Here is a 57,671-nt window from a genome sequence, read left to right as displayed (position 1 = left end):
TGTCAGGGTTACCATAGCTGAAACTGTCAAAGATATCAGTGGTTAATACAAGTTCAGTAGGTATGCCAGTGGCATTTTTGAAATCCGTAAGCCTTTTTGCTTGGTTGTATAGCAAGTTGTTGGTTATAATAATCAACTCAGGCTCTCCTGAAAGGAGTTCTGAACGTGACTTTACTTTTTCCGGCTCCTCTATTTGTGGAGAGTTATTTAAGTCAAAAACAGCAATTTTCTTGGCTGTGCTGGCTTTTGGTTGGCTTATGTCTATTTCTTTAACCTCATAAAAGTTTCCAACATCCCATATTCCAGATAAGGCCGTTCCGATTTGATAGGGCGAACTGTCAAGGTTATAATAAACTCCGGCAGTTAACTGTGAGGAGGAAAACGGATATGCCAATAAGATGTTTTTAAGATAACCGGCTCCATTGATATCTGTTGAGGAATAGGTAAGCACTATTTCTTGAATGGTATTTCCTTCAGTTGCTGGAAAGCTTGCTTCAAAGCTTGTTTCCCTTCCTTTTATAGCATACCGGCTATTAGGAATGGAGGGGATATCTGCCGAACCAATCACCTGATTGTTGGTTGCAAAGGTGATGGTACTTTCGGTTAAGGATTGGGCCATAGTTTGCGCCCACATAAGTACATCCCCTTCTGATTTAGTGGGTGGGTGAGGTATTTCAATGATATGACTGCCACCATTGAAGGTGCGATAACCAAACCAATCTCTACCTGAACTGAGCAGATTGTCCTCCTCAGCTTTATGGCTTACCATTTGATAAAGCATCTTGGGAGTGCCACTACTTACATCGATCTCTTCTGTATCATCGATTGGTGAGATAATATTTGTGCCTGCACTACCTGTTTGAAGCAGGTAATAAAGCGTGTCAGTATAAGCGTGGCCTTTTAGTAGAGCTTTACCATTCTCAGTTAACACTTGGTCAGCACCCTCCAAAAAGAAATACAGTTTATTGTCAATAATTTTTTGAGGCACTTCTTTATAAGAAAAAATACTGCTGTCAATTTTCTGGTCGAGCATTCCGGGATGTCCTAAAATTCGGATTTCAGTTATGCTTCCCAACTCCCAATTCGTTGCTTGCTCTTGGCTCAAATGGTAAACCCCTTCTTCAAAAACAGGGAACTTATACATTTGTTGTGCTTGTAGAGGAGAATAGCCGGCAATTAATCCGGCCAAAAAAAGGAAAACATACCTAATTTTTTTTCTCATGACTGTCCACCAAATTATTGACCAAAGACAGACAAATATAAGAAAGAACCGCAATTGGAATTCCGGCCAGTCCAAATAGTACCAGGCTTATCCCTGAAATAACTAGTACAAGGTAGCGCCATTGGTTGTCTTTCCATTTAAAGTGTTTGAATTTAAGTGCCAGTAAAGGAAGCTCCGCGGTAAGTAAAAAGGAAAAAATAAGTGTCAAAGCCGTAAGAACCCATGGATTCTCCAACCCATTTTCTATCCAACCCACAGAAGTTCCCAGTAGGGGTAAGGTTGAGAAAAACAATGCATTGGCCGGGGTGGGAACCCCAATAAAGCTGTCAGACTGCCTGTCATCTAAATTAAATTTAGCCAACCTTAAAGCAGATTGTATACCAATCAGAAAAGCGACATATGGCAACCAATCATAAGGGCTTATTGGCTCTAAAAGCAAGAATAGAATAAAGGAAGGTAAAACTCCGAAGGTGACCAAATCAGCCAAGCTATCGAGTTCTTTACCTATAGGGCTTTGAACTTTCAGTAATCTAGCAGCGAAGCCATCGAAAAAATCAAAGATGGCTGCTGCTATGATAAAATAAAAACCGTAAAAAGGGCCATTGACCATCACATAATGAATACCTATCATTCCCGATAGTAAATTCAAACTGGTTATGGCGTTCGGTATGTGCTTTTTTATGGTCAATTTCTTGCGTTTTTTCCCACAAAGGGATTGTTTAACTTTTCAAAACCTATAGTAGTGGTAGGGCCATGTCCGGGATGAATGACCACCTCATCAGGCAAAGAGAAAAGTTTTTCTTTAATTGAATGAATTAAGGTTTCATGGTCTCCTCCGGGTAAATCTGTTCTGCCAATACTTCCTTGAAATAATGTATCACCTGCAATACAATTTTTGGATGCTTCATGGTACAAAACCAAGTGCCCAGGTGAATGACCGGGTACCCAAATTGGCTTCAATTCTGTTTTTCCAAATTTAACGATTTCACCCTCTTGAAGAAAATGATCTACCGTGCTTTCTTGGTATTGCGCAAAGCCATAATTGGGCGCATAAGTGCCAACAGCCAACAAGATAGGCTCCTCTTTTTCATGAAACCACAGGGGAATATTGTACGTTTTTTTAATAAAAGCATTGCCCAAAACATGATCAATATGGCAATGGGTGTTGATGATTTTTACCGGTTTTAACTGTTCTTCGGTAATAAAATCATATAATATTCCTTTTTCCTGTTTTTCATAGCAGCCAGGATCGATGATTAGTGCCTCTTTAGTTTCGTCATATAAGATGTAAGTATTTTCAGAGAAAGGGTTGAAGGTAAAGGATTTAATTTGCAGCATTTTAAAATGATTTGAATTCCTGCATCAAAATAACAAAGAATGATTTAATTTTAGGCATGGAAGTGGATTTTTTACTAATAGGTCAAGGATTGGCAGGTACAGTTTTGTCCTATAAACTTATTCAAAAAGGACTGAAAGTACATTTAATAGATGATGGAGATCCTAAAAGTAGTTCAAAAATAGCGGCTGGACTTTTCAATCCTGTAACCGGAAGAAATTTGGTTAAAACTTGGAAGGCAGATGCACTATTTAAGGAGATACAACCGTTTTACAGAGATATGGAGACCCTTCTTGGACAGGAATTTGTCCATCCGATAGGCATTTACCGTCCATTTATTTCATTTGAAGAGCAAAATGAATGGTTGGCTAAGAGTGCGGATCCACAATATGATGCTTTTATTGATAAAGTCTATTCAAAGTCTCGTAATCAAGGTGTTAATGATCCTTTCGGAGGGTTATTGCTAAAATCTACAGGGTATATCGATACTCGCAAATTAGTGAATAGTTATGGGACTTGGCTTAAAGACCGAGGGCTGATTACCAATATTTCTTTGGAGGAAAAAGATTTGATTTTCAACAGGGATGGAAGTTGGGAGTACAAAGGGATCAAGGCGAAGAAAATTATTTTTGCCAACGGAATCCAAGCAGGAAAAAACTCTTTTTTTAACTGGATACCATTTATACCTGTGAAAGGGGAAATCCTCACTGTTCAACAAGATTTTACATCTTCTGAAATCGTAAATAGGGGAGTGTTTAGAATTGACTTAGGTAAAGGTGTGGGCAAAGTTGGGTCTACCTATCATAATGCAGCGGTCGACCTAAGTCCAACTGAAAAGGGAAAAAAGAAATTCTTGATAAGTTACATCAGTTAATTGATAGAGAGGTGAATGAAATTCTTGACCATCAGGTGGGGGTTAGACCGGGAATAAGAGATAGAAAACCTGTCCTTGGAAAACATCCGAGCAAGGAAAGCGTTTATATATTCGGTGGATTTGGTGCTAAGGGGGTATCTTTAGTTCCATATTTAAGTAATCAGATGTGTAATCTCCTAATTTTTGGAGAGGAACCTGAGAAAGAAGTGAACATAAATAGATTTTTTAAGTATATTTAAAACATTGGCTAAAAATTCTAAGGCACCTAAATGAGACTTAAATATTTACTACTAATATGCATCCTTTTCTCCAGCCTCGGTAGTGGTGAACTATTGGCGCAGTTTAATAAGGAGAAGTTTGGAAAAAATAGAGTTCAACATAAAAACAAAGAATGGTATTTTTTCGCATCCAATAATTTTGAGGTGTATTATTATGACGGGGGGCAAAGAAATGCACGGATGGCCATTGATTTTTTAGAGAGTGAATTTGACGATTTAACCCAATCCATAGGCTATGTAGCCTACACGAAGCCAAAGATTTTTATTTACAATTCCAAACAGGAGTTGTTAGAAAGTAATTTGAACCTCAATACGAATAATTTCACTGTTGATGGACAGACCTTCTTTAGTAAGTTATTAACTGAAGCCGCATACGTAGGGTCGTGGGAAGAATTTAAGAAAGAATTGTTGTACAAAACCTCAAAAATAATTATTGAGGAAATGCTTTACGGATCAAGTATTTCAGATGCCTTTCAATCCAATTTAGTCAACAACTTTCCGGATTGGTTTATCGATGGAGCAGCGAAATATTTGGCTTATGGTTGGAGTAGGGAGATGGATGATTTTGTACGCCATTATTTAAGGGAAAATGATAACCCGAAACTTTTTAAACTTCAAAACGAAGAAGCCGGATTGGTGGGGCAATCCATTTGGAATTATGTGGTAGAAAAATATGGGAGAAGGTATATTTCAAGCATATTGAATCTAAGCAGGATCAATAGAAATGAGGCCACAAGCATAGCAAATACACTTGGAAGAAAATTTAAGGATTTTTCTACAGAGTGGGCCAAGTTTTACAGAGATATAAATTCTGGCGTTTTCGAAACTTTCAAGGATATCAATGAACAAAATGTAATTAACATAACTCCCAAAAATAGGTTTGGTGAAATCACCGGTATAAGTTTTAGTCCGGATGGCAAAAACTTGGCATATGTAGAGAATGTAGAAGGGAAATTTAAAGTTAAAATCAGAGAGGTTTCCACCGGTAGGGAAAGTGTGATTTATAAAGGGGGCTATTCCTCTTTTGAACAAGAAGCCGATTACAGCACCCCCACCATTGCTTGGAGAGACACCCTTAACCTGGTGATAGGAACGTTAAGAGAGGGGTGACCACTTTAAGAATGAGGGCAATAGATGGCAGTAGCCAAGATAAAATATTCTTAAGAAATATAACACAAATTTTAGATCTGGACTTTTCTCCGGATGGACGCACTATGGTGCTTTCTGCCATCAACAATGGAAATACTGATGTGTATACCCTGAATATGAAAGGGCAGGGTAGAAGAATTACAAATGATGTTTTTGATAATAGAACGCCTATTTATCTCAATGATTCAACTATAATCTATGCTTCAAATAAAGTAGACCTGGCGGATAGTCTGCTTACAGGAGTTATTGATGTACACAACTTTCCTGATTATTACAACCTTTTTCAACTTAGTTTAGGGGATTCTATTTCAGAAGCCAGATTGACAAATTTGAACCATGTTAATCTTTACCCTGAAAAGTTGAACAATGCAACCATTCTCTATCTAAGTGAGCAGAGTGGTATTACTAATTTGATGCGCTTGGGTTTAGGGAGCAAGGTTTCAAGTCAAGTTTCTGCTTTTAATAATAGTTTAGAATCTTTTGATTATGATGTAAAAAATAACAAATGGGCCTATTCCATTAAGGATGGTAGCCGTAGCAAACTTGTTTTAGAAACTTTCCCCAATATGGATCAGTTTACTCCAAGTACACCACGGGTTCAATTGGAACAGGCCAAGGAAGTTAACAAAAGAATTTCAGACCGAAGGATCCAGAGACAGGAGGAAGAAGATGCTGAAGAACCCATACCTGGCACTGAAGATAAGGATGTTATGTTGACTCCTGCTGATACCAGTGTTGCAGGTGTGGATCTTGAGGGATTGTTGTCGGGCGAAGATTCTCAAGTGCTGGAAGAAGCAATTCTCCCGGATAGTATTTCGACAGCAACAGACAGTGTCCCCAGTCAAGTCAATCCAAAGTCCACAGCAATAAATGTTGATCGATTAAGGTTTGAAACGGAAGGGGGCTGGATACAGACAATTATACTTTTGACACCATTCCTAGCCTTTATGGACAGCAATCGTCAAAACCTGTAGAGGACCCATCGGGATTAGCAGATCGTAGAAGCAATATTTTAGATGCCTTCAGACAGCAAAATATGGTGAAGAGGGTTCAAGGGCCAAGAGACTATGTGCCTCAATTCATTACAAGTAGCTTAAATACCTCTTTTGTAATTGATCCGCTGAGGGGCTTTGGATTAAAGTTAAGTGGGCAAATGACCGATTTATTGGACAACCATGCCATCAAAGGAGGCATACTAACCGCACTTGATTTCCGTTCGGGAAGTGACTTGTATTTTGAATATGAATACAGGAAATACAAACTTGACATCAGTGGTAGGTTTGATCGTAGATCTATCATGAGAAGTGAGGGAGACTTGACTTTTCAAAAGTATGTGCTAAGCAAAACAGAAGTAGGCGTTTCTTATCCTTTGTCCACCAGCGCCAGAGTAAGTTTATCGCCATTTATTGCCAAGACTCAATATTTTAATTTAAACCCTGACTCAATCATTAGGGGAGGTGATGGTCCGCAAAATCGATTGGACGTCAATTATGCAGGTGGTACTGCGGAAGTGGTGGTAGATAAAACCCGACAGTTAGGCTTGCATATGGAGCAAGGATTCAAGGGTAAAATCGGTATGTTACATTACCAAGGCTTAAATCATAGTGATAGATCTTTTAGCAATGTTTACCTTGATGTAAGGAACTACCAAAAAATTCATAAAAATATTACCTTGGCCACCAGAATATATGCAGGAAGCTATTTTGGCCGAAACCCTCAATCCTACCTGGTTGGAGGAATGCAAAATTGGCTGTTTAATAAGTTCTATCAGCCACCGACCAACAGACCGGAGGTTTCGCCCATAAGAAATGAGGATGGTGTTGAAAATTCCAACCTGCTTTTTACAGAATTTGTGGATTTGAGAGGCTTTGATTATGATGAAATTCGGGGGAATAATGTCATTACCTTCAGTTCGGAATTAAGAATTCCTTTATTCTCATACCTCTCAAGGGGGAACATTACTTCAAATTTTATCCGCAATTTCCAATTGGTAGGATTTTATGATGCAGGTTCTTCATGGTCAAATTCGGCTCCTTGGGAACGTGTCAATGACCAAAATACCGAGGTAATAAATACTGAGGGCTCCCCATTTGTGATTACCTTAAACAATTTCAATAACCCTTGGCTCCAAAGTTATGGCGCCGGCGTAAGAACAGTTCTATTAAATTATTATGTAAAATTTGATGCGGCTCGGCCAATACGAAATTATTCGGTTGAAAAAACGAGATTTTATGTAACTTTGGGTTATAATTTTTAGCTACAAAATCTTTTGAAATGATAAAATCCATGACAGGCTTTGGCCTGGCGGTTTATGAGGACGACAATTATACGGTTCAAGTAGAAGTTAAAACCCTTAATTCCAAGTTTTTAGACCTTAATTTCAGGGCTTCGAAGCAGTTTTCAGAAAAAGAAACGGAAGTCAAAAGTGCCGTTTCTGGAATTCTTGAAAGAGGCAAAGTCAACGTATCCATTGAATTCAACTCTAAAAAAGAAGACGATCTTCCAATAGTAATACAGGAAGAGCTTTTTCAAAAGTACTTTCAAAAATACTCTGAAATGGCTGCGATGGTAAATGGGACAACTGATGATGTATTTAAGCTTGCCCTTCAATCTCCCGGAGTCAGTACTGTCAATGTGGAAAAGACTGATTATAACGAGGGTTGGAAAGTGATTTTGCCTGTTCTTAATGAAGCCCTAAAAGATTGTGATCAATTTAGAATCAATGAAGGGGCCGTTCTGATGGAGAAATTTCAAGATAGTCTTAATATCATTACCGATAATTTACATAGTATTAAAGCCTTAGTGCCTGTTCGGAAAAATCGACTGATAGAAAAGATTAGAAATAATTTTTCGGAGTGGGTTAAAGATCAAGATTTTGATAAAAATAGATTTGAACAAGAACTCATTTATTATTTTGAGAAATTGGACATTACAGAGGAGATCGTAAGGTTAGAAGCACATTTAAATCTTTTTGCTGAAGTATTGAAATCTCAAAAGTCTGAGGGAAAAAAATGGGATTTGTTAGTCAAGAGATGGGAAGAGAAATCAATACCATAGGTTCTAAAGCAAATGATTCCTCCATTCAACATCATGTGATCAATATGAAAGACGAACTGGAAAAAATTAAAGAACAAGCCTTAAATATCATTTAACAAAGGGCTTATTCTATCATCCATTTTATGATTGCCTTTTTCCAATTTGAATAGGGAGGGTATTTAATGTTTGGTTCAAACCAAAAAGGTTTATCTAGGATGCTTTTATAATGGGTAAATGAGTCAAACCCGGCTTTCCCATGGTAGCTGCCTATTCCACTGTATCCAACACCTCCAAAGGGAGCTTGCTATTGGTAAGGTGCATTACACTGTCATTAACAGCACCACCTCCGAAGGATAGTGTTTTTAGCAAGTGTTGAATGGCTTTTTTGTTTTTGGAATAAACGTAGCAGGACAGAGGTTTTGGTCTTGCTTTTACTTCTTTTATGGTATTTTCCAAATTGTCAAATGAGATGACCGGTAAAATTGGACCAAAAATTTCATCTTTCATTACCTCATCAGCAAATGATACGTTGTGGAGGATAGTGGGACTAATAAACAGCTCTTCTTGATTGATATTACCTCCAAAATAGACCTGCCCACTTTCAATCAATTTGCTGAGTCGCTCATGGTTTTTGGTATTTATTATTTGCAAATAATTTTCTCCTATCGCTTGCTTGTTCTCAAACGATGCTTCAATTTCCATTTTTAATGCTTCTAAAAATGGTTGTTCTATATGCTTGTCTACCAATACATAGTCAGGACTGATGCAGGTTTGTCCTGCATTTATAAATTTGGACCAAACAATTCGTTTGGCAGTTATTTTTAAGTCGGCATCTGCCAGTACAAATGTTGGGCTTTTTCCACCAAGTTCTAAAGTGACCGGTGTGAGGTGCTTCGCTGCTGCCTTATAAATAATTTTCCCAACCGGGATGCTTCCTGTAAAAAATATTTTATCAAACCGATTTTCCAAAAGTAGATTAGTCTCTTCTACTCCTCCTTCAACAACATGAAAGTAATTTTCAGGAAAATTATCATTGATTAGTTTAGCCATCACCTTTGAGGTGTTGACAGGCAATTCGCTAGGCTTTAGAATTACAGTATTACCTGCGGCAATTGAAGTTATGGCCGGCAATAATGAAAGCTGGTACGGGTAATTCCAAGCCCCAATAACCAATGTTACTCCTAAAGGTTCGGGTATGATATAGCTTTTAGCAGGAAAATTAGCCATACCTGTAGCTACCTTTTTTCGCTTACTCCACTTCTTAATGTTTTTTATGAACTGATTGATTTCATGATAAAGAAGGGATAACTCAGTAGTGTAGGTTTCAAATTGTGATTTCTTGAAATCTTTATAAATAGCTTCATAAAGCAAATGCTCATTTTCTTTTAAGATGGTTTTAACCCTTTTTAACTGACGGAGTCTGAATTCTACATTTTTGGTTTGATCCGTGTTAAAAAACGCTCTTTGTTGAGTGAGTAGCTTTTTTATGTCCATCTTCATAGCAATTTTTTATTGAAACTCGAAACATGCAATAGTCAAGCCATTACCTACAATGACTCCAAAATCAGCTACTTCATTGCTTTTGCAAATTCACCCTAGCGATGCAATAAGGTTAACGAATTTTAATACATAATCCGGGTTATAATATAGGTTGATAATCACCAATGAATTGTATCAAGTTTTATTCCACTTATACAGGTGAAGGATCCTTGTTAGGTTTAAAAGATTATCTGGGCACTTACTTTTACAGCAAAGGGTTTGACAGAAGGATCATCAAGATAGGTCATCCTGTGAAAGAAGTCTACCCTGAAAAATTTAAATATGTTTTCAACGCCATAGCCCAGTTCAAGGAAAGGTGTGGCAGGGTCTAAACTTCCAAAAGTTTGTAAAGGAAAGCCATCAGGATCCATTACAGGTACACGAGATAGGTTTGCTTCACTTACCGATCCAAATAAAAGATTGGCATTTGCGACTGCCCGCCATTTTAATTTCCTGACCAATGGGATTTTATTCAATAAAAAACCTTCAAAAAAGTGTCTGTATCGAAAGCTGAAGTATTGATCAGATGTAAATTCATTAAAGTCCATGGTGTTGAATGCTGCAGAAGTATAGAAAAGGGTTTCATTGCCCAAGTGGTTTTCCAGTACAGGATAGGGTACATCTCCATAAACTTTTCCCGCTGATGCCTCATATCTTGAAATCCCCAACATACCCATGTTCAGTTTTTGAGAAATTGAAACTTTCAACCTAGAATAGTTATATTCCCCCCTAAGCCATTGAAAGCCTCTGCTGTAATTGATGGCGAAAATGGGCCATTTTGCGGGGCCTAGAGATATTCTGTCATTGTCATTAATAATAAAGGTTTCATCTCGTCCATAACGAAGGCCTATTTTACCTTCTGTGGTTTTGAATGTTGACTTTAGTTCTGAAGCTCCTTCATCTAAATAATAAAAATTAAACAAAGGATCAAAATGATTTGATTTGATACCCCCGGTAAGGGTGAATCCTTTGAACAATTCTCGCTTTATGTCCAGTTTGTAATTGGTGGAAATAAAAGGTTTCCTAAAGGTTCCAAAACGGCTGGCAGCCAAGAAAATACTGTTTCCTTCCAAGCTCTCCATTTCCAGACCCACCTGATCAATTTCCTTCTGAGTAGAGATTTTTACAGTTGTCCACCTTTCTCGATCCACAATCTTGGTAATTGCTCCTGAGTATTTTAGTCGTTCGTCCAAAAGGCCATAAGCAGCGTAGCCCTCAATTTTCCATTTATCGCTAAACTTTAAATTTGTTCGTAATCCTGCACCAATGCGTATCCCCTCAACATTGTTGTAATTGAAAAACCTGGCCAAGGTCCTAAATCTAATTTGCCTATAGGTAAATAACCACTTGCCAGAAATTTCAAGCTTTCTGAATAGAACCGAATGACGGGTATTTTTTTCAAAGTATCTACCATCTGTAATACAGCCAGTTCTTCTTCACTCAGTGGATCTCGACGATTTTTATTCCAAAAATCTTCTCCTTCTTGGTCAAAGTCAGGTTGAAGGACAACGGCCTGATTGAAAAAGGAGGTAGGTTTAGGATTGCCTGTTTCAATACTATCAACGGATGTGTAAAACTTGGCCAATAGACCGGCGGTTTTAGGAGTTATTTGCCCTATTTTTACTTGTACCCTGGTTTTGGAAGGGATTAGCGCCCCGGGGTCTGTAGGAGTTAGCTCTTGCTGAATTTTAATTCTTTCTATAAAATTCAAATTGGCCTCTTTAGGAATAGTTAGGTCCACTTGCTTTAAGGCATAGGTGTTTTTATTGATCCAAATGGTGCCTGTAAAAGCCAAATCTTGAGTTCTTAATGGATAGACTTGTAAAACATAAACGGAGTCATTTCCTATTTTAGTTGAATCTAGCAAATCATAATCATAGAATCCTCGCCAACCATCAGCAATAGGGGACACAAATTCTTTTTCTAAAATGCTTATCCAATTCCTGTAAAAATTATACTCCTGAAATGCAGCGCCGGTGATTTGAGAAACCGTGGCGCCATCTGTAATACCAACACCTGTAACCTTCGATTTTTCCACGACTTTTTTTTAGTTCTGGGTTATTCCTGAAATAAAAGGAAGAAAGGGTTTCAGAAAAAAGACCGGTAAGATCTTTTCTCCTTCATCATTGGTCAGTTGCTTGATAGAATCCAAAACTGCGGTGACTTTTTTGACTGCTTTTCTTTTGGTAAAAGCCTCAGAAACATGGTCAATATCAATTTCAATTTTAGTGTAGTTTTTGGTTTGGTAGGCATCAAGTTTTCTTTTGTCAAAACTCTTTCTTTTGTCCACAGCTTTTCTAATGATGTCAAAAGCAGGGTTTTCACCTGCCTCAAACACAAAGGCCTCCATTTCATAGTCTGAAGGGCGAAGTTGAAAATTGATCGTGTGCTCATTACCTGGACCAATGGCCTTTGTTATTGAATTATAGCCGATATAGGTAACTTCCAAGCTGTCGGCCCTATTGTTGCTTTCTAACAAATAATTTCCTTCAAAATCAGTGGAAATCCCAGTACTGGTACCTTGCAATAATACGGATGCAAAGGGTATAGGATCTCCTGTCTCAGCATCGGTAATTTTGCCTTTTACCACCAATTGTCCATATGAAGGAATGGTCGAAATTAGGGTAAGTAATAAAAATAAAAATCTTGTTTTCAAATTTCAGAAGTTAATTATTTCCTTTGGCGAAAAAGAATTTGCCATAGGTTGTTAATCGAAATTAATGGTTAAAAGTTCTAAAGAGGTTCATTTATTTTCCGAATAATTGCTTTTACAATCTTAAATATAGGAGAATGACTAACGCGAATTGAATGTTTATCTGTCTTTTTCAATACATTGTTTCTATTTAATGAGGGATGTATTTTTATTGAAATTCCCAAAGTATGTTATTTTTCCGGATTTCTATTTTTAGGAATAATTAGGTTGACTTTATGAAATGGTGGGCTTTAAAACAATTGACAACAATAGATAGGCAACAAGGTTTTTCATAATATCCAATTGTATTTCCCTGCTAGGGTAATTGATTTTATCGAAATGGGAGTAAAATGTGGTATTTAATAGATAATTGATGTTTATTGAGCGATAAAAAAATAATCCGTTTTATGAACAAATGGCCAAAATCAAAAGCATTACTTAATAAAAACGAGAAATGGATCCCTGGTGGTATCGTTTCTTTAAATCGTAAATCAAATCCAAATATTGCTTTTACCAAAGGCAAAGGAAGTAGAATTTGGGATATTGATGGGAATGAATACATCGATTATCAAGCAGGCTTCGCTTCGGCTTTTCTGGGCCACAATGATCCGGATATCAATAGAGCAGTAAATAAATCTATGGATAACCTTGAGGTGTTGATGGGGGCTGGGCCTACTACCCACGAAGGGGAGCTGGCGGCCTTGTTTTGCGCATGTGTGCCTACTGTTGAGAGCATTCAAGTGACCTGTACCGGTTCAGAAGCTACTTATCATGCCATTCGAATCTCAAGAGCGGTTACTGAAAAAGACCATGTTATAGTTATTCAAGGAGGTTACAATGGTTGGCACAACGATGTCTCGGCAAATGTAATGAGTAGTCTGGATGATGTAGGGCCAAGGATTTCACCGGGAGAGTATCCTTATGATTCTTTGTCAGCAGGGATTCCACAAGGCCATAAAGACCTAATTCACGTAGTCAATTTCAATGATCTGGAATCTATAGCTTATGTGGTTGGAAAATACCCGGTAGCCTGTATAATTCTCGAACCGATTTTACAAAACATTGGAATTGTAAAACCAAATGAGAATTACCTCAAGGGGCTTCGTGAAATGGCAGATGAGAAAGGTTTTCTTTTGATTTTTGATGAAGTGAAAACAGGTTTTCGCCATGCTTTAGGGGGTATCAAAGCATTTGTGGAATAACCCCAGATCTAAGTTCTTTTGGTAAGGCCGTGGCCAATGGTTACCCAATAGGTGTGATTGGAGGAAAGAAGAAGTTCATGGATTATTTTAACCACCCTGAGAAGGGGAAGAGAGTATTGATCGCGGGGACTTTTAATGCCCATCCATTTACAGATGCTGCTGCTATTGCTACTTTGAAAAAATTGTCTTCACCGGAATTTGCGGTTTATGACCATCTGGAAAACATGGGGGTTATTGGAAAAAGGCTTGATGGATATTTTTAATCGGTATGACAAGCCTTTTATTGTTTCACGCATAAAATCGGCTTATTGTGTTTACTTTATGGACCATGCTCCAGTAGATTTCCATGACATTTTGTTGAACCATGATTTTGAGTGGGATAAAGCTTATAGAAATGAACTCATTCATGAAGGTGTGTATAATTTCCCTTTGCCTATCAAACAAGGTAGCATTTCCTTTGCTCACACTGAAAAAGATATCAATGAAACCCTAGATAAAACTGAGAAAGTAGTAAAAAAACTTATGTCAAAATCTATGTAAGTAAAGTATTATCCCCTTCAGGTCTTCAATTGTATTTAATAGTCAAAGAGCGCCATTAAAATTCTTTTTTTCGATTACACAAAATGGGCATAAGGTGTCTGTATAGTAAAGAATTTTGTTTTGGAAGGTTTACAGCATGTTACTTATGGAGGGAATTGGATAGAAAGAAATTCCACTTATAAAAAATTAATTTGTATCTAGTATATTGTTTGATATATTTATTGAAATCACCTTTTTTTATTGGTAATTTTTCCGATTACTTCCTACTAATGTTGTTTAATTTCATTTGGTGCAAATAAATGAAGTGAATGATTTTGAGGTAGAGGTAACCTGAACAATAAAACATTGCCTGAAATTACAGGGTTGATCGGTTTGTTATAAAGGCTTATTTTGAATTTCACTATGCTAAACAAGAATTCCTGCTTCTCTCACACAATAGGTTTGTTTTATCAATCCTCTTCAATTTCTTTAATAATTGTGTTTTTGCAGGTTCTTTCCGCATGCCAGCCAAAAGCTGAATCCCAGGATAGATCTTTGGAAAATGCATTGGCTACTTTTGTCCTAGAGGACGACTTTCAGATCGAACTTATTGCAGGGGAGCCTCTAGTAGCTGACCCGGTGGACATGGTAATAGATGAGCAGGGTAGAATGTTCGTGGTTGAAATGCATGGTTATCCATTGGACCTCAGTGGGTCTGGGAAAGTGAAACGCTTGTCAGATACTGATGGTGACGGGGTAATGGATGAAAGTGTCATTTTTGCAGATAATCTGGTGGTGCCTACCGGGATCATGCGCTGGAAAAAGGTGTTATCGTAACAGATCCACCCAACGTTTATTATCTGGAAGACAGCAATGGAGATGGTAAAGCAGATATCAAGCAAACCCTTTTAACAGGGTTTGCGCTTTCTAATCCTCAGCACAATGTTAACAGTCCTAAATTGGCACTGGATAACTGGATCTATTTGGGGCATGAGCCTGCGGTTACTACTACCATTTATGAGGACCTACTTGGGGATAAAGGTACCGATGTGTATTATCCAGAAAAGCCAGAACTCAACAGATTGCCGCAAAATGCCGGAGGGAGAAGTATCCGATTCAAACCTGCTACCTATGACTTAGAGTTGCTAAGTAGTAGAACACAGTTTGGTCACACGGCCGATGCCTATGGTCACAGGTTTCTAGTGAACAATAGCAACCACATTATTCAGGAAGTGCTTTCTGCTGAATACTTAGATAGGAATCCACACTTGGTGATTACGGGAGTCACTCAGTCATCCTCAGATCATGGCAGTGGTGCTGAAGTTTTTCCGATTACCATCAATCCCCAACATCAGTTGTTGACGGACCTGGGTGTAATGACTTCTGCCTGCGGATTGACGGCCTACTTGGGAGGAGCTTTTCCTGAGCGGTACAATCAGTCAACCTTTGTGTCAGAGCCGGTAAGCAATTTGGTACATGTGGATTTTGTCAAGGAGGATGGGACAGGTTTTATTGCCTCTCGAGAGCATCCTGACAAAGAGTTTTTGGCTTCTACAGATGCTTGGTTTCGACCTGTTAATGCTTATGTTGGCCCGGATGGAGCTTTGTATATCTTGGATTATTACCGTCAGATCATAGAACATCCTGAATGGATGGCTGAAGAGGTGGTTCAGTCTGGTGCTTTGTACAATGGAACAGACCAAGGGAGGATTTACCGCATTACACCTAAGGGGACTTCCACAATAGATTGGTCAGATAAATTGACAATGGATAAAGCTTCACCTGAAGAATTACTTAGTAAATTGTCTCATAAAAATGCTTGGTGGAGGATGAATGCCCAAAGGCTTATCGTGGATCAGCGTCCTGAGAGCCTGATTCCTCAATTAAAGGATTTGGTGATTTCTGGAGAAAGCCCAATGGGGCGACTTCATGCTTTATGGACTTTGCAGGGAATCGGAGCATTGGACAAAGAAACTGTAGCAAGTTCTTTAAAAGACCCAGTGGCAGGTATTCGGGAAAATGCTGTGAAATTGGCTGAGCTTTTCTTGGCTCAATCTCCTGAGTTTGCTGAAAATTTGCTGGCCTTAGAAAACGATCCTGATCCTAAAGTTCGGTTTCAGTTGATGCAAACCCTAGGGTACATTGAAAGTGAAAGTGCTTTTCAGGTGCGAAAAGCACTTTTATTCAAAGATATTGAGGACAAATGGGTGCAATTGGCAGCCCTTTCAGCACCTTTTTCAGAGAGTAGTAAACTTATCAATCCAGTATTGGACCAGTACACCGCTACACCAGCCTACAATGGTCTGGTACAGAGAATGGCTTCAATGGTTGGTGCCAGCATGGATGAGCAAGCCATTTATACCATGGTACAAAGAGCCACGAGAAAAAACACCCAAAATAAATACGACTGGCAGCCAGCTCTTTTGCGGGGCTTGGCACAGGGAATCAAAAGTAAAAAACAGGCTGGTTCACATGGGACAAGCGCTGGTTTATTGGCAACAACAGTTTTTGAACATCCCTCAATAGAAGTAAAAGGAGCTGCAATTCAAGTTTTAGAGGGGATAGGTTTGGGCAATGTAAAGGGTAAAGCTCAGGTCTTATCAAAAGCAAAAGAAATAGCATTGAACAAAACATTGACTGGAGAAGAAAGAAGTATGGGGATTCGGTTTTTGGCTTTGGGCAATAATGCGGATTACGAAGACATGCTTGTAGGCTTGGTGGATGTTGTTGAGCCTTTACCTGTACAATTGGCAGCTTTTAGAACATTAAGCAAGTCGCAAGGCAATTCATTTTCTCAATTGGTACTCGATCGTTGGGATAGCTTTACGCCTGAATTAAGAGATGCAGCCATTAGCGCGATGATGATGAATGGGGAAAGGATTGCAGTTTTGTTGGGAGCACTTGAAGATGGAGTTATACAAAAAGCAACCATTGGCTGGAGAAGAAGTGTAGGTTTAATGGCGAACAAAGATGAAACCCTTCGATTAAGAGCCAGGGCCATTTTGACCCGGCCTGAAGGAGAAAGTGAAAAAATCATTGCCACCTATCAACCTGCTTTGGAGCTAAGTGGTACCATTCAAGCTGGAGCTACAGTTTTTCAGAAAAACTGTGCCATCTGCCACCAGATGGGAGAGGATCAGGGAATTGCTTTTGGTCCTGATTTGTCTTCTTTGAAAAACAGACGTGCAGCAAGTATCATGAGTGATATCTTGAACCCTAATTTATCCATAGCAGATGGCTATGATCTTTGGGAGGTGGAGTTGCAAAATGGAGAACTTCACCAAGGACTTATTTCCTCTGAGACACCTACTGCTATTAATCTTCGCAATGCTGGTGGAATAGACAAGAGCATTTCCAGAGCCAATATTAAAACATTGAAATTAGTCGAAATGTCTGCCATGCCAACTGGTCTTGAACAGAGTATTTCTCTTCAGGAGATGGCTGATTTATTGGCCTATATCCGAAAGTCAGAATAAAAAATACAAGAAAACTTCTTTAAAATATATCAATTAACCCAAGAAAATGAAACGATTAATAGTTAAACCATTAATGCTGTTTATATTGGCTGTTGCAGGCTTTCAGCTCAATGGTTTTGGGGCTACTCCAAAAGCTTTGCGTATCGCTTTGGCGCAAGTTGACATTATCTCTTCTGCCGGAGATTTTAAAGCCGCTGTGGTCAAAGAAAATATTACACCGAAAGTTCCTAAACAATTATTGGGCTATGGGGCCAGGCTATCAGAAGGGATTCTGGATAGTATTTACCATCAAATTTTAATATTAGATGATGGTGATTCCAAATTTGCACTAGTCTCCACAGATATCTGTGTACTCTCACCTGCAACCTATGATAAGGTGGCAAAATTGGTTGAGAAGAAGTTTGGTATAGCACGCAGTAATTTTTGGTGGTCGGTTACCCATACCCATTCAGCACCTGAAGTAGGTGCTCCAGGGCTCCCAGAAGCGTTTATGGGAGAGCGGTATCAACATCCAATAGATACCAATTATACTGGCTTGGTGATAGATAAATTATTGGATGGTATTGAAAAAGGGATTCAGCAACTGGCTCCGGCAAGTCTTGGAGTTGGCTGGGGGCATTCTTCTGCCAATATCAACAGAAGGGCCAGGGACATTGATGATGTTGCCTTTTTGGGGATGAACCCTGATGGGGCTGTAGACCGAAGAATTGGCATTCTAAAAATAGTCCACAAGGAAGACCATCGTTTAATGGCTACAGTGGCTAATTATGCGATTCATGGGACAGTCTTGGGAGGACAAAATTTACTCATTAGTGGCGATGGTCCAGGTGTAGTTGCGAAATATGTGGAAGAAAAATCCGGTGCTCCGATGTTGTTTATCAACGGGGCTGCCGGTAATCTCGCACCTATCTACAGTGTTTACCCTGATGCAAGGTCTGGTAGGATGAATATGCTGAGGAGGCTATTGGGAGATAAGATCATTATGGCAAGTAAGGAAATTCTTAACTATGAAGATCAGGTTTCCTTTTCTGCTTCAGAGATGGATTTTTTGACACCTATGAAGGAGGGATTAAAATGGCCTGAAGCTTTAAATGAGTATATTGTAGATGAAAAAGGAACAGCGAAGATCATCAAAGTACCCGTTCGATTCCTTAATATAAATGATAAAATTGGCATTTGGGCCAGTCCTTTGGAACTGTTTTGTGAAATTTCAAATGAAGTAAGAGAGCGATCTCCTTTTCCTTATACCTTCTATTATGGTTATACCAATGGTTGGTTGGGATATATGCTGACCGAAGAAGAGTGGGAATACAAAGGTTATGAACCTACTGTTTCTCCTTTTGTTCCCAATGCAGCAACTAGATTTGGTGAGACAGTATTGTCTTATTTGGAAAGTGAAATGAAAAGTAAATAATAAACCTATCCTGAGATGAAGTCAATATTTTCAGTAAGCACATTAATAGTGGTATTATTTCTAGGTGTATTAAGTGCAAACGCGCAAAACCCGGACTTTCCTTGGCCGGAAGGGAAAAAAATGGCCATCAGTTTAAGTTTTGATGATGCCCGAGCGAGCAACCCCGATCCGGGAGCAACGCTATTGAATGAGTACGGGGTGAAAGCTACATTCTATGTGGTGCCTGCAAGTATGGAACGGAATATTGAGGGTTGGAAAATGGTAGTGGAGACAGGCCATGAGATTGGTAACCACACTTTGAATCATCCCTGTACTGGGAATTTCGGTTGGTCCAGAAGTGAGGCATTGGAAGATTATACCTTAAACCGCATGCGAAAAGAATTGATGGATACAAATGATGAAGTAGAGCGATTGTTAGGAGTGAGACCGGAGGTTTTTGCTTATCCATGTGGTTTGTCATTTGTAGGTAAGGGAGAGGAAACACAGAGTTACGTTCCATTAATTTCTGAGATGTTTCTTTCAGGAAGAGGTTGGAAAGATGAAGCTCCGGTTGACCCATATTATGCTGATATGGCTCAACTTACAGGAATGGAAATGGACAATATGACCTTTGAAGAAATATTACCACTTATTGAAGCTGCCGGAAAAGACAGGAAATGGTTGGTGCTTGCCGGTCATGAAAATGGAACTGAAGGTAATCAAACCACCTATTTGAGCATGTTAAGAAAGCTTTGTGAATATGCAAATGACCCCGCCAATGGTGTTTGGATTGCTCCTGTTGGAACAGTGGCCAAGTATGTGAATGAAAAGCGAGAAGAAATGAAGGGAAGCCTAAATATCCCGGGAATTACCAGAGTTGCAGTAAATGAAACGGTACATCTGCCGGCTGAGAAAGCAAAAGGTATAGGTCCTGATATCCAATACATGCCTGAGTGGAATGCATTTGGTTGGTTTACAGCTAAGGATAGAGTAGAGTGGGACTTGGATCTTCCAAAGAAAGGTGCCTATGAAGTATGGATGGAATGGTCTGTATCCGACGAGGAAGCAGGTAAGCCATTTATAATTACTTCCGGGACTCAAACCCTTCAAGGTCAGGTTAAGCCTTCAGGATCTTGGGAAACTTTCAAAAAATAAAGGTGGGAAAACTGTCCCTTGAAGAAGATTATAATAATATTATTGTGGCAGCAGGTAAGGAGTTTGAACAAGGTGCCTTAATGGATTTAAAATCGTTGATTCTGGTGCCCATCACAGAATAGTTCTACTTGTCCAATTGTGAAACTTGGCATAGACAGGAGTTAATTTACCCTATTTAGGAATTAGTCACTTACAGGAGATTTTGAAAGCGGTTCGTTTGATGAAATCTCCTGTTACACGCAACTTCATTCCATTGCTGGGAAATAGTAACGAGGAACTTGGTATTGAAGTGATTTCAATATGTATTTCGGATAAAAACCTTATGAATTCTGTTAATAGAATTTGGGTGTAGAGGTAATTGATCTAGGTTAGGGATACCTCTAAACTTTTTAATTAAGTCTTAGGCTGATTTTGCATTAATATTTTTTTTACTTTTAGCCTACTCATTCAATAAACCCTCGATTTGCTATTTGAATAATTACGAATTAGACTTTTTTATTGGATGAAAAGATAAAATTTACCAGAGAGGTTAATTTTCAGTCTTTAAATTATCTGATTTTTTATCAAATTCACTTAACCTAAATCAACCAAATGTAATATTTGGGTTGAAATACAGCGTTGAAACTTTAACAATCAAAGGTGTTGTAACCACCATTACCTGAACTTTATACTTAATTTACTCTTATGAAAAAAATACTTAAATCAGCCCTTTTGTGTTTATTAATAATATTTGCCTTGCAGGTTTCACCTTCCTTTGGACAAGGTGTTAAATCATCAACAGGACCCGTTTTTGATGATTTCGGGCCGGTTTATTCGATAGAAAATACTGATTTTCCCTTGGATACTACACAGCAATTTAAAGCGATTTTTGATGTAGCCAAGAAACAAACCGATCCTAGCATCCAAAATTCGATCATTTCAAGTTTGCATCGTTACTACAATATGCATGTTCGATCCGGGGTTCCGCCTGAAAATATTCATTTAGCCTTTGTCCTTCACGGAGGGTCTACGAAAGATGCTTTGTCTTCTGCTACTTATAAAGAAAAATATAAGGTAGAAAACCCTAATAAAGAATTGATTGAATCACTTGCTGAAATGGGTGTAGGAATCTATATATGTGGTCAATCCATGTCCTCTAGGGGGTACAAAAGGAGGATTTATTGCCTCAAGTAAAAGTAGGCTTGTCTGCAATGACTGTATTGACGGTGTATCAGATGAATAATTTTGCCCTGATTAAATTTTAAATTGATCCCTCGGGCTTAACAAAGTTGATAGTTTTGGTTGAGGAGTGTTAACCATATAAAAGTAACCTCCTTACCATTTCTTTCAATTCGCTTTGGCATCTTCTAAGCCCCATTTATCAAGACTTCTTAAAATACCCTCAAGGGATTTTCCTCTTTTTGTTAAATAGTACTCTACTTTTGGGGGAACTTCCGGATAAACTCTCCTAGCGATAAGCCCATCTTTTTCGAGGGCTCTCACAGTTTGGGTAAACATTTTATTTGAAATGCCCGGCACATTTTTTTGTAGGATTCCGGATCTTAAAGGCCCGCCTAAAAGGTGAAATAAAACCAAAGGTTTCCATTTTGTTCCTATTAAGTCCATGGTATAATTGAGTGGACAGTAATTATTTTCTCCCATTTATCAATTTAATTAATTGAATATCTGCATAATACTCCTTTTGGTAAGTATGATACCTTTTTGTAAGTTGTTGTTATTTGGGTAAATATATACCAATTTTGTAGAATAAATATAAAGCTATGACTACAAATAAAGATTATCCAAAATCATTTTCACACATAGGAATTACTGTACCGGACATTAAAGAAGCTGTAAAGTTTTATACAGAGGTAATGGGTTGGTATGTGATAATGGAACCTTCAACAGTGAAAAAAGAGAAGGATACTGCTATTGGGCAGATGTGCATTGACGTTTTTGGAGAGAACTGGGAAGAATTTGAGATTGCTCACCTGTCAACTTCTGATGGTATTGGTGTTGAGCTGTTTTCTTTTCCTCAAGGAGTCAAAGAAGCACCGGAGTTTAATCCTTTTAATACCGGTCTTTTTCATTTTTGCATTCAAGATCCCAATATTGAGACACTAATTGAGAAAATTTTGTCGTATGGAGGAAAGCAAAGAATGCCGATTAGAGAATATTATCCGAATGAGAAACCTTTCAAAATGTGTTATGTGGAAGATCCTTTTGGAATTGTCTTTGAAATATATACCCACAGTTACGAATTGACCTACTCTTCAGGTGCCTACACGAAATAGTATGAAATGCGGGTATTGTTAGCAACAGGTGTTATACCGCTATTTGTTAAGGATTATTTTACATGAAACAAAAAAGGAAGCCATTTTTGGCTTCCTTTGCATTCTATCTGTAAAATTTTTGGTTTTCCTTGGTAACAATGTCAATTGGCATGTAATAGATTTTTTCCACCGGTAGATTTAAAGCCAAAGAATGGTACAAGCTCATAATTCCTTTGTACCCTTGCTCTTCAGGTTTATGGCAAATTAAAAAGTTTATAGTGCCTTGTTGTAAGTGCTTTTGGTTTTCTTTGAGGAAATCATAGCCTACTAGCATGAGGTCAGTTAAGCCTTTCTTTTAAGGTATTCCGCAACTGCAAAAACTCTTGAGTTGGTGACGAATATTGCTTCGATGTCCGGGTTTTGTAAAAAGCTTTTTGTAGGTGTAATTCTACAGATTCCTGATCAATGTCTTGGATATTTAGATTTACACAAGTCGCCTCGTTTGGAGGGCTGGCGAAAAACTTTTTAAAACCTGCTTCAATTTGTTCTAAATTAAAACTTTTCTTTTGTTTGGCGATGTTGACGATTAATATTTTGGGGTTGTCCGAAAGCCCCAATTTACATAGGCTGCCTCCCAAATATCCACTTTCAAATAATGGAGGACCTATATAAGATAGACTTCCTTGTGCTTCAATATTACTATCTATACATACTACCGGAATATTATTGGCTTGGCAATAAAGGAAGAAATCATCTGCTTCTTTGACAAAAGAAGGAGACATTAGTACGCCATCAATATTTTTTCTTTAATTTCTTCAGTTGCCTGAATAAATGAATCTTTCTTTGTCAGGTCGAAAAGAAAATTCTCTATAGTGATTCCATATTGTTTGATTTCTGAGTCGGCTTTCATTATACCTTTTAAAGGTGCCTCCCAGAAATCTGAGTACACAGAGGATTTTGGTATAAGCACTGCAAAATGAAAAACTTTTCCGGAAGATAACCGGCTGGCTAATACGTTGGGTTGATAATTCAGTTCTTTGATGATCGCTTCAATTTTTGCTTTGGTCTTTGCAGAAACCCCTGGTCTATTGTGAATTACTCGGTCTACTGTGGCAATGGATACATTTCCTCGTTTGGCTATTTCTTTTACTCCCGTTTGGCTATTTTGTTTTTTCATATGCATTCCATCCTAATATGTCCTACTTTAGGTAATTATATTCTATTAAATGAAGTAAAGATTCTAATGACCTTATTCGTAATTGATTGAATTGACCTCCAAAATTAAAAGAATAATTCGTTTTACGACTATAATTTTGAAATAGCTTCGTATAGTTAACCATAATATCAATTGATTTTTGGCAAATAATGAAATACAAACCTTTACATCAGAGTGAATTCATTCTGCTGATTTAACAGATTCAATTGTAGGAAGTATAATTATATTTTTAATTATTCTAGTTGTTTTAATCGTAATTAGTTGAATGACAAAATTTTTGTACAGAAGCATTTTGGTTTTAAATTAATTTAATACTTCATGAATATGGTGTGTTTCAATGAGTTCTGTTGTCTTAAATTGAATATAGATATGTTATTTTACGAAATGCATTTTGTTTAAAGTGTAAGAACCAAATATTCCTAATGAATTAAAGGAAGTAAAGCCTCTTTTTATAACCCTTTAAGTTAAAGTATAGAATCAAATTTTAAAAATAATCGGCTTAAAGTTGATCCTATTTTCGGGAAAATCTCTAAAAAAGCCTTTCTCAGGGTTGTTATTGAATGAAAAACTTGATGATATTTAGATTTTTTAAAAAAATTCGTTTCTTTAATTTTTAATTCGGTAACGTTAACGATATTATTGATAAAGAATGAACACGCGAAGAAAATTTATATTAACCAGTGCCATGGCTGCTTCAAGCCTTAGTCTTTCTGCATTGTCTCCTTTTTCTTATGGTAAATCCGAGAAAACCCCTCTTAAGGTTGGGCTGATTGGTTGTGGAAGTAGGGGAGTGGGGTTGGCTTCTTTAATGAAAAATTTACCAATGATTTCCCTTGTAGCATGTTGTGATACAATTAAGGCAAATCTTGACAAAGGCCTGGCCCATGCAGATAAGCGGGCAAAAGGATACGCCGATTATAGAGAATTGCTTGACCAATCCGATATAGAGGCAGTAATTATTGCTACTCCCTTGTTTTTGCATTTTCCAATGGCAATGGATGCCATTGATGCAGGGAAACATATTTATGTAGAGAAAACCATCACCTATTCAATTGATGAAGCTAATCAATTAGCGGATAAAGTGAACGGGTCCTCTACCATATTGCAGGTGGGACATCAATACAGGTATTACGCCCTCTACCATAAAGTAAAAGAAATAATTGATAAAGGTTGGTGCGGTCAAGTGACCCAATTTGAATGTCAGTACCATAGCAATCAAGACTGGAGAAGACCGGTAAATGACCCTTCATTGGAAAGACATATCAATTGGAGAATGTATAAAGAATATTCAGGTGGGTTGATGACGGAGTTGTGTGCACACCAAATAGATATCGTCAATTGGTTTGTGGGAACTTCTCCTGAAAAAGTTACAGGAATGGGATCATTGGACTATTGGAAAGATGGTAGAGAAAACTTCGACCATGTCCGTGCGACCTATTATTATTCAAAAGGTATCATTTCTAATGTCAGTTCCATTTTGACAAATGCATACAAAGGCTATTCAATGAATATTTTAGGTACTGAGGGCACTGTGGAGATTTTAAGGAACAAAGCCTTTATCTATGCTGAACCCAAGAAACTGGAATTAGGTACTGTAGATGGAGTCTCAGGAGCAACAATTAAAAACGGATCCGGTGATGATGCCCAGCCAATTAACTTCGAAAGTAAAGATGGGAAAGATTTAGATCCTACCTCTTATGCATTGATGGATTTTGTGGGTTGTATTAGGGAGGGTCGCCAACCATTTTGTGATGTAAACCAAGGCAGAGCTACAGCAACAGCTGTTCACTTGGGCAACAAGGCCATGGAAGAAGAGAAATATCAGTATTGGTCTAAACTTTAATTCAACCCGAAATATGCAATTGACAATCTATTACGTGCTGAAATCGCTTCAAAATCAGTCACTTCGTTGCTGTTTTCAATTTCACCATAGCCCTGCTATGCTAAAATTTCCAAACAGCCTGATTTTCTTGCAATTGCAACACTCATCACGAATTCTATTGCATAATCCGGGTTCAATTTTATTTCTATAAAGTAGGGTTGATTTATTTCTTTTTTGGCCCAACTTGAATATAACTTATTCGAGCTGAATTCGAAGAGGGAATTAGCGGATTGAACTTGCTTTCTGGTAAAACTTTATAACTTAACCTGAATGGTCTTTAAGGACTTTGGCTATTAATTGAAATAGGTATAGTTCAAGTTGGCCTGTTTGCAAGCTTATTATGCCTGCATATTTAATTAAACATTTATCAAAGGGATTGTCTGTCTCTTGAATTATTAAAGAATATATTAAAATGAAATTGAATGAATTAGACCTGATAGTCATAGGTTTGTTTTTCCTGCTTATGATCGTCATTGGGGTTTATGCTTATTTCAGAAACGACGATGCTGAAGATTATTTTGTTGCCGGCGGAAATTTACCTTGGTGGCTTTCTGGAATTTCGCATCACGTCTCAGGGTACTCCGGAGCTGTTTTTGTCGCTTATGCCGCCTTGGCTTATACACATGGGTTTTCTATTTACAGTTGGTGGGCTTTGACGATTGGGATAGCCGTTTTGATTAGCGCCCATTTATTTCCTGTTTATTGGGTAAGGCTTAGGAAGAAATACCAAATCCAATCTCCACTCGAGTTTTTGGAAAAACGATACAATTTGTGGACACAACAGGTGATGGCTTGGAGTGGGGTACTATTAAAGCTTTTTGATGTAGGAGCAAAATGGGCAGCAATCGCTCTATTACTCAATGTTTTCACAGGAGTTAGCCTTCCTGTAGGCGTACTTATCTCAGGAGGTATTTCGCTTTTGTACATTACATTTGGGGGCTTATGGGCAGTAGTCATTACAGATTTCGCTCAATTCATCGTTCAGTTACTTGCCGGATTGGTAATGTTTGTAGTGGTTTTGCAACATTTGGGAGGAATAGAAGGGGTTTTTACAATTTGGGAACAACTTCCTCCCCAACACAGCCAATTTTTTAATGAGCCTTACGGTGTAGGTTTTGCTTTGGCTTTCTTGTTGATAAATTTCTTAGCATATAATGGTGGACAGTGGAACTTAGCCACACGGTATATATCTTCTCCAACTGAAAAAGCTGCCACCAAAGCAGCACGTTTATCGGGCATATTGTACCTTATTTGGCCGTTGATATTATTTTTCCCAATGTGGGCAGCACCAATCTTATTACCTGATTTGGCTGATCCAAGTAAATCCTATGGAGAGCTAACCCTCTTATTGCTCCCTTCAGGTTTGGTGGGGCTGGTAATAGCTTCTTTATTTGCCAATACCATGTCCATGACTTCCTCAGACATCAATACCATTTCGGCGGTTATCACTAGAGATATTTTACCCAACATTAGTACTAAAATAGAGAAGGGGAAATCCTCCCTATACGTGGCGAGGTTGACGACTTTTGTTTTTACATTGCTTACGATAATCATCGCATTTCAATATGAATATTTTGGTGGGGTATTAGGATTGATAATATCTTGGTTTGGCGCTTTGGTAGGACCTATTGCCATTCCGATGCTTTTTGGGCTACTCCCTTTATTCAAAAGAAGTGGTCCCATGGCTGCTATTGGATCAATTATAGCCGGTTTAATTGCTTTCATAATTACAAAAAATATGGATGGCTTAAGTTTAGCCCTAGAAATTAGTTTGCCTTTAATTAGCTCAACCATTACCTACATTGTGATAGGCTTTTTTGAAACCAACAGAAATGTTGCTAAAATTGCCAAGTTGCTTAAGTCTATAGAAAAAGAATAAACAATCAATATGAATTTAAATATATATCAATCTCGTAACGAAATGGGAATTGCAGCAGGCAGAGCTGTAGAGAATAAAATTACAACGCTCTTAAAGGAGAAAGAATGCTTAAGAATAATATTTGCTGCAGCCCCTTCCCAAAGCGAGATGTTAAACTATTTGGCTTCCAGTAAAACAATTCCATGGGAGCGGATTATTGCTTTTCATATGGACGAATATATTGGTTTGTCTAAAGATTCTCCCGCTCTTTTTTCTAATTTTCTAAGAAGGCATTTATTTGATTTGGTGCCTTTTAAGAAGGTCCATTTACTAGATGGTGAAGCCAACCCACAAGCGGAAGTTTCGCGGTATTCGACCTTGCTAAATGAAGCTCCTATAGATATTGTTTGCCTGGGCATTGGTGAAAATGGGCACATTGCATTCAATGATCCTTCAGTAGCTGATTTTGAGGATCCTCAAACGGTAAAAGAAGTAGTGCTTGAAACGCCTTGCAGACAACAGCAGGTTAATGACGGTTGTTTTGCAAAACTTAGCGAAGTTCCGGAAACGGCCTTGACTTTGACAATTCCTACGTTGATTAATGCCGATCACCTCTTTTGTGTAGTGCCTGGAGCTGCCAAAAAAGCTGCTGTCTATCAAACTTTATTTGGTCAAATATCTACTCAATGTCCCGGGACTATTCTTAGAAAATCTGAACAGTGCAGCCTTTATTTGGATCAGGATTCTGATCCATTTCCAATCCAACAGGTAGATAAAACAGCCAATCTAATTGGCATTGACGTAATCAGCTATAGACCTGTTTTAGTCCATAATATAGAAAATACGCGCGTACAATTGCCTAATGATTTTGAAGTAGATCAATATATTGGTGAGGGATTGGTAGATATTCAAATTAATGGAATCAAAGGGGTTGATTTCAACACCACGGTAACTAAGCCTGAAGAAATTCTTGAAGCTACTACATACTTGCTTTCTAAGGGAGTAACTACTTTCTATCCTACCATTGTAACCAATAGCTTTGAGGCCATTTTAGAACTGGTAAGAACAATCAATAAGGCTTGTGATAGTTATCCCATTGTGAAGGCATGTGTGGCAGGAATTCACCTTGAGGGGCCTTTTATATCCTGTGAACCCGGAGCCAAAGGGGCACACCCGGAAGAATTTACAAGAAAACCTTCTGTAGCTTTTTTAGACCAAGTACAGGGAATTTCTGTAAAGCCCATTTCATTAATCACACTTGCTCCAGAGTTAGAAGGAAGTGAGGAGTTTATCCGAACTTGTAAAGAACGAGGAATAAAGGTCTCTATTGGTCATTCTCTGGCTATAGGAGATCAAATTCAGAAGGCCAAAGATGCTGGCGTTACGCTAGCAACCCATTTGGGAAATGGAGTGCCTTTAAACCTGCAAAGGCATCCCAATATCATATGGGAGCTTATGTCTCAGGAAGGTATTACTGCAAGCTTGATTGCAGATGGATTTCATTTACCTCCCTCATTTCTAAAGGTTGCGTTTCGGGCCAAAGGGGATGAATGTCTCCTTGTAAGTGATGCAACTTGTTTTGCCGGCATGGCACCCGGAGAATATGAGTCGCCTATTGGAGGCAAGGTAGTTTTGGAAGAAAGTGGAAGATTGTCCATGAAAGGAGCAAATGGCTTACTGGCAGGAGCCGGAAAAGACTTGTTGGAGAACATCAACTACCTGCTTGAAAGCAAGCTTTTGTCCTTGTCTGAAGCTTGGAAGAAAGCTTCTATATTGCCCTTAAAATACATGCTTGGAGAGAAAGCAGTAAATAAGGACTGGGTAGTTTTTGCGATCCAAGAAAATGAGGTCCTCATAAAGCAAGTTTACAAGGAGGGTCATGAAATCGCTGTTGGAGCATTAAATTAATAGCTGTTTTTTAAACTTAAACCGGATATGGTAATAGTAGATTTATTACCTTATCCGGTTTACAGAGGGTTGGAAATCATTCAAAGCTACTTGTTAGGGGAGGAGTCTACCTTTTTATGTATATTTTTAGATTTGCTATTTTGTTTTTCAGGGTGGAAGCTTTTGATTTTGGAACTGCTTTTCCAATTTTATTGAGATCCTGAATAGTTAGGAATAGCTTTTGATTCTATTTTTCTTTTCTCCTCTGGAGATTTACAAGTAAGTAAAATTGAAATTTTGGTTTAATTTAATGATAGTATGTCTTTTACCTATGATTATCCCCGGCCTGCATTCACAGCAGATGCAGTTGTTCATTGTAAAGCCTTGGACAAGGTTTTATTAATCAAAAGGAAAAATCCACCATTTGAAAATAAATGGGCTCTTCCGGGTGGATTTGTGGAAAAGGAAGAATTGCCCTATGATGCATGTATAAGAGAGTTGGAGGAAGAAACAGGTCTTCAGCTAAGCGAGGGTACATTAATAGGGGTTTTTGGCGAAAAAGGAAGGGATCCTAGAGGCTGGACAGTAAGTGCAGCTTTTGTTTTTGAAATTGATGCAATTCAAATGGAAAAAGCCAAGGAAGGTTCAGATAGCCAAGAAGTCAGTTGGTTTTCTATTTCTTTTCTCCCGGAATTGGCTTTTGATCACTATGAGATCATAAAAAGTTCAGGGCTTTTAGGGCCTTGTTGAGTATCGGGCAAAGTAGTTTTTGATGTGGTTAATGTTTTTTTTTCCTGGATTAACTTTTTACAGCAAATTTTACCAATTCATCGAGAGAAATTAGATCAAGAGTTTTTTCATGGGTAGCTTCCAATATTACTTTTGGGGCTTTATTTACTTGGTAAGCTTCTAACCACCTAGTCAAGCATAGGCACCACTTGTCCCCGGGTTTGAGCCCAAAGAAGTTAAACTCAGGTCTAGGTGTGGTTAAGTCATTGCCTTTTGAGAGGCTAAATGCCAAGAATTCTGCGGTCATCACCGCACATACGGTATGCATGGCCGTGTCCATTTGGTCTGTTTCACAATATCCGGTTCGGTAGAATCCTGTCATTGGTGAGAGGCAACAAGGGATTAAGGGTTCGCCAAATACATTTTTATTCATGATTCAAATATTTACAATTAAAAAGTGCCTTGAATTTTCATCCAAGGCACTTTTTAATTCATCTATGTTTCACTTAAATTTGCAATTAGCTCAATTTAAATCGAATAGGTAATCTCATTTTTACCCTTACAGGTCGACCTCTTTGTCTTCCCGGTTCCCATGCTGGAGCATTTTTTACAACTCTAACGGCTTCTTCATCACATCCACCGCCAACTCCACGAAGGATGCCAACGTCTTGGATTGAACCATCAGTGTTTACAACAAATACTACGTACACAGTACCTTCGATGCCCATTCTTCTCGCTTGGGTTGGGTATTTAAGGTTTTTGGACAAATATTTGTTCCAACCTTCCATTCCCCCGGAGGAGTTGGCATGTTTTCCACAACATCAAAGATCTCTTCTGCTTTCTCTACTACAGGAGCTTCTTCAATAACCACTTCCTTGATTACAGTTTCTTCTTGAACGTCAACATCAAAGTTTACTTCAATTTTCTCTTCGATTTCAACTTCATCAGGAATCTCCTTAATCTCCGGCTGCTCTACTGGCGGCGGTGGTGGAGGTGGTTGTTCCGTAATCGGAATATCTAATAATTCCTCAAAGTCATCATCGATCGGTCCAAAGTCTTGAAGTACACCATCATCATATGATTTATACTCAAAGGCAAAAAGGACCAGACCAACACTGATCATTAGACCAAGATTTAGGAACATTCCTGTTTTCTTGGTTAAGTCAGCTTTTGGTGTTTTTTGGCTTCCATGGTTATAACTCTTTTTTAATTTTTGTTGATTCAGTTTAATAATTCCAATTAACAATCATAACAAATAATTTTTATTTATACAAGGATGCTACCCCTCTTATTGAAATAAATAAAAATACCTGTACCTATAATTACGCCTATGATATTCGTCATAATATCAAAATAGTCAAATGACCTTCCCGGTACCAATCTTTGTAAATACTCTGTCAATATAGCAATAAAAATCCACAAAACTAAATATTTAGTGTAAATTTTATTACCTACCTCGCTCTTTTTGTCTATTCTTTGGCGAATTACTCGGTCCCATAGAAAAGCCATGCCTATGAACATGCCTAAATGGATCACTTTATCTGATCCATAAAACTTAGGAATGTTCGGCACTTTATTACTCGGGCTAAATAGAGCATATGTCATGCCAGAAGACCATAAAAGGGCAAGAATGACTTTTTCTTCAAAATCTGTTATTGGCCTATAAGATTTCGGTACGCTTCAGGTGACATTAAATCATCTTCGGAGCTTTGATCCCATTTCACTTTGATCATCCATCCTTCTCCATAAGGATCTTCATTTACTAGCTCAGGTGAATCTTCCAGAAGACTATTTAACTCTAGGATCTCACCATTTAAAGGCATGAACAAATCTGAAACAGTTTTTACAGCTTCAACTGTCCCAAACACCTCACCTGAATCCAAGGTCTCACCCACTGTTTCTACCTCAATAAAAACAATGTCTCCCAATTCTTTTTGAGCAAAGTCAGTTATACCTATAGTAGCTGTTTCTCCCTCTATTTTGACCCATTCATGGTCTTTGGTGTATTTTAAATCTTCTGGAAATTTCATGCTAGTTATTTTTACTGTTCAAAAATACAATGTTTATACATAGTACAAAAAATTATTGGCTTAAATTAAATGTTAATTGTCCACCAAATGAAGTTGAACTTGTTTTGAAGGCAGTTGAAACTTTTGGATCGTTTATGGTGCGATCAAAATAGAATTGAATATTAAGTTTTTGGTTGACCACATATCCTATGCTAGGGCTTATTTGTACATTTAAATTACCGTTGGTAAGGGTATGCTCGCCTTCTATTTTCCGTTGGACTGTGTTTGTGTCTACAATTCTTGTGGAAATTCGAATGGTTAGGTCATTGTTTAAAACTTCTTGTCTGCCTTGAATTTTGAAAGGCACCTTTACACCGGCTTTGGTATATCCCAAATCAAAACGGAAGTCCTGGCTGTTCTGCTCTGTAATTTGAGCATTGGAAAAATTTAAGCCAATATTTCTTTCTGTATTGTACTCAAAACTGATGTTCATTCTGTCTTTGGTAAGTAAGTCTACCCCTATTAATGGTGCAAACCTTTCTGAAATCACTACTTGATTAAGTATCAAAATTGGAATATAAGCACCAAATTCATCAGTGATGCTGGCCATTGGGAGTTGTTGTAAGGTATTGTACAGCTCAAGGCCTTCTTGGTAGATTAGCGCATTCGAGAAATTACTTACGGTATAAGTAGAGTTGTAATTATGAGTCAAATTTATTGAGGAAAAATATTCATTCAATGCAGGAAGTCTTGCGAGGCCCCTGTATTCAACCCTCCAATTTGGCAACGGAATCTGCGGGAATGGATTAAGTGCTACATCTGTTGCAGCCTGACCTGAATAGGCCGCTAGAAACGCCGGAATCAAAACATCCTGTCCATTAATATTGTATGTACCGCCGGGGTTTGTTGTTTCAAGTCTTGATTGTATGATGTTTCTGTAGGCTTCAAAATTTGAAAAAAGTGGGGAATTGTTATCACTATCCGATTTATCAAATACTGTTTTAAGGATATTGTAACTTATTTCGTAACTGCCAACCCGGTTTGGATTAATGGATGCAAAATCATTTTCACCCGGACCATTTCTCCTAAATATCTCACTATAACTACCATTTTCTCGTTTTTTAAACTCCAAGGTTACTTTAAAGTCTTTTATAGGTTCCACCAAAGTAGTAATCTGGAGGTTTCTTGTTTCGTTCTGACTAAATGCCTGTGTAAGGGATGTACTTGCCGCCAAGGCTCCTCTATTGGCCATCTCATACCTTATATTGCTACTTTGACCACCAAGTAGGAATCCTACGCCCGGGTTGATAAAACTTCTGTCCATACCCAAAAGCCCGGAGTTTGGCATATACCCCGGTAAATAGGTCCCTTGAGTAACTTGATAACTAAAGTTTACATCTTTTAACATCATCATGAATCGCAATAAGTTGGCACCAAAGCCGTCTGTAGCGTACACTTTTTCTTTTTCCTCGTCTTCTGAAGCTTCCGCATTTGCTCCGGGTCTTCCCGGAATACTAGGTCTTTTAGGGGCATTGAGGGCGTTAAGTCTTTTACTTTTGTTGTACAACTGCACCAAATCTAATTTCCCGGAAATAGATTGGTTTCTGGAGTTTTGAATGACATTTCCTAGGGTATCTTTTTGGCCTATGGCACCTGTCATCCAAGAGTAGGTAGCCTCATATCGGAAATCTGCACTTATCCAGTCTGTCAAAGGTATTTTTTCCAATGGAACCTTATAATTGATTACCGCTTGTTGGTTATAATTCGTGGTTCTACCAAGTTTTTTAATATTGTTTCGTAAAGAATCAATTTTTGCATCAGTATCCAGATCCCCTTCCGGTTCGTCCACAATTGCATTTACACTTGAACTGAGGTCAAAAGATAGGTTTTCGGTAAGGTCCCAATTCAGACTATAAAAGCGATTCATATAAAAACTTTTTTGGAAGAGAGGATCCACACCTGTAGTAGTCAGTTGATCGTTCCTATTTTGCGTACGCATAAAGCTCCTGTCAATATCCATTCTTGCTGATACAAGGCTAGGAGCAAAATTCAAATTAAAATCTTTGAATAACTGGAAGTACTTGCTATTAAAAATCCCCCAATTTCTAAAAGGAGTGATAATCAGTGGGTCGGGTTGGTAGTTGTAGGCGATACTTCCTCTGGTAGTTTCATAAATATAACTTTCCAGTTGAATATTGCTTTGGGTTACTGAACCAAAAGCATATGAAAAAGAGAAATTTTCTAAGGCATAGATGCGATTGGTTTCCTTTTCAGGATTTTTTAATTTCCGTACATTATTCAAACTGAAATTACGTCGTTTGGATTGATCTACTACTAAGTTTCGGTATTCCTGCTTTTCTGCATTGGATGAGAACTTTTGAAGAGCAATTTCAAAAGGAACATCCGGATTAAGGGGATCAAACTCCGGCTTTGTAGAAGAGTTTTCTACACTTGCATAAAGCGGAATGCTCACCCCTAGGCTTTTTGGTAAAATTTTATCTACATTGACATTGGCCGAAATATCGTACTGTGTGGTAGATTCCCTTGCTCTTTCTGAAAGCCGGGTTTCAAGACCTCCAAAGCCAAAAGAATTGTGTCTAATCGAAGAAGAAATGGTAGCTACATCTGCAATTTGTGCATTAAGCCTTGCGTTTGCGGCCCATCCTGATGATTTATTGAAATCTGTAACCCTTAATTCATTGGCCCAAAGGCAAAGGGATTTACTTGCTCCTCCTGTGGCGGGGTTTCGGATTCCAATCATCATCCCTTGAATAAAATTCAATTCCGGCCTTCCGACTACTGTCACCTTATATTGCCGAATCATCACGGAGTAAGGTAAGTTTTGGGGTTGTTGGTTATTGTCTCTTTCTGCTTTTACGCCCACGATCTCATCCAGGGCTACGTCAATTTCATTCGCTGAAGGCCAAATCTGATCAGGATCTCTCGTTCCTGCCGGGGTTATATTTAGTGGAACTTCTATTTCATAATAGTTGTCTGTATAATCTGTTCCCAATCTTAAAAAAGCGGACAGTTCACCATCTTGCGCATCCTGACTGTCTGCATGCAAAAACATTTTTAAGCGGCCATACTGTACAAGGTCTTGACTTACATTCTTGTAAACTGCCCTAGAGTCTCTACTTTGTAGGTTGTCTACACACAATCTTAGTGATTGTTCGTTCAATTGTCGCTCAACAGTGGAAGTATTGTCTCTATCTCGATTGATTCCCGGAGGCAAGACGTAGGGGCTTTGCGTTTCACTGCCTTGCCCATTTTCTTCGATATTTACTACACCTACCGTTAGATTAGAGTTATCTGGTTCGGGTATCTCTGAAAATCCTTTCTCAAATAAGGATTCTTGAAATACCCTCCATTGACTTCCTACCAATCTAAATTGGGCCATTCTAAGGACAACCGGCTGTTGGAAGTCAGTAAGGTAGGTTCTCATAAATCGAATGGATTTGAATCCGGAAATATTTCCATACGTGGCATCAGGCTGTCGAATAGGAATACGGAACAGGTACCAGTTAACCTCTTCGCCATTTTCTACTGTGGATACTTTGTCTACAATATTGTTCTCCCCGACTTGCAGGTTTGAAGGACGAAGATCCAGTTCATACTCATAATAACTTTCTACTTCATTAATTGTATTATCATTGTTGAGATCTTCGTTATCGGGTAAATTTGATCCTGAGGGGCTGTAGGAAAGGTTGCTGTTGGAGGTGATAGGCGTGTTTCCTTCCAGCCCATTGTAATTTTTATACCTTTCCAGAATTTTAATGTTATTGTTATCAAATTCAGGGTCCAGGTAATATTGAAAGTCATCTGCTGCAGGATCAGCTTGAATGTTCTGTAAGGCTTGCTGGTTTACATTGAGTCGATTAATAAATCGAGCACCATAAAACTCAACTTCCTCTTCACTGCTTAGTCCATTAAGACCAACATCTTGGTTTTCTCTTGCTTCAGCAGAATTGTCAAAAGCAGGAGTTAAAAATTGTTGGGTAGTAACTTTACCCCATTCATTGCTTGAGGTACTGGTTTCTGAACCATCCGCCGGAAGACCATTTTCGAAGGCATGCCTGCCGTCAACTATGACATCTTCTGAAATTTCACCGAGATTAAAAATTACTTTTCCCCCGGTAGTATTGTTTTCATTGAAAACACCATCCAATACCCGACCATTTTCTCCGGAAATAAAGGGATCCATTAACCAAAACTCAATATACTCTATATTCGTTCTGTCAAAATCCACCTCGGAGGTGATTGCTCTTGTTACTCCACCAAAATTTTCTCGTGGGTTTGGCAAGAAACCTTCATTGGTTAGGTTAGGGTTAAAATTATACATCCCCCGTTCGTGTGGGAAATAGGCCAAATCAAATAGAGGTTCATTGGTAATAAGGTAATCCCTGTACCTGCCTTGGAAAATCTCCTGAGGGAGTACCCGTCTAACATAATGATTTCTTCTGTCATCGTTGGTTATGTTGCCGGGAACATCACTACCTGAAGATCTGTAAAATACATTGTCTATCGTATACCAAGATAGGCGAGCCCTCTTATAGGCATTTCCTAACCTGTCTTCTGTTAGTTGACTTAGGTCAAACTTATTTTCAGCAGTTGCCGGTGTGGCCGACAATTTCCAGTTTTGTGGGCTTGAACCTAGGTTAAAAGGGATAATGGCTGTTTCGAAATCATCAATATAAGAAGCGCCTTCTCCATCTACTTGATTGGATGTACCGGGAATTAAGTGGGCAAATTCTCCGCTAAACTGAATCATTGATTTCTCTTTGGTTTCTGTAAAGGGGAGGGCATCAGCAAGCTTGGTGAGAAACAAAGATTCATCATTGTAATTCACATCCAAACCCCAAAGGCTGTTTCTTAAAGTTTCATTCCCTGTAGCAATTCTAGATATGTTGGGTCTTTCATTCAGGTAAAGGAATGTACCTCCAATATTGAAATTTTCGTTGACCATATAGTCTAATCGAGTACCCAGCAGACTTCTTGTTTGAAAGGAGACCAAATCAGCTTTCTCAAAACTTACACTAATATTTTTTCCTGATTGAAGGATGCCTTCATTGATAATTACCACCCTGCCAATATTATAGTCTACTGTATAGTCTACCCCTTCGGTAAGGGGTATATTTCCGGCAGTAATGATCACTGATCCTTCACTAATATTTAGACCGGGTAGCATGATTTCTGAAGCTGATCCTGAAGTGAAACTTCCTTTTAAATAGTACTTGTTTAAACTAGTTACTAACTCTGCATCTGCTTGTGTGGTTCTATAGAGGGTGTCGTAGACATATTTATCGCTGAGATTTACTTCGGCAGGGGTAAAATACTCTTCTAACGTATTACCAAAGGGCTCAATCACCGGAAAGATTACTAATCCCTGTTCAGGCTTGATGGTGAGGCCATTGACATAGTCAAAATTCCCATCAGGTTGAGGGTCATTTTGAGGGTTTAAATTGTCCAGATTCAGTAGCCTTATCAACGGGATATCTTTAACATTCTGTCCTTCAAGTAGGCTAGGGTTATCCAAACCTGTTCGGTCGTCCCTATAAATAATTTGTAGTTGAAACCCATCTTGTTGAATCTGATTGGCATTGAGGTTGTAAATGTTTTTCATCATCAAATCCCAAGTAGGGATTGCCGTATTGATTCTTGCCGGCCTTAGCATTTTCAAGAAGATGACATTGTCTTCTGATAGGTTTTGGTAATCTTCAGAGAGTTCTCCAACTTTATAACTTTGTCCATTATAGGTGTATTCATAGGAGACGGCCACGACTTCATCGTTTTGAAGTTTTCTTGAAAGGCTAAAATAACCTAACTGTCGATCAAAGGTATATTCATTTTCGGCAAGTTTTCTTGCTCCATTGATCTGCTCAAAATCAAGCCCTCTTTCCAGTCCCAGGTCATTGCTAATAGCTGTTGCTGCCGTTTCAAAATTTCTAAATGAAGGATTTCCCTTTAGATTGGTGAATAGCTCATTGGCAGCATTAGAAGCCGGGGATTGCGGATTTCCTGTTCCAATATTAGGGTTAGAAGGTTTGTATATTCTTTGACCTTCTCCTAAATCCATAAAAGCGGCGAAATTCCGAAGCGTTTCTGTATTGTTAGCCCTATTAAGAATGTAAACCTCCAGACGAGTGATTTGAACACCTGACAATACTTGAGGCAGTCCTCTCAACCAGTTTTCATAATTATTTCGAAAAAAGTGCCCTAAAAAAAGTGTCGATTTTCATCGTAATTTGATGCCCTCACTTCAAAAGGTCTGCCTTGATTTCCACCTTCAATGATAATCTCATCCCTTCGCCCACGTTGGGTGGATGCTACAGTGGTCATGAATAAATTCCCAAATTGCATTTGAGTTTTAACCCCAAATAGATTTTGAGCCCCCTGAATTAAGCTGTTTTGTACAGGCATGCTAACATTTCCTATCTCTATTGATTTAAGAATGTCTTCTTCAAATCCACCGTATTCTACCTTTAGCTGATTTTCAAAATCAAAAGAGTTATTACTGTCGAAATTTGCACCAATTCGTACTTTTTGTCCAAGCATCCCATTGACACTCATTTGGATTTGCTGGTTGAAATTGAAATTTCCTGTTTTCTGTTGTCGAATGGGTATGGAAGGATTGTCAATCCTTCTAAAAATACCTCCAAAATCCAGATTGACATTTCCAGTAGGTACAATTGTAATTTCACTGCCACCAAATAACCTGTCAAAGGTTGGGCTCATGGTAATGGGAGGAATAAGCCCCCTACCTCCAACTGCACTTTCACCATCTAGACCTCTGGATCTGTCTCTCCAATATTGTTGCCTTATTCTGTATTCCTGCATTCTGGAATAATCATCAAAATCCAAGGAATAACCGGGATCTGTTGATGTAGAATCTGTGTTAGGGTAAATTCTATAGGATACAGCGGTATCTACTTCCACCTCAATCCTTTGATTTTTTTCAGGTTTCAATAGAAATGGAGAATCCCTTCTCAAAAAGGGTTTTGGTAGGGATAAAGTGGTTTGGTATTTAAATTGTCCCACAATAAAAAGGAGGGCAGAGACCTTCTTTTATTTAAGGTATCCATCAAACTAGGTATTGTGTCAGATGGGGTAGAAGTTGGTGATTGGCGGGCATATACGCTCGATAAAGACATCATTAACACTATAAAAAACAGTCCTGATAGGGAAGTAGGATAGTGTTGCAATGACTTTTTTCTCCAAAAAATATTTGAGAAAGTAAAGACCAACGTAGTTATATTATGATGATGACTTTAAAGATGCTTTAATTAATGCTTCTAAGGAAACATCCGGACCACTTTTTTCAAAACAGTCATGATATTTTTCTCTGCTTGGGCCTTAGTGAAGCCTAAGGTAATCAAAGCTTGTAACGCCTCTTGTTTTAATTTATTGCTGTTTTGTACAAAGCCCTGAGTGACTCCTCAGGTGAAGCAATTCCATCCTTTAAAATTTTGTCTTTTAGTTCCAAAACAATCCTTTGCGCTGTTTTGGCACCGATCCCTTTAACTCGCTGAATGGTCGGGTGGTCACCTGCACTTATGGCCTGTTCGAGTTCCGGTACAGTCAGGCTAGAAAGAATCATTAAACCGGTGCTTGCACCAACACCTGAAATAGAGATCAGATTCAAAAAGCTTTTTTCAGAAGCTTCCTTGAACCCATAAAGGGTATGAGCATCTTCTTTAATGTGCAGGTAAGTATGAAGCATGATCTCTTCTTTATCTTCTATTTTCCCGAAAGTATTTAAAGATATTTTTACTTCATATCCAATGCCATGAACATCGATGATGACATGTGTCGGGTCTTTGAATGCTAGTTTTCCTTTTAGATAAGTAATCATTCACCGGCTGTTGTTTGGGCATCCACTACTGCAATGGCTACCATGTTGACAATCTCTCTTACAGAACTACCTAACTGTAAAATATGCACTGATTTGTTCATGCCCAAAAGAATTGGACCTATGGCTTCAGAATTTCCAATCTCTGCGACCAACTTATAGGCAATATTTCCGGATGCCAGATCCGGAAATATTAAGGTATTGGCTTTATGATTAATCAATGAGCTGAAAGGATAATTTTCTTTTTGAATACCTTCATCTAAGGCTACATTGGCCTGCATCTCGCCTTCTATAACCAAGTCGGGGAATTGTGCCTTGGCCTTAGCGGTAGCCAATGCTGTTTTAATAGGTACCTTACCTTTGGCTGAGCCAAAATTAGAGTAAGATAAAATAGCAATAGTAGGCTCTATATCAAAGAAACGGACTCCATTGGCTGTCAAGCCGATTATTTCTACCAATTCGTCAGCAGTTGGGTTTTCATTTACCGTGGTGTCAGCAAAAAATAGTGGTCCTTTGTCAGAATTCATGATATACATACCCGCAACTTTATCCACGCCATTTTTTACACCGATCACTTGCAAAGAGGGTAGGATGGTTCTTGGATAATCTTTTGTTAATCCTGAAATTAGAGCATCTCCTTCACCTACTTCCACCATCATTGCTCCGAAATAATTTCTTTCCTTCATGAGCTTTTTGGCTTCATAAAGGGTCATGCCTTTTCGCTTCCTTTTGTCATAAAGCAATTGTCCATATTGCTTTAATTTTGATTTATTTTCACTAGGGTCGATGACTGTGACATCCTCTAAATCTAGGAGTTGGCAGCAATGAGTTTTTTATTTTTTGCTTATTACCAAGTAAAATAGGGATACCAATTTTTTCATCCCGCATTATTTGAGCGGCTTTCAAAATTTTGGGATTATCAGCCTCTGCAAATACCACCCTTTTAGGGTCCTTTTTAGCCCTGGTCACCACCCGAGACATCAAGCGTTGGTCAATACCGATCCTTTCCTGAAGGTCTAGTTCATAGGCATCCCAATCTTCAATATGGGTTTTGGCTACACCTGATTTCATGGCTGCTTTGGCAACTGCGGGAGCAATGGTGGTAATTAATCTTGGATCCAAAGGCTTGGGGATAAGGTAAGTTTTCCCAAAGGCCAATTTGGTCTCACCATATGCCTTATTGACAATGTCCGGAACATGTTGTTTGGCTAAATCAGCAATGGCTAGGGCAGCTGCAAGCTTCATTTCCTCATTTATTCCTGTAGCCCTTACATCGAGAGCTCCTCTGAAGATATATGGAAAACCGATCACATTATTAACTTGATTGGGGTAATCAGAGCGCCCGGTGGCCATTATGATATCTTCTCGGGCAGCCATTGCTAACTCGTAGCTAATTTCCGGTGTAGGGTTAGCCAAAGCAAATACAATAGGGTTTTTAGCCATGGACCTGATTTGGTCTTGGTTAATTATATTGCCGGCCGATAAGCCTAAAAACACATCCGCACCTTTCATGGCCTCAGTAATGGTATGAAGGTCGCGTTCTGTAGCAAACAATCGATGAATATCTGAGAGGCTTTCTCTATCTTTTCGTATGACCCCATCGATGTCACACATGACTACATTTTCATATTTAACACCTAGGCCTATATAAAACCTTGCGCATGATACTGCTGCAGCTCCAGCACCACTGACCACCAATTTAATGTTTTCTATTTTCTTTTGAATCATTTCCAAGGCATTTAAAAGCGCCGCTCCGGATATGATTGCTGTGCCATGCTGGTCGTCATGCATGACAGGAATATTCATTAATTCTTTAAGCTTTTTTTCAATAATAAAACATTCTGGGGCTTTGATATCTTCTAAATTGATGCCTCCAAAAGTAGGTTCCAGAGAACGAATGGTTTGGATAAGCCTCTCCGGGTCATTTTCATCTATTTCCAGGTCAAACACATCTATCCCTGCAAACTTTTTAAATAGTACCCCTTTTCCTTCCATCACAGGTTTGGATGCAGCAGGACCAATATTCCCTAAACCTAAAACAGCTGTACCGTTTGAGATCACGGCAACTAAATTTCCCTTGGCAGTGTATTTATAAACTTTTTCAGGACTTTGTTGGATGGCTGTACATGGCTCCGCAACCCCGGGAGAATACGCCAATGCCAAATCAAGTTGGCTGGAAAGTGGTTTTGTTGGGACTACCTCAATTTTCCCCGGTTTCTTGAATTCGTGATAATTTAATGCATCCTCTTTTCTAATCTTCATTACGCAAGGGAAATAAAATTCCGGTTATTTTGATGTTGATTCAGATTCCAGCTCAAACTTTGTGGCTTGAAGAATGGTCTCAATTTCTCTTATTGATGCCCTATGGGCCTCATTAGGGTAATATACAAATCCATCCATATAGAAAATCTTTCCTTTGGCTTCGTCTACTACCGTATAAGATAGAAATGAACCACCCATTGTTAAATTATTGGTTTTCCATGATCCTCGCATTTCTACGGAATACTGACCATCAATTCTAATGTTTTTGAAAGCCGGTGGAATCTGTTTTTCAATGATTACGAAGGATTCGGGCACATCAGGATCACCAAAAATATTAGGTTTGGTTATTTCATTCCTTAACTTAATAATGTTTTCCGGAAAAACCTGAGATTCATCCTCATATGTCGTTTGGTAGAAAAATAAGCTAATATCCGGTTTGTCAACACCGATTGTAGGCTGCCTAAACCATAAAAAATCCTCTCCTTCCTTTGCCAATTGGTAAGAAGCCGGAAGCTTCACTGCCACTTCAAATTTTTCGGCCACCTTCGAAACGCCTTCTCCATTTATGCGGTTGAAGAGTGCTTTGCTCAAAATTTCCTTTTCTTTATTAGAAAAGATACTTTGTAGCAAATCCTTATTGGCTTTCACATTGGTAATCAACTCTTCTTCATTCTCACCAAATAAATAAATTACCTCTTGGCCAACGGCAAACTCATTCTTGTTTCGCAGCATAAATAATGAGGAATCTGCTCTACTTTTCTCAATTGATTCAGGAGAAAATTGATTGGCTACCGTTCTACTTCCGGGTCGCTTGTCATCAAAGGTGGTAACAAATATTATGTTTGATGCCATCCTTAACATGCGAGTCATTTTTCTGGGATCCACCTTTCTCATATAAAACATGGATTCTTCCCTTATAATACCTTCAATATCCGATTCAAAAATCTCCTTTAAGGCATCCCCAACAGGGCCCGCATATTTGGCGGAATCTATTACCAAAATTATCTCTCCAAGGGTACCCCTGGCTTTAGGTTTATTGCTATCAGAATTGTTTGTCGAATCGTTTTGACATCCGACAAAAGCCATAGCAGAAAACAAGGCTATAATGCAAAATCTTAAACTCATAATAGTTCGTTTGTTTTTGTTCAAGCCTAATTTAGATATAATTATTGCAACTCAAAAAAAATAATTAAGAAATTAGTTTGAAAATTATCCAATGATCAATTTTTGACCGGGTTTGATTTGATTATTGTTCAGGTTGTTCAATTTCTTGAGCTGATCAATGGTTACACCTTCCAGTTTTTTTGAGATTAACCAAAGGGAATCACCCGGCTGAACGGTGTACATTTTTCCCCCGTTGGTATTGGTAGAGATGCTTTCGGAGCTAGCTAAGTTTTTCTCAAAGCTTGACTTGTCTTGATAAATATGTAAAACTTGCCCTATTTTTATTGTATTGGAATACAGTCCGTTCCATGATTTAAGTTGACTGACAGAAACATTGTATCTTTGGGCGATTTTACCCAAGACATCACCACTTCTCACCCTATAAGTAACATTGTGCAGGGGTTCAGTTGGTCTTTTTTCCGGTAGGCTGGCCAAGTATTTTTGGTTCTCAATTTTCAATGAGTCTTTTATGGCGTCATGATTGGCGACAATAAATTCATGACCTGATTTCGGGACATTGATACTGATGGCTTTTCCAAATTCCGGTACCTTACCCTTTAACAATGAGGGGTTGAGGTATTCTAGGTCCTCGATGCAAAGTCCGGTATGTTTGGCAAAGCTTTCTAAGGAATAACCATTCCCCATATCGACTTTTTCATAGGCCATAGGGTATGAAGGCTCCTCTAGTACCAAGTTGTGTTCTTCAGCATATCTCAAGACATACATGATGGCTTGAAATTGTGGGATATAACTTCTGGTTTCTCTTGGGAGATATCTGTAAATTTCCCAGAAAGTCCGTTTCCCGCCTGATCTCCTAATGGCTTTATTTACATTTCCGGGACCACAGTTATAAGCAGCTAGGGCCAGTTCCCAATTGTTGTACCTTTTATTCAATGCTTTGAGGTAACGAACTGCTGCCTCTGTTGAACGTTCAGGGTCTAAACGGTCATCTACGTGACTGTTGTAATATAGCTTGAAATCTTTTCCTGTAGCCGGCATAAATTGCCATAGGCCCATGGCCCCAACTCGGGAACGTGCTTTGGGGTTTAGACCGGACTCAATGATAGATAAGTACTTGATGTCTTTCGGCATATTGTGGGCTGAAAGGTACGTATCAAACATTGGGAAAAAATGCCCTTGTCTTTCAAGGACCATTCGGGTGTATTCTCTATTCCTTACGGTAAAATAATTTATAAATGCAAAAATAGTTTCATTGAGTTCAAAAGGCATGTCCGTATCCATTTCAGCAATACGTTGTTCTACCTCTTCATAAGTAAAATCCGGTATATGTTCGTAGTCATAATAAGGCATGACTGTCTCATTACCCGAAGGGTCGTTTGAGACAGTCAATGTTTTTCTTGAGCCATTGCCACGCTTCCAAAAGACGTGGTCAATACCAAAATCACTACTATAATATAGAAAGATTTTATCCTCATATTTTATTTATTAAATGCTGCTGCTGTCAAATAATTGGCAAAAGCATATAATTCAGCTTCTTTAAATGAATTGGTCATGATTTGAAGCCCTATAGGTAAACCTTTATCATCCTTTCCGTTTGGTATGGAAATGGAAGGGACTCCGGATACTGACGCTTGTACTGTAAACAAGTCTTCCAAATACATGGCAACAGGGTCGTTGGAATGTTCACCAAATTTAAAGGCAGTACTAGGCGTTGTCGGTAAGACAATATAGTCATATTTTGTCAATAAGTCTTCCGTATAATCCTTGATAAGTTTCCTTACTTTTTGGGCTTTTGTAAAATACGCATCATAATAACTTGCACTTAATACAAAGGTCCCAAGCATAATTCTACGTTTTACTTCTTCACCAAACCCTTCTGAACGTGTAAGTTTGTACATGCTTTCCAAGTTATGGGCATTAGGCGTTCTATAGCCATATTTAACACCATCAAACCTAGAAAGATTTGAACTTGCTTCTGCCGTTGTCAAGATGTAATAAGTAGGAAGCACATAGTCTAGCAGAGGGAAATTGACTTCTTCTACTTTATGGCCTTCTTCCTTCAGTTTTTCCAGAACGTTTAGCGTATTGGCTTTGATTTCCGGTTGTAATGCCTCTGAATGTACCGTTTCTTTTAAGTACGCGATTTTGGCCGGTTTATCGAAATGCAATAATTTGCTATACGCCGGAACAGGTTTTCTAGAAGAAGTGCTGTCATAATCATCCGGTCCTGCCATGGTTTCTAGAACCAAGGCATTGTCTTTTACATTGTTTGAAAAGACACCTATGGTATCAAAAGAAGATGCATAAGCAATAAGCCCAAACCTGGAAACCCTAGAATAAGTAGGCTTAATGCCAATGACTCCGGTAAAAGCTGCCGGTTGTCTCACAGATCCCCCTGTATCCGTACCTAGGGATACTGAACAAAGATTGGCTTGAACAGCGACTGCCGATCCACCAGAAGAACCTCCGGGAACTCTGGTTTCATCTATGGCATTGAGGACTTTACCATGAACCGAATTTTCATTGGAGGAGCCCATGCCAAATTCATCACAGTTTAGCCTGCCAATAATGATGGCGTCTTCATCTATTAAGCGCTGCACTGCAGTGCCGGTAAACTGAGATTCGAAACCTTCCAAGATTTTGCTTGAGGCATTTGATTCATGTTCATTGTAACACAAAACATCCTTAATGCCTATTACCATACCCGCAAGTTTTCCAGCTTTCCCAGCGGCTATTTTTTCGTCAATAGCTGCCGCCTGCTCTAATGCAGATTGGCTATAAACTTCAACGAAGGCGTTAAGTTGCGCCTTCGTTTCAATTTTGCTTAAGTAATATTTTACAATCGCCTTACAATCAGTTTCCTTTTTCTCCAGCGATTTCCTTATCTCATCGAATGAACGAAATTTTTCCAACTTATTATTTGTTTGCTTTTTTGTTGTCGTCTTTCAGTCCTTCTTCCAAATCATCCTGAATTTCTTTGGTAGCATCTTTAAATTCTCTGATACCTCTACCGAGTCCCCTCGCTAGTTCAGGAATTCTTTTTGCCCCAAAAGAAGGATAACTACCAGAACGATGACCACTAGTGATCCTCCTCCGATATTTTGTATAAAAGCCAATGTATTCATGATATGCTTATTTTGATTTTGAAATTGTTACAAATATATGATTGTGCTTTTCTAACGCAAAGGAAATAAAGCATGTTGTAATTATTTTTTGTAAATATACTAAAATTTAACCATTATTTACTAGAAAGCCAAATGCTTGGGTTCATTACCTGAAGCCCTTTCCATGTTTGAAAATGAAGTTCTGAATATCCATCCTCATCTGAATATACGTGTCCAATTACAGTATTGGATTGCACTTCCTCACCTGATTTTACATTAATGGTTTTTAGTCGACTATACATGGTATAAAATTCTCCATGTTTGATGATAATTGTCCCTCCCATTCCGGGAACGGTGGTGATCTTAGTAACTGTTCCCGGGAAAACAGATTTTACCGGAGCATTATTGGTGGTTTGAATGTCAATGCCATCATTGGTCTCAGTAATACCTTTTAGCGTGGGGTGAGGGTAGGTGCCATATTTTTTATAAATGAATCCGTTGTCCACAGGCCATGGAATATTTCCCTTGTTGCTAGCAAAAGAGGCTGAGAGTTTTTTAACCTTAGGAGTTGTCGGTAAGGCTTTTGCATCCGGACTTTCTGCCTTAGGTTGTTCAGCTTCCTTTTCGGCTGCTTTGGCCAACCTAATTTCTTCTGCTATTACATTTTTAATCAATTGATTGAGCTCAGCTTGCTGTTTCTTTGTCGCTGCAATTTCTTTTTTAACCTCCTCCTCTTTTTTGCTTAAAGTATTGACCATTCTTTGTTGCTCTTCCCTAAGTTGATCTAATTCTTTTTTTGCTCTTGCTCTTCGGTAAGTACTTTTAATTGATCCTTTTTCTGTATTTCTAAAGCTTCGTGCTTTTCAGCCAATTCCAAGCTGATTTTTTCCATTTGCTCTACCTGCTTTTTTCTCGCGTCACTGTATTGTTTTAAGTACTTTAGTCGCATATAAAATTGCTTAAAAGTGGCAGAAGAGAATATAAAAGTAATGAGGTTTACTCCTTGATTTAATTTATAGGAGGTATAAATCATTTGAGCATATTCTTCTTTTAGCAGTTCCAACTCCTCACTCAATCTTTTTATATGAGCGGATGTTTTATTAATTTCCGTATTGACCAAGCGCAGTTCTTTATTGATAGTAGCAATAAATTTTTCTCTTTCCTGAAGTTTTTGATTTACTGCACGTAATTGCCTTACGGAAACTTTTTTCATCTGTTGTCTTGCGTAATACATTATCAAATTCCCTTAACCTTTTTTGTATAGCAATTTTCTCTTTCTCAAGTTTAGCTCTATCGGCAGTGATTTGAGCAGTTAAGAAAGAGGTTGATCCCAACCCAAAGAGTATTATTAAAATGAGGCAAAGTACTTTGACTTTGCTCAATGGGCTAAAAATTGTATGGGAAATTAAGTGGGGCATCCGTTAATTCTACTTTGATCATTTCTACATTTAAGAAAAAGTTTGTTTTTGGCCTGTCCGGTAAGCTCAATACCATTTTGATAATGGCTTGGTAGGGAAAAGGTTGATTGGAAACTTCTCGAAAATCCATATAGGAAGCTTCTAGACTTCCGCTCCGGGTTTGGGAAGCTTCACTTTCAAGTTGAGTAACTTTACCATGACCTGCATCAATATTGGTTTCGTATTTTATGTTCTCTCTTTCTTGATTTAAGATAAATGATTTTCCTACCCTTACCAGCCGGTCTCTATAACTGAATTCATGAGGTAAATTGGCGAAAAGCAAGTTTTGGAACAAAGAAAAAGATAAAGGAACACCATATTTCTTTTGAAATTCAGCGTAGTCCATGTCAATTCTCTGGCCGTTGATACGGTCCCTGATTTTTATTTTGTCAGTACTTATGAATCCTCGAAGGGCTTCTATTCCTAAGCCAGGAGACATATTGAACCAAATGACACTGTCTTTTTTCACCCGAATGTTTAATACACCCTTGGTTATTTTTCCATCCTGCTCCTCTAGGGTTATTCTTCCTTTTGCAGTAAGGTAGTTGAAGTCCAGGTAATTGGGGTTGAATTCATCCATGGTCTTATCTGCTGTATAAGACATGGGTTTTCTTGCACAAGACCAAAGCATCACCATCCCCAAAAAGTAGGTCAATATTTTCGCTTTACTCATAGTATGTTTTGTTTTTGATTTTAAGTGCCAAAAATTCAGAGGTGTCCTCCATAGACATGGCCTTTTTCCAGTAGTCTAGCGCTATTTTTTCTCTCCAATCTTGTACATGATGTCACCATAATGTTCAAACATTACCCCACTTGGTTCGCTTTCTTTTTCCAATGCTTTTTCCATAAAAGGACGGGCTTCTTCATACCTGTCCAACTGAAACAATACCCATGCATGTGTGTCTAAATAAGTTGGGTTATCAGGATATTTTTTGACCAACTTTTGCGACATGTTCAGTGCTTTCTCTAAATTCTTTTTTTCTAAGGAGAGAAAATAGGCATAATTATTCAATATATGCTCATTATTTGCGTTTTGCGACAAAACTTCTTCATAGATTGAAAAAGCCTTTTCCTTTTCTCCCAAACTATAGAGCACATCTCCCAATTGGGAGTTTGCCATCATGGCCAACTGGGGGTTTGAAGTGTTATTTAATTCGATTGATTTTTCTAATGCAGATTTGGCCATTTCATTTTCCTTGCTGGCAGACTTCGCAGTGCCTAAATAAAACCAAAACACAGCACTTTCAGGGAAATTTTCTGTAGCCTTTGAAGCAATCTCAGCGATCTCCTCAAAAGGTTCTTGGTTTTCAAACATCAATGGAATCAATTGTTGGTATAGTTGTTCGTTTTCCGGAGTTATGTTTACAGCTTTGGAATAATAATTTATGGCTTTTTTGGCATCCTTTTGCTGTAGCCGGTAGTCTCCCAAAGCGATCAGGGTTTCGGGATTATTGAGATGGTAAGTCTCTAAAGGTTTGGAAAGGCTGTCCAGTAATTGATCTCTTGAAGTGTTTTGCATTTGTGTTAGGATATCAGAAAATGCTTTTGCTTTAACAATGCCTTCCAAATCCGGGTTGGCAAAAGCCTCTTTCAAATATTTGTTTGCCAGTTGATTTTCATTACGGTCTTTGTACAAGTTATACGCCGCCATTTTAATGTCCGGTTGATTAGGGTAGGACGATAAGGTAGATAATACCAATTCCAAGGCTTGATTCTTCTTGTTATTGTTGAACAAAATATCTACCAAAGATAGAACATACCTTGAATTTCCCGGATGGGCCTCAAGAAGCTTTTCGCCTTCCTTAATTGCCATTTCCAGGTTATTTTTCTTGAGGTAAATTCGCTGTTTTTGAGCGGTCAATTGCTCCACTACTCCATAATACTCCTCTGCTTTATTTAAAGCTTCCAATGCTTTGTCAAGGTCCTGAAGTTTTAAATACAAAGAAGCAAGATCTAGGATATATTGTCTATAATTGCCCTCCTTGGCCATTAAATTTTCTAGAACTCCGGCTGCTTCTTTGGTTTTGTTCTGACTATTATAGATTTCTGCTATTTGTAAATGGTAATATTTATTATCAGGATCCAATTCTAGTGCCCTTTGTCCATAGGATAAAGCCTTTTCATACTGTTTGGCGCGTACCATCATTTGGGAAAGTTTAAAATGAATAGCACTTTCCTCTTCTTTAAACTCTAAGGCTTTTAAAAAGTAGAAATAGGCCTTTTCATAATCGTCAAGCATGAGGTTTTTCTGTCCCTCAATAAACAACCTACTGGCCATCATTTCCTTTTCTTTTGCCTTCCGTTCTTTTCGACTAAGTTTCTTCTGAGCATAAGCCTCTCCTATGGGAACTCCCAAGAAGATAGTAAAGGTGAAAAACCAAACTAAAAAATTTAAATTTAATTTATTCATGTTTCTGCACGCTATCAGTTTGTCACCATTTTTATTGACAAAACCACTTTTATTGATTTTTATTGGAAAATTTAACGCTGTTTAGATCCAGAGTATCAGAATGATCCTCTGGATGCGCTAAACCCTTTTCTCTTAAAATATACAATTAACCCTTACTTTTGGTTCAACTTTTTGTGTAGCCAAAAGAAATGAATACTGCGCTAAAGTTACAATTATTTGCCTGTGCTCCCATAGCCTCCGGCCCCTCTTTCGGTGTCTGAGAGCTGTGCTTGTGGGTTCCATTCAATTTGTTCGTGTTTTGCAATGACCATCTGAGCAATTCTTTCTCCATCTTGAACGGTGAAAACGGTGTCAGAATTATTAACCAACAGCACTTTTATTTCTCCCCGGTAATCTGCATCAATGGTGCCAGGGCTATTGAGAACTGTAACTCCATGTTTGTACGCCAGCCCACTTCTCGGTCTTATTTGCGCTTCAAAACCTTTTGGTAACTCAATATACAAACCTGTGCCGATTAATTTTCTGTCAAGTGGTTTTAATGTAATGGGCGCTGGAATGTTTGCAGTAAGGTCCAGACCTGCAGATTGTTCTGTTTGATAAGCAGGTAATGGATGATTTGATTTATTGATTACGTTTATTTTCATGCTATTTCTTGGAGAACGATTTTAATAACGAATTTAATTCCTTTTTTTCCATCAGAAAAATTAGGCCGGCATACAACAAAATGATGGCGGAGTGAAGTATGAAATTAAAAGCCAAAGAACCTGTGTCTATAAGGAAGCCTCCATAACTTAGGAAAAATGCAATAAGCAAGTAGCCTACGTCCTTTTTTGTTTGATATGGTATTGGGTAATATTTTTGACCAATAAAGTAACAAAGCAAAGTCATTACCAAATAGCTACCAAAAGTACTTAAAGCCCCCGATAAAACCTAAAACAGGCACCAATGTAAGAATGATAATGATTGTTACGATTGCCCCAATTAAGGTGATATAAAAACTGTATTGGGTTTGATCTGTAATTTTAAACCAGATACTTAGGTTATAATATATACCTAAGAATAAATAGCCCATTAAGAGGATGGGCACCATAGGTAAAGCTGTGGCGTACCCTTCTGCTTGAAAAAACAAAGCGCCGATTAATTTTAAATTAACAGAGACGACTACCATCAGGAAGGTGCAGAAAATGATAAACCAGTGCATTACCCTTGCGAATAGCAGGGGTTGTTTTTATTCTCTGATTGTTGGAAGAAAAAGGGTTCTGCCGCATATTTGAAGGCTTGAATAATCAGGCTCATTAAAATTGCCAACTTAAAATTAGCTCCAAATACTCCTCCTGCCTCTCTTGAATTTAGCCCGGGGTAAAAATTTTCGGGCAATGAATATTCAAATAATCCCCTGGAAAACACTTCATTAGTAACCCCGGCAAGGCCCATGAATAATAAGGGTAAGGCGTATTTCCACATGGGAAGTAAAATGCTGCGCTTGAGTTGTAATTTCCATTTGCCTGCCAGTTTCCAAATAATGGGTAATATTATTAAGTTGGCCAAAAGATTGGCCAGAAGAATATAATCAACTCCCCATTCCGGATTGTACCAGTCAGCGACATAAGGATAGAAGACTTGAAGAAAATCTCCTGCTACAATATGGTAAGCTACCACAATAAAAAGTACATTAAAACCTACATTGAGAAGGATGTTAAACAGTTTAAGTAAGGCAAAGGTCAAGGACCTGCCATCCAATCTCAAACGAGCAAAAGGAAGGGCCATCAAGGCGTCTATGGTTAATATTATGGCAGCCCATTGGAATAAATGGGTTTTCCCCTCATACTCAAACAGTAGGCTTAGTTTGTCTGCAAAAAGGAATAAAATGATACCCAAAGATAAACCTACTGCGGTTACCAATGTTTGGGCATTTTGAAAAACTATTTTTGGATCCAAACCTTTTCCGGTAGCAAACCGGAAATAAGAGGTTTCCATACCAAATGTGAAGACAACATTCAAAAATGCTATCAATGCATAAAGCATGGTAAAGGATCCCAAGTCTTCTTTAGGAAGATATCCCGTGTATAAAGGGACAAGCAAAAAGTTGATTGATTTGCCGAGGATACTACTGATGCCGTAAATGGCAGATTGCCCGGCCAATTTTTTTAACAGACCCATATAAAAAGGGGACTATTCCCCTTTGAAGTTAGGTTTTCTCTTTTCAAGAAAAGCTGTTGTTCCTTCTCTATAGTCTTCAGATTTCACACAGCGTGCAAAACTGTTTGCTTCGATTTGGTAACCGTTTTCATCACTAGCATACACAGCATTGACACAATCTACTATCATACCGATGGACAATGGGGCTTTGGTCATGATCTTTTTAATAACCTCTTCAGCTTTCGCTAATGCTTCTGCTTTAGTAGCCTCCACATGGTTTAAAAGACCTAAAGATTTTGCCTCATTGACATCCAGCATGTCACCGGTCATCAGGATTTCCGTAGCCTTGGTTCTGCCTATAAGGTTGGTTAGTCTTTGGGTGCCTCCGTAACCCGGTATAATACCTAAATTAACTTCCGGTTGTCCAAACTTTGCATTGGACGTTGCAATTCTCATGTGGCAAGCTATTGCCAGCTCACAGCCTCCACCCAGCGCATAACCATTAACAACGGCAATTACAGGTTTGTGACAGGATTCTATATTATCAAAAACTTCTTGACCAAATTCAGCAAACTTCCTAGCATTGAGTTCGTTGAGTTCTGAGATTTCATTAATGTCAGCACCCGCTACAAAGGCCTTTTCACCCGCACCTGTGATGATTACAGCTCTTATAGATTTGTTATCATTCACCTCGTTGAAAATATTTTTCAACTCTTCCAAGGTATTGAAATTTAAGGCGTTGAGTTTGGACTCTCTGCTGATGGTAAGATAAAGTATTCCGTCTTTAGTCTCTGAAAGAATATTTTTTGTTCAGCCATTCCAATTCTTCAATGTTAAGGCCCAAATATACGAGGTGCCTAATCAATCACAAAAGATTCGGCTAAAAATCATAAATCTATTAAAATATGAGTATCCATAAAGTAGCTATAAAATTGTATTTTGAATAGTTTAAAAATCGTTTGATGTTTAAGAAGTCTTTTAAATAATTTGATCTGCATTTATCTATTGGACTTGAGGTTATCTGAGTTCATTCCTGCGCAATCCTTAATCTTTTGTGTGGTTTTGTATGGATGGGCCTTTCTTTTGAATATTGGGTTTCCGGTAAGAAAAGACTCTAGAAGTTAAGATTGAGTTTAAATTTAAAATTGTCTATTATTTCTTCCGTAAAATCGATTGTATGTCATTATTTTCTATTTTTGCACTGAAGCTAAATACATACTAAAACTCAATCACTTACCACATGACTGAAAAAAGGAAAATTACAGTAGCATATGGAGATGGTATCGGTCCGGAGATAATGAATGCAACCTTGTCCATCTTGGAAGCAGCAGGAGCAGCCATTGAACCTGATGTTATCGAGATAGGTGAACAAGTATATTTGAAAGGGATTAGTTCCGGGATTGCCTCAAGTGCTTGGGATTCATTGAGAGAGACCAAGGTTTTCTTGAAATCTCCGATAACCACCCCTCAAGGTGGAGGGTTCAAAAGTTTGAATGTTACGACCAGAAAAACTTTAGGACTTTATGCAAATGTGCGACCTTGTAAAGCTTATTCCCCTTTCATTCATACCCATTTCCCTAAAACCGATCTGGTAATCATAAGGGAAAATGAAGAAGACCTTTACGCCGGAATTGAGCACAGACAAACGGATGAGGTCTACCAGTGTTTGAAATTAATTTCCAGACCGGGGAGTGAAAAAATTATCAGGTATGCTTTCGAGTATGCCCGCATGAACAAGCGAAAGAAGGTTACTTGTATGACCAAAGACAATATCATGAAAATGACTGATGGTGTTTTTCATGAAGTGTTTAATGAGGTGGCTAAAGAATATCCTGATATAGAAACAGACCATAAAATTATAGATATTGCTACTGCATTGATTGCAGATAGCCCGGAGATTTTTGACGTCATAGTAACTTTAAACCTTTATGGAGATATTATCTCTGATGTGGCAGCCCAAGTAACAGGTTCTGTGGGCCTGGGAGGATCTGCTAATGTAGGAGAAGATGTAGCTATGTTTGAAGCCATTCACGGTTCAGCACCGGATATAGCCGGAATGGACATAGCCAACCCTTCAGGTTTATTGAATGGTGCAATCATGATGCTTGTTCATATTGGTCAGCCTGAAGTGGCACAAAAAATAAGTAACGCATGGATGGCAACCCTTGAAGATGGAATTCATACCGGGGATATTTATCAGGAAGATATCAGTACCAAAAGGGTAGGCACAAAGGAGTTTGCTGAAGCAGTAATTGCCAGACTAGGCAAAGAACCTCAGCGTATGAAGAAGGCAGTATTTGCCAAAGCAGAAAGAAGTCAAGCTGAAATCAAACAAGCTTTGGCAATCAAGCCACGAACTCCGGCAGTAAAAGAATTAATCGGACTGGATGTGTTCATTGATTGGAAGGAAGGATCCAGGGATCCAAATGTTATGGGCGATAAACTCAGATCCGTCAATGCCGATGGCTTAAAAATGCAACTTGTTACCAATAGGGGAGTAAGGGTTTATCCTGATGGAATGGAGGAAACCTTTTGCTCGGACCATTGGAGAGTAAGGTTTTTTGATGCTGATGACCAAGCCATTTCTCACGAGCAGATTATAGAAGTGCTCAAGCAAATCGGTGATTTGGGTTTTGACTTTGTGAAAATCGAAAACCTTTACACCTTTAATGGAGAAAGAGGTTTTTCATTGGCTCAAGGTGAATAAAAATTTCATTCAAGCAGGATCATGTCCTGCTTGATTTTTTTAATGTATGAAAAGGGTTCTTATCATTACCTATTATTGGCCACCAAGTGCCGGTTCCGGTGTGCAACGCTGGCTTAAATTTTCAAAATACCTACCGGAATTTGGTTGGCAACCTGTGATTTTTACGCCTGAAAATCCTGATTTTTCATTGCAAGACGAGTCCCTCAAACAAGAAGTGGACAAGCATACAGAAGTATTGAAGTTTCCTATCTGGGAACCATATCACCTCTTTAGGACGCTTAAAAAGCAAGGCCCGAAAGACACCGCCAGCATTCTTGAATACAAGGATCCGGGATTACTCGATCAGCTTGCGGTTTGGCTTAGAGGCAATCTTTTGATTCCTGATCCTAGGCTTTTCTGGATCAAGCCTTCAGTTAAGTTTTTGGAAGGGATTTGGGAACAAAATGATTTCAAGGCCATCATTACAACCGGTCCTCCTCATAGCATGCACCTGCTAGGTCGAAACTTGAAAAGAAAAACGGGTATTCCTTGGCTAGCCGATTTTCGGGATCCATGGTCTACCTGGGAGTTTTTGGATACCCTCAAATTAAGTGGCTTTGCCAGAAAGAAGCATCAAAAACTAGAGCGCAGTGTATTTGAAGAAGCAGATCGATTGGTTACCATTTCCCCAACTTTCCAGAAGGAAATGATAGCAATAGGAGCCAAGGACATCCAAGTTTTATTAAATGGTTTTGATCCTTCAGATATTCCTGAATTTTTAGCAACCTCTCCTGGAAGTTCTTCTGTATTAGAAATAGTTTATTCAGGAGTGATAGATGCGATAAGGAACCCACTCCCATTTTTAAAAGTACTAAAATCTGTTTTTGGAAATACATCCGGAAAGGTAAGGCTTACTTTTGTAGGTAGGGTAAATGAAAGTGTCAAGCAATTGCTTTCCGAAGACAATTGGTTTCGAGCACATGTGGTTTTAGCAGGTTATGTTAGCCATAAAGAAGTATTTTCCTTTTATCAGAAGGCAAATTTACTTCTTTTAATTCTCACGAACACCAAAAATGCAAAAGGTAATATTCCGGGTAAGTTGTTTGAATACATGGCCACCGGCAGGCAAATATTGGCCTTAGGAGATCCAAAAGGAGACAGCGCTTCTATTATTAAAACCTCAGAGGCTGGCAAAGTTTTTTCTCACACAGATGAAACAGGCATGGCTCAATTTATTAAAAACTTTCAAACAAATAAGTTGCCAAATAAGTTGGAGGCTGACATTCTACAATACAGCAGGAAAAAATCACAGCGCAATTGGCACTATTGCTTGATGAAATTAGCCAAGCTTAAATTGTAGATTAGACATTCCCAAGATAAATTATGCCACTTTTTTAGCCCCACCTTGGATTTGGCTTTGTCATAGCAAATAGAAGTGGCTGGGTGAAGCTGAAATCACCAAATCGCCGATGAAATATTAGGGTTTACTGAGTTTTTTCAAGAAGTCTTGTAAACGAAAGAAAACAGCAAAAATATGCCTGGTTTTGAAGTTGTTTCAACACCTAATAGAAAGGCTGTTGCCTGTTTTCGGTCAAATATTATCTCATTCGCAAAATTTATAGTTCGAAAAGTGTCATAATTTAAATTTTTTCTAACTAACATAGTTGAAATAAGGTTTAAAAATGAATAAAGAGCTAGAAACACTATTCCTTGAAGGCTTGGAAATAAACCAGCAGCGATTGTTTAGAATTTGTAGGGTTTACTCAACAAGTAGCGAAGACGCCAAAGATCTTTTCCAAGAAATTTTAATTCATGTATGGGGGTCTATGGATGCTTTTAAAGGTAAATCATCCTTCAGTACTTGGTTGTTCAGAATAGCTCTCAATGTTTGCCTTCAATTCAAATCTAAACACATAAAAAGCCAAAGTCGGTTAATTAAGTTGGATAGCATTTCAGTCGAAAATTTCGGATCTGATGAACTGACAGAGGCTAAGGAATCGGATGAAAAATTAATACTCCTTAGGACCTGTATAAAAAGCTTGAATGAAAGTGATAAGGCTCTCATTACACTTTATTTGGAAGAGCTGGCCTATAAGGAGATTTCGGAAATATTGGGGTTGACAGAAAATAATGTAGCCGTAAAGATTCGTAGGGTTAAGTTGAAATTGTTTAACTGTTTGAATGAAGTGATATGATAGAAGATGAATTGATTAAGCTTTGGCAATCGTCTAGCCGTCAAGAGCGAGTTAAATTTGAGAAATCCAAATTGATGATGGACTTGCATTCGAGTTTGGATCGTTTGCACCGTTGGTGGAAATACATGGAACGGGTAAATATTATTTCTGCGTTGCTAACCATACCTCCATTTATTTTTGCTATTTTTTGGGCCCCTTTTATCTCCATGAAGATTGCCTCGGCTCTAGTTATTGTTTGGGCAACATATGTGGGCTTAAGAATATTACCTATAAAAAAGTTAAACCCGGTAATCTGGAAAGCAATTACCTAGACTATCTGGAGAAAACCAAAGCCTATCTAATCGCTCAAAAGAAGTTGCTTGAAACCTCGCTGAATTGGGCCACTTTAACGATTTACCCCATTTACCTTTTATTCTGGGTAGGCGTTTGGGAGAAGCCTTTGGCCCGTAATTTGGCGGTAATTTCATTTTTAGCTCTGATAGGGGTGGGAGTTTATACTTTCTATTCAAATAAGGAAAGGGTGAAAAATGAAATTCTACCTAACATCCTAAAGATAGACGAATTGATCAGTACCTTGAAGGAATAGTTTTTCCATTGGCATAATTAGGTAATAAGCGAGCCATGAGCCCAAATAACCTTAGAAATAAAGTTATCTTATAAAGTGAAATGCCAAGGTGAAATTTCAGCTGGTATGTGTCGGTTTGTTTTCGATTACCTTAATTGGCTAAATACATCTTTAA

At 38.4% G+C, this 57,671-nt stretch carries 44 protein-coding genes and 9 pseudogenes (2 of these 53 cut by a window edge); 22 read left to right on the top strand and 31 right to left on the bottom strand.

The window, feature by feature from the left end:
- The 3 genes and pseudogenes from WG932_RS12870 to WG932_RS12860 form a co-directional block, all read right to left on the bottom strand.
- Window positions 1-619, bottom strand: a pseudogene (locus tag WG932_RS12870) (C25 family cysteine peptidase) (it extends 247 nt beyond the left edge of the window).
- 586 nt (window positions 620-1,205) lie between these two features.
- Complete coding sequence (pssA, locus tag WG932_RS12865) at window positions 1,206-1,910, bottom strand: CDP-diacylglycerol--serine O-phosphatidyltransferase (RefSeq protein ID WP_014018560.1); 705 nt, start codon at window positions 1,908-1,910, stop codon at window positions 1,206-1,208.
- On the bottom strand, window positions 1,907-2,560 hold the full coding sequence (locus tag WG932_RS12860) for an MBL fold metallo-hydrolase (RefSeq protein WP_149392591.1): 654 nt from the start codon (window positions 2,558-2,560) through the stop codon (window positions 1,907-1,909). Before WG932_RS12860 ends, pssA begins: the two co-directional genes overlap by 4 nt.
- Window positions 2,561-2,571: 11 nt before the next feature.
- Here WG932_RS12860 and WG932_RS12855 point away from each other — a divergent pair, with 11 nt between their 5' ends.
- The 4 genes and pseudogenes from WG932_RS12855 (at window position 2,572) to WG932_RS12840 (ending at window position 8,011) form a co-directional block, all read left to right on the top strand.
- A complete protein-coding gene (locus WG932_RS12855; protein WP_483088218.1) occupies window positions 2,572-3,432 on the top strand; it encodes an NAD(P)/FAD-dependent oxidoreductase in 861 nt (286 codons plus the stop codon).
- An 11-nt stretch (window positions 3,433-3,443) separates the two neighbouring features.
- Entirely contained in the window at window positions 3,444-3,671 is a 228-nt protein-coding gene (locus WG932_RS12850; protein ID WP_483088217.1) for a hypothetical protein, read from the top strand.
- 30 nt (window positions 3,672-3,701) lie between these two features.
- Window positions 3,702-7,116: pseudogene (locus WG932_RS12845) on the top strand (biopolymer transporter Tol).
- A gap of 17 nt (window positions 7,117-7,133) precedes the next feature.
- Window positions 7,134-8,011 (top strand): annotated as a pseudogene (locus WG932_RS12840) (YicC/YloC family endoribonuclease).
- Between the two features lie 151 nt (window positions 8,012-8,162).
- On the opposite strand, the gene WG932_RS12835 reads toward WG932_RS12840, so the two are convergent.
- From WG932_RS12835 to WG932_RS12820, 4 genes are all read right to left on the bottom strand, one after another.
- The gene (locus WG932_RS12835) at window positions 8,163-9,389 is read right to left on the bottom strand and encodes an aldehyde dehydrogenase family protein (protein WP_483088216.1); all 1,227 of its coding nucleotides are present in this window, start codon (window positions 9,387-9,389) and stop codon (window positions 8,163-8,165) included.
- A gap of 224 nt (window positions 9,390-9,613) precedes the next feature.
- Complete coding sequence (locus tag WG932_RS12830) at window positions 9,614-10,744, bottom strand: DUF5686 family protein (protein WP_483088215.1); 1,131 nt, start codon at window positions 10,742-10,744, stop codon at window positions 9,614-9,616.
- Complete coding sequence (locus WG932_RS12825; protein WP_483088214.1) at window positions 10,675-11,472, bottom strand: DUF5686 family protein; 798 nt, start codon at window positions 11,470-11,472, stop codon at window positions 10,675-10,677. Before WG932_RS12825 ends, WG932_RS12830 begins: the two co-directional genes overlap by 70 nt.
- A 9-nt stretch (window positions 11,473-11,481) precedes the next feature.
- Window positions 11,482-12,090, bottom strand: coding sequence for a carboxypeptidase-like regulatory domain-containing protein (locus WG932_RS12820; protein ID WP_483088213.1), 609 nt, complete (start codon window positions 12,088-12,090; stop codon window positions 11,482-11,484).
- Window positions 12,091-12,533: 443 nt separating this feature from the next.
- Between WG932_RS12820 and WG932_RS12815 the strand changes: the two genes are divergently transcribed.
- The 8 genes and pseudogenes from WG932_RS12815 to WG932_RS12780 all read left to right on the top strand — a co-directional run bounded on the left by WG932_RS12815 (window position 12,534) and on the right by WG932_RS12780 (window position 21,044).
- The gene (locus WG932_RS12815) at window positions 12,534-13,328 is read left to right on the top strand and encodes an aminotransferase class III-fold pyridoxal phosphate-dependent enzyme (protein WP_483088212.1); all 795 of its coding nucleotides are present in this window, start codon (window positions 12,534-12,536) and stop codon (window positions 13,326-13,328) included.
- Between the two features lie 29 nt (window positions 13,329-13,357).
- Window positions 13,358-13,591 carry a hypothetical protein gene (locus tag WG932_RS12810; protein ID WP_483088211.1) on the top strand — a complete coding sequence of 78 codons (234 nt, stop codon included), beginning with the start codon at window positions 13,358-13,360 and terminating at the stop codon, window positions 13,589-13,591.
- Window positions 13,536-13,868, top strand: a complete 333-nt coding sequence (locus tag WG932_RS12805) for a hypothetical protein (protein ID WP_483088210.1) — start codon at window positions 13,536-13,538, stop codon at window positions 13,866-13,868. The genes WG932_RS12810 and WG932_RS12805 overlap by 56 nt, the downstream gene beginning before the upstream one ends.
- A gap of 402 nt (window positions 13,869-14,270) precedes the next feature.
- A pseudogene (locus WG932_RS12800) lies at window positions 14,271-15,520 on the top strand (PVC-type heme-binding CxxCH protein); the annotation flags it as partial.
- Window positions 15,500-17,323: a c-type cytochrome gene (locus WG932_RS12795; RefSeq protein ID WP_483088635.1), complete on the top strand. Its 1,824-nt coding sequence runs from the start codon at window positions 15,500-15,502 to the stop codon at window positions 17,321-17,323. The pseudogene WG932_RS12800 and the gene WG932_RS12795, both read left to right, overlap by 21 nt.
- A 46-nt stretch (window positions 17,324-17,369) precedes the next feature.
- Window positions 17,370-18,737, top strand: coding sequence for a neutral/alkaline non-lysosomal ceramidase N-terminal domain-containing protein (locus WG932_RS12790; RefSeq protein WP_483088209.1), 1,368 nt, complete (start codon window positions 17,370-17,372; stop codon window positions 18,735-18,737).
- Window positions 18,738-18,752: 15 nt separating this feature from the next.
- Window positions 18,753-19,871, top strand: a complete 1,119-nt coding sequence (locus WG932_RS12785; protein ID WP_483088208.1) for a polysaccharide deacetylase family protein — start codon at window positions 18,753-18,755, stop codon at window positions 19,869-19,871.
- A gap of 684 nt (window positions 19,872-20,555) precedes the next feature.
- The gene (locus WG932_RS12780; RefSeq protein ID WP_483088207.1) at window positions 20,556-21,044 is read left to right on the top strand and encodes a DsrE family protein; all 489 of its coding nucleotides are present in this window, start codon (window positions 20,556-20,558) and stop codon (window positions 21,042-21,044) included.
- Between the two features lie 153 nt (window positions 21,045-21,197).
- Here the strand turns inward: WG932_RS12780 and WG932_RS12775 are convergent, their stop codons facing one another.
- Window positions 21,198-21,512, bottom strand: coding sequence for a winged helix-turn-helix transcriptional regulator (locus tag WG932_RS12775; protein WP_014018548.1), 315 nt, complete (start codon window positions 21,510-21,512; stop codon window positions 21,198-21,200).
- Window positions 21,513-21,631: 119 nt separating this feature from the next.
- Between WG932_RS12775 and WG932_RS12770 the strand changes: the two genes are divergently transcribed.
- Complete coding sequence (locus WG932_RS12770; RefSeq protein WP_014018547.1) at window positions 21,632-22,144, top strand: lactoylglutathione lyase family protein; 513 nt, start codon at window positions 21,632-21,634, stop codon at window positions 22,142-22,144.
- Window positions 22,145-22,247: 103 nt separating this feature from the next.
- On the opposite strand, the gene WG932_RS12765 is transcribed toward WG932_RS12770, so the two are convergent.
- Genes WG932_RS12765 through WG932_RS12755 form a run of 3 tightly spaced genes read right to left on the bottom strand, consistent with a single transcriptional unit; the run spans window position 22,248 to window position 23,300 of the window.
- On the bottom strand, window positions 22,248-22,457 hold the full coding sequence (locus WG932_RS12765; protein WP_483088206.1) for a hypothetical protein: 210 nt from the start codon (window positions 22,455-22,457) through the stop codon (window positions 22,248-22,250).
- A gap of 4 nt (window positions 22,458-22,461) precedes the next feature.
- A complete protein-coding gene (locus tag WG932_RS12760) occupies window positions 22,462-22,905 on the bottom strand; it encodes a substrate-binding domain-containing protein (RefSeq protein WP_483088205.1) in 444 nt (147 codons plus the stop codon).
- Entirely contained in the window at window positions 22,905-23,300 is a 396-nt protein-coding gene (locus WG932_RS12755) for a LacI family DNA-binding transcriptional regulator (RefSeq protein WP_483088204.1), read from the bottom strand. The genes WG932_RS12760 and WG932_RS12755 overlap by 1 nt, the downstream gene beginning before the upstream one ends.
- 688 nt (window positions 23,301-23,988) lie before the next feature.
- On the opposite strand from WG932_RS12755, the gene WG932_RS12750 reads away from it, so the two are divergent.
- From WG932_RS12750 to WG932_RS12735, 4 genes are all read left to right on the top strand, one after another.
- Complete coding sequence (locus tag WG932_RS12750) at window positions 23,989-25,182, top strand: Gfo/Idh/MocA family protein (RefSeq protein WP_483088203.1); 1,194 nt, start codon at window positions 23,989-23,991, stop codon at window positions 25,180-25,182.
- Window positions 25,183-25,633: 451 nt separating this feature from the next.
- The gene (locus tag WG932_RS12745; RefSeq protein WP_014018542.1) at window positions 25,634-27,100 is read left to right on the top strand and encodes a sodium:solute symporter family protein; all 1,467 of its coding nucleotides are present in this window, start codon (window positions 25,634-25,636) and stop codon (window positions 27,098-27,100) included.
- A 9-nt stretch (window positions 27,101-27,109) separates the two neighbouring features.
- On the top strand, window positions 27,110-28,987 hold the full coding sequence (locus WG932_RS12740; RefSeq protein ID WP_483088202.1) for a 6-phosphogluconolactonase: 1,878 nt from the start codon (window positions 27,110-27,112) through the stop codon (window positions 28,985-28,987).
- Window positions 28,988-29,284: 297 nt separating this feature from the next.
- Window positions 29,285-29,716, top strand: a complete 432-nt coding sequence (locus WG932_RS12735) for an NUDIX domain-containing protein (RefSeq protein ID WP_483088201.1) — start codon at window positions 29,285-29,287, stop codon at window positions 29,714-29,716.
- Window positions 29,717-29,765: 49 nt separating this feature from the next.
- Here the strand turns inward: WG932_RS12735 and WG932_RS12730 are convergent, their stop codons facing one another.
- The 5 genes and pseudogenes from WG932_RS12730 to sov all read right to left on the bottom strand — a co-directional run bounded on the left by WG932_RS12730 (window position 29,766) and on the right by sov (window position 38,640).
- The gene (locus tag WG932_RS12730; RefSeq protein ID WP_014018539.1) at window positions 29,766-30,128 is read right to left on the bottom strand and encodes a DUF2237 family protein; all 363 of its coding nucleotides are present in this window, start codon (window positions 30,126-30,128) and stop codon (window positions 29,766-29,768) included.
- A gap of 85 nt (window positions 30,129-30,213) precedes the next feature.
- Window positions 30,214-30,839: pseudogene (locus WG932_RS12725) on the bottom strand (energy transducer TonB).
- Window positions 30,840-30,961: 122 nt separating this feature from the next.
- Window positions 30,962-31,300 carry a VanZ family protein gene (locus tag WG932_RS12720; RefSeq protein WP_014018537.1) on the bottom strand — a complete coding sequence of 113 codons (339 nt, stop codon included), beginning with the start codon at window positions 31,298-31,300 and terminating at the stop codon, window positions 30,962-30,964.
- A gap of 47 nt (window positions 31,301-31,347) precedes the next feature.
- Window positions 31,348-31,725 (bottom strand): glycine cleavage system protein GcvH, encoded by a 378-nt coding sequence (gene gcvH, locus WG932_RS12715; RefSeq protein WP_149392577.1) that lies wholly within the window; start codon window positions 31,723-31,725, stop codon window positions 31,348-31,350.
- A 52-nt stretch (window positions 31,726-31,777) separates the two neighbouring features.
- Window positions 31,778-38,640 (bottom strand): annotated as a pseudogene (sov, locus tag WG932_RS12710) (T9SS outer membrane translocon Sov/SprA).
- 93 nt (window positions 38,641-38,733) lie between these two features.
- Here sov and WG932_RS12705 point away from each other — a divergent pair.
- Window positions 38,734-38,898 (top strand): hypothetical protein, encoded by a 165-nt coding sequence (locus WG932_RS12705; RefSeq protein WP_242067804.1) that lies wholly within the window; start codon window positions 38,734-38,736, stop codon window positions 38,896-38,898.
- A gap of 60 nt (window positions 38,899-38,958) precedes the next feature.
- On the opposite strand, the pseudogene ruvA reads toward WG932_RS12705, so the two are convergent.
- The 14 genes and pseudogenes from ruvA to WG932_RS12635 all read right to left on the bottom strand — a co-directional run bounded on the left by ruvA (window position 38,959) and on the right by WG932_RS12635 (window position 52,851).
- Window positions 38,959-39,556 (bottom strand): annotated as a pseudogene (gene ruvA / locus WG932_RS12700) (Holliday junction branch migration protein RuvA).
- A pseudogene (locus WG932_RS12695) lies at window positions 39,553-41,815 on the bottom strand (NADP-dependent malic enzyme). Before WG932_RS12695 ends, ruvA begins: the two co-directional pseudogenes overlap by 4 nt.
- Window positions 41,816-41,839: 24 nt before the next feature.
- On the bottom strand, window positions 41,840-42,940 hold the full coding sequence (locus tag WG932_RS12690) for a DUF4837 family protein (protein WP_014018532.1): 1,101 nt from the start codon (window positions 42,938-42,940) through the stop codon (window positions 41,840-41,842).
- A gap of 84 nt (window positions 42,941-43,024) precedes the next feature.
- On the bottom strand, window positions 43,025-44,329 hold the full coding sequence (locus WG932_RS12685; RefSeq protein ID WP_483088200.1) for a lytic transglycosylase domain-containing protein: 1,305 nt from the start codon (window positions 44,327-44,329) through the stop codon (window positions 43,025-43,027).
- Window positions 44,330-44,418: 89 nt separating this feature from the next.
- Complete coding sequence (gatA, locus tag WG932_RS12680; RefSeq protein WP_483088199.1) at window positions 44,419-45,852, bottom strand: Asp-tRNA(Asn)/Glu-tRNA(Gln) amidotransferase subunit GatA; 1,434 nt, start codon at window positions 45,850-45,852, stop codon at window positions 44,419-44,421.
- 4 nt (window positions 45,853-45,856) lie between these two features.
- A pseudogene (locus tag WG932_RS12675) lies at window positions 45,857-46,065 on the bottom strand (Sec-independent protein translocase subunit TatA/TatB).
- Window positions 46,066-46,178: 113 nt separating this feature from the next.
- Complete coding sequence (locus tag WG932_RS12670) at window positions 46,179-46,802, bottom strand: murein hydrolase activator EnvC family protein (RefSeq protein ID WP_483088198.1); 624 nt, start codon at window positions 46,800-46,802, stop codon at window positions 46,179-46,181.
- Window positions 46,803-46,828: 26 nt separating this feature from the next.
- On the bottom strand, window positions 46,829-47,278 hold the full coding sequence (locus tag WG932_RS12665) for a hypothetical protein (RefSeq protein WP_483088197.1): 450 nt from the start codon (window positions 47,276-47,278) through the stop codon (window positions 46,829-46,831).
- A 152-nt stretch (window positions 47,279-47,430) separates the two neighbouring features.
- Window positions 47,431-48,174 (bottom strand): lipoprotein insertase outer membrane protein LolB1, encoded by a 744-nt coding sequence (lolB1, locus tag WG932_RS12660; RefSeq protein ID WP_014018527.1) that lies wholly within the window; start codon window positions 48,172-48,174, stop codon window positions 47,431-47,433.
- A gap of 81 nt (window positions 48,175-48,255) precedes the next feature.
- Window positions 48,256-49,911: a tetratricopeptide repeat protein gene (locus tag WG932_RS12655; RefSeq protein WP_483088196.1), complete on the bottom strand. Its 1,656-nt coding sequence runs from the start codon at window positions 49,909-49,911 to the stop codon at window positions 48,256-48,258.
- A gap of 212 nt (window positions 49,912-50,123) precedes the next feature.
- A complete protein-coding gene (dut, locus tag WG932_RS12650; protein ID WP_014018525.1) occupies window positions 50,124-50,555 on the bottom strand; it encodes a dUTP diphosphatase in 432 nt (143 codons plus the stop codon).
- A 254-nt stretch (window positions 50,556-50,809) separates the two neighbouring features.
- A complete protein-coding gene (locus WG932_RS12645; protein WP_483088195.1) occupies window positions 50,810-51,112 on the bottom strand; it encodes a hypothetical protein in 303 nt (100 codons plus the stop codon).
- Entirely contained in the window at window positions 51,112-52,053 is a 942-nt protein-coding gene (locus WG932_RS12640; RefSeq protein ID WP_483088194.1) for a lipopolysaccharide biosynthesis protein, read from the bottom strand. Before WG932_RS12640 ends, WG932_RS12645 begins: the two co-directional genes overlap by 1 nt.
- Window positions 52,054-52,083: 30 nt before the next feature.
- Window positions 52,084-52,851, bottom strand: coding sequence for an enoyl-CoA hydratase/isomerase family protein (locus WG932_RS12635; RefSeq protein WP_483088634.1), 768 nt, complete (start codon window positions 52,849-52,851; stop codon window positions 52,084-52,086).
- Window positions 52,852-53,290: 439 nt separating this feature from the next.
- Here WG932_RS12635 and WG932_RS12630 point away from each other — a divergent pair, with 439 nt between their 5' ends.
- The 4 genes from WG932_RS12630 to WG932_RS12615 all read left to right on the top strand — a co-directional run bounded on the left by WG932_RS12630 (window position 53,291) and on the right by WG932_RS12615 (window position 57,517).
- The gene (locus WG932_RS12630; RefSeq protein WP_149392570.1) at window positions 53,291-54,757 is read left to right on the top strand and encodes an NADP-dependent isocitrate dehydrogenase; all 1,467 of its coding nucleotides are present in this window, start codon (window positions 53,291-53,293) and stop codon (window positions 54,755-54,757) included.
- 46 nt (window positions 54,758-54,803) lie between these two features.
- Complete coding sequence (locus WG932_RS12625) at window positions 54,804-56,096, top strand: glycosyltransferase (protein ID WP_483088193.1); 1,293 nt, start codon at window positions 54,804-54,806, stop codon at window positions 56,094-56,096.
- 322 nt (window positions 56,097-56,418) lie between these two features.
- Window positions 56,419-56,931, top strand: a complete 513-nt coding sequence (locus WG932_RS12620; RefSeq protein ID WP_483088192.1) for an RNA polymerase sigma factor — start codon at window positions 56,419-56,421, stop codon at window positions 56,929-56,931.
- A gap of 235 nt (window positions 56,932-57,166) precedes the next feature.
- Window positions 57,167-57,517, top strand: coding sequence for a hypothetical protein (locus WG932_RS12615; RefSeq protein WP_483088191.1), 351 nt, complete (start codon window positions 57,167-57,169; stop codon window positions 57,515-57,517).
- Between the two features lie 125 nt (window positions 57,518-57,642).
- On the opposite strand, the gene WG932_RS12610 is transcribed toward WG932_RS12615, so the two are convergent.
- Window positions 57,643-57,671, bottom strand: the end of a protein-coding gene (locus WG932_RS12610; RefSeq protein ID WP_483088190.1) for an oligosaccharide flippase family protein. It continues 1,456 nt past the right edge of the window; only the last 29 of its 1,485 coding nucleotides appear in the window; its start codon lies beyond the right edge, outside the window — the gene reads right to left on this strand; its stop codon occupies window positions 57,643-57,645.

Source organism: Cyclobacterium sp. SOCE241 (assembly GCF_056867545.1).
Note: the sequence above shows the minus strand (reverse complement) of the source record. Positions and strands in the feature narration are given on the sequence as shown.

Excerpts from the sequence above, each read along its gene's own strand:
- WG932_RS12860 (WP_149392591.1), bottom strand. The coding sequence starts at position 2,560 with ATGCTGCAAATTAAATCCTTTACCTTCAACCCTTTCTCTGAAAATACT.
- WG932_RS12835 (WP_483088216.1), bottom strand. The coding sequence starts at position 9,389 with ATGGACATAAAAAAGCTACTCACTCAACAAAGAGCGTTTTTTAACACG.
- WG932_RS12815 (WP_483088212.1), top strand. The coding sequence starts at position 12,534 with ATGAACAAATGGCCAAAATCAAAAGCATTACTTAATAAAAACGAGAAA.
- WG932_RS12805 (WP_483088210.1), top strand. The coding sequence starts at position 13,536 with ATGACCATCTGGAAAACATGGGGGTTATTGGAAAAAGGCTTGATGGAT.
- WG932_RS12795 (WP_483088635.1), top strand. The coding sequence starts at position 15,500 with ATGGCTGAAGAGGTGGTTCAGTCTGGTGCTTTGTACAATGGAACAGAC.
- WG932_RS12790 (WP_483088209.1), top strand. The coding sequence starts at position 17,370 with ATGAAACGATTAATAGTTAAACCATTAATGCTGTTTATATTGGCTGTT.
- WG932_RS12785 (WP_483088208.1), top strand. The coding sequence starts at position 18,753 with ATGAAGTCAATATTTTCAGTAAGCACATTAATAGTGGTATTATTTCTA.
- WG932_RS12780 (WP_483088207.1), top strand. The coding sequence starts at position 20,556 with ATGAAAAAAATACTTAAATCAGCCCTTTTGTGTTTATTAATAATATTT.
- WG932_RS12775 (WP_014018548.1), bottom strand. The coding sequence starts at position 21,512 with ATGGGAGAAAATAATTACTGTCCACTCAATTATACCATGGACTTAATA.
- WG932_RS12770 (WP_014018547.1), top strand. The coding sequence starts at position 21,632 with ATGACTACAAATAAAGATTATCCAAAATCATTTTCACACATAGGAATT.
- WG932_RS12765 (WP_483088206.1), bottom strand. The coding sequence starts at position 22,457 with ATGCTAGTAGGCTATGATTTCCTCAAAGAAAACCAAAAGCACTTACAA.
- WG932_RS12760 (WP_483088205.1), bottom strand. The coding sequence starts at position 22,905 with ATGTCTCCTTCTTTTGTCAAAGAAGCAGATGATTTCTTCCTTTATTGC.
- WG932_RS12755 (WP_483088204.1), bottom strand. The coding sequence starts at position 23,300 with ATGAAAAAACAAAATAGCCAAACGGGAGTAAAAGAAATAGCCAAACGA.
- WG932_RS12750 (WP_483088203.1), top strand. The coding sequence starts at position 23,989 with ATGAACACGCGAAGAAAATTTATATTAACCAGTGCCATGGCTGCTTCA.
- WG932_RS12745 (WP_014018542.1), top strand. The coding sequence starts at position 25,634 with ATGAAATTGAATGAATTAGACCTGATAGTCATAGGTTTGTTTTTCCTG.
- WG932_RS12740 (WP_483088202.1), top strand. The coding sequence starts at position 27,110 with ATGAATTTAAATATATATCAATCTCGTAACGAAATGGGAATTGCAGCA.
- WG932_RS12735 (WP_483088201.1), top strand. The coding sequence starts at position 29,285 with ATGTCTTTTACCTATGATTATCCCCGGCCTGCATTCACAGCAGATGCA.
- WG932_RS12730 (WP_014018539.1), bottom strand. The coding sequence starts at position 30,128 with ATGAATAAAAATGTATTTGGCGAACCCTTAATCCCTTGTTGCCTCTCA.
- WG932_RS12720 (WP_014018537.1), bottom strand. The coding sequence starts at position 31,300 with ATGACATATGCTCTATTTAGCCCGAGTAATAAAGTGCCGAACATTCCT.
- gcvH (WP_149392577.1), bottom strand. The coding sequence starts at position 31,725 with ATGAAATTTCCAGAAGATTTAAAATACACCAAAGACCATGAATGGGTC.
- WG932_RS12690 (WP_014018532.1), bottom strand. The coding sequence starts at position 42,940 with ATGAGTTTAAGATTTTGCATTATAGCCTTGTTTTCTGCTATGGCTTTT.
- WG932_RS12670 (WP_483088198.1), bottom strand. The coding sequence starts at position 46,802 with ATGGTCAATACTTTAAGCAAAAAAGAGGAGGAGGTTAAAAAAGAAATT.
- WG932_RS12665 (WP_483088197.1), bottom strand. The coding sequence starts at position 47,278 with ATGTATTACGCAAGACAACAGATGAAAAAAGTTTCCGTAAGGCAATTA.
- lolB1 (WP_014018527.1), bottom strand. The coding sequence starts at position 48,174 with ATGAGTAAAGCGAAAATATTGACCTACTTTTTGGGGATGGTGATGCTT.
- WG932_RS12655 (WP_483088196.1), bottom strand. The coding sequence starts at position 49,911 with ATGAATAAATTAAATTTAAATTTTTTAGTTTGGTTTTTCACCTTTACT.
- dut (WP_014018525.1), bottom strand. The coding sequence starts at position 50,555 with ATGAAAATAAACGTAATCAATAAATCAAATCATCCATTACCTGCTTAT.
- WG932_RS12645 (WP_483088195.1), bottom strand. The coding sequence starts at position 51,112 with ATGCACTGGTTTATCATTTTCTGCACCTTCCTGATGGTAGTCGTCTCT.
- WG932_RS12630 (WP_149392570.1), top strand. The coding sequence starts at position 53,291 with ATGACTGAAAAAAGGAAAATTACAGTAGCATATGGAGATGGTATCGGT.
- WG932_RS12625 (WP_483088193.1), top strand. The coding sequence starts at position 54,804 with ATGAAAAGGGTTCTTATCATTACCTATTATTGGCCACCAAGTGCCGGT.
- WG932_RS12620 (WP_483088192.1), top strand. The coding sequence starts at position 56,419 with ATGAATAAAGAGCTAGAAACACTATTCCTTGAAGGCTTGGAAATAAAC.